44 protein-coding genes, 1 tRNA gene and 2 rRNA genes are annotated in these 54442 nt (G+C 64.8%); 21 read left to right on the top strand and 26 right to left on the bottom strand.

What is annotated here, in order from left to right; all coding sequences use genetic code 11:
* Together ASF61_RS07330 and rrf are read left to right on the top strand one after the other, a co-directional pair.
* Positions 1-76: ribosomal RNA gene (locus ASF61_RS07330) — 23S ribosomal RNA — on the top strand; the annotation flags it as partial.
* A gap of 148 nt (positions 77-224) precedes the next feature.
* A 5S ribosomal RNA gene (rrf, locus tag ASF61_RS07325) occupies positions 225-337 on the top strand.
* Positions 338-551: 214 nt separating this feature from the next.
* On the opposite strand, the gene ASF61_RS07320 is transcribed toward rrf, so the two are convergent.
* Both ASF61_RS07320 and ASF61_RS07315 read right to left on the bottom strand, forming a co-directional pair.
* Complete coding sequence (locus ASF61_RS07320) at positions 552-1805, bottom strand: nitronate monooxygenase (protein ID WP_056153295.1); 1254 nt, start codon at positions 1803-1805, stop codon at positions 552-554.
* 152 nt (positions 1806-1957) lie between these two features.
* Positions 1958-2443, bottom strand: coding sequence for a YajQ family cyclic di-GMP-binding protein (locus ASF61_RS07315; protein ID WP_056153290.1), 486 nt, complete (start codon positions 2441-2443; stop codon positions 1958-1960).
* A gap of 162 nt (positions 2444-2605) precedes the next feature.
* On the opposite strand from ASF61_RS07315, the gene murB reads away from it, so the two are divergent.
* Positions 2606-3634 carry a UDP-N-acetylmuramate dehydrogenase gene (murB, locus tag ASF61_RS07310; RefSeq protein WP_056153287.1) on the top strand — a complete coding sequence of 343 codons (1029 nt, stop codon included), beginning with the start codon at positions 2606-2608 and terminating at the stop codon, positions 3632-3634.
* Positions 3635-3734: 100 nt separating this feature from the next.
* On the opposite strand, the gene ASF61_RS07305 is transcribed toward murB, so the two are convergent.
* The 13 genes from ASF61_RS07305 to ASF61_RS07245 all read right to left on the bottom strand — a co-directional run bounded on the left by ASF61_RS07305 (position 3735) and on the right by ASF61_RS07245 (position 20484).
* Entirely contained in the window at positions 3735-4049 is a 315-nt protein-coding gene (locus ASF61_RS07305) for a pyrimidine/purine nucleoside phosphorylase (RefSeq protein ID WP_056153284.1), read from the bottom strand.
* 13 nt (positions 4050-4062) lie between these two features.
* Positions 4063-5121: a diguanylate cyclase gene (locus ASF61_RS07300; RefSeq protein WP_056153282.1), complete on the bottom strand. Its 1059-nt coding sequence runs from the start codon at positions 5119-5121 to the stop codon at positions 4063-4065.
* Positions 5122-5170: 49 nt separating this feature from the next.
* A complete protein-coding gene (gene cheB / locus ASF61_RS07295) occupies positions 5171-6220 on the bottom strand; it encodes a chemotaxis-specific protein-glutamate methyltransferase CheB (RefSeq protein WP_056153279.1) in 1050 nt (349 codons plus the stop codon).
* Complete coding sequence (locus ASF61_RS07290) at positions 6217-8535, bottom strand: hybrid sensor histidine kinase/response regulator (RefSeq protein WP_056153275.1); 2319 nt, start codon at positions 8533-8535, stop codon at positions 6217-6219. Before ASF61_RS07290 ends, cheB begins: the two co-directional genes overlap by 4 nt.
* Positions 8532-9254 (bottom strand): chemotaxis protein CheW, encoded by a 723-nt coding sequence (locus ASF61_RS07285; RefSeq protein WP_056153271.1) that lies wholly within the window; start codon positions 9252-9254, stop codon positions 8532-8534. Before ASF61_RS07285 ends, ASF61_RS07290 begins: the two co-directional genes overlap by 4 nt.
* 18 nt (positions 9255-9272) lie before the next feature.
* Complete coding sequence (locus ASF61_RS07280) at positions 9273-10553, bottom strand: protein-glutamate O-methyltransferase CheR (protein ID WP_082491289.1); 1281 nt, start codon at positions 10551-10553, stop codon at positions 9273-9275.
* Positions 10550-11017, bottom strand: coding sequence for a chemotaxis protein CheW (locus tag ASF61_RS07275; protein WP_056153267.1), 468 nt, complete (start codon positions 11015-11017; stop codon positions 10550-10552). Before ASF61_RS07275 ends, ASF61_RS07280 begins: the two co-directional genes overlap by 4 nt.
* 7 nt (positions 11018-11024) lie before the next feature.
* Positions 11025-12842: a methyl-accepting chemotaxis protein gene (locus ASF61_RS07270; protein WP_056153264.1), complete on the bottom strand. Its 1818-nt coding sequence runs from the start codon at positions 12840-12842 to the stop codon at positions 11025-11027.
* A gap of 121 nt (positions 12843-12963) precedes the next feature.
* Positions 12964-14196 carry an argininosuccinate synthase gene (locus ASF61_RS07265; protein WP_056153261.1) on the bottom strand — a complete coding sequence of 411 codons (1233 nt, stop codon included), beginning with the start codon at positions 14194-14196 and terminating at the stop codon, positions 12964-12966.
* 33 nt (positions 14197-14229) lie between these two features.
* Positions 14230-15171 (bottom strand): ornithine carbamoyltransferase, encoded by a 942-nt coding sequence (gene argF / locus ASF61_RS07260; RefSeq protein ID WP_056153257.1) that lies wholly within the window; start codon positions 15169-15171, stop codon positions 14230-14232.
* A gap of 123 nt (positions 15172-15294) precedes the next feature.
* Entirely contained in the window at positions 15295-18165 is a 2871-nt protein-coding gene (locus ASF61_RS07255; protein WP_056153254.1) for a GAF domain-containing sensor histidine kinase, read from the bottom strand.
* A 121-nt stretch (positions 18166-18286) separates the two neighbouring features.
* Entirely contained in the window at positions 18287-19204 is a 918-nt protein-coding gene (gene rsgA / locus ASF61_RS07250) for a ribosome small subunit-dependent GTPase A (protein ID WP_056153250.1), read from the bottom strand.
* Positions 19201-20484 (bottom strand): M48 family metallopeptidase, encoded by a 1284-nt coding sequence (locus ASF61_RS07245; RefSeq protein ID WP_056153247.1) that lies wholly within the window; start codon positions 20482-20484, stop codon positions 19201-19203. The genes rsgA and ASF61_RS07245 overlap by 4 nt, the downstream gene beginning before the upstream one ends.
* A 65-nt stretch (positions 20485-20549) precedes the next feature.
* Here ASF61_RS07245 and orn point away from each other — a divergent pair, with 65 nt between their 5' ends.
* Positions 20550-21146, top strand: a complete 597-nt coding sequence (gene orn, locus ASF61_RS07240; RefSeq protein ID WP_200919820.1) for an oligoribonuclease — start codon at positions 20550-20552, stop codon at positions 21144-21146.
* A 69-nt stretch (positions 21147-21215) separates the two neighbouring features.
* On the opposite strand, the gene ASF61_RS07235 is transcribed toward orn, so the two are convergent.
* A complete protein-coding gene (locus tag ASF61_RS07235) occupies positions 21216-22517 on the bottom strand; it encodes an SIR2 family protein (RefSeq protein ID WP_056153244.1) in 1302 nt (433 codons plus the stop codon).
* 192 nt (positions 22518-22709) lie between these two features.
* On the opposite strand from ASF61_RS07235, the gene ASF61_RS07230 reads away from it, so the two are divergent.
* Positions 22710-23735: a DUF1176 domain-containing protein gene (locus tag ASF61_RS07230; protein WP_056153241.1), complete on the top strand. Its 1026-nt coding sequence runs from the start codon at positions 22710-22712 to the stop codon at positions 23733-23735.
* A 95-nt stretch (positions 23736-23830) separates the two neighbouring features.
* Entirely contained in the window at positions 23831-24784 is a 954-nt protein-coding gene (locus tag ASF61_RS07225) for an alpha/beta hydrolase (protein WP_056153240.1), read from the top strand.
* Positions 24785-24814: 30 nt separating this feature from the next.
* Here ASF61_RS07225 and ASF61_RS07220 read toward each other — a convergent pair whose 3' ends face one another.
* Both ASF61_RS07220 and ASF61_RS07215 read right to left on the bottom strand, forming a co-directional pair.
* On the bottom strand, positions 24815-26146 hold the full coding sequence (locus ASF61_RS07220) for an Nramp family divalent metal transporter (protein ID WP_056153299.1): 1332 nt from the start codon (positions 26144-26146) through the stop codon (positions 24815-24817).
* A 51-nt stretch (positions 26147-26197) separates the two neighbouring features.
* Positions 26198-26893, bottom strand: coding sequence for a UPF0149 family protein (locus ASF61_RS07215; protein ID WP_056153237.1), 696 nt, complete (start codon positions 26891-26893; stop codon positions 26198-26200).
* A gap of 68 nt (positions 26894-26961) precedes the next feature.
* Here ASF61_RS07215 and ASF61_RS07210 point away from each other — a divergent pair, with 68 nt between their 5' ends.
* Together ASF61_RS07210 and ASF61_RS07205 are read left to right on the top strand one after the other, a co-directional pair.
* Positions 26962-28065 (top strand): serine/threonine protein kinase, encoded by a 1104-nt coding sequence (locus ASF61_RS07210; RefSeq protein WP_056153234.1) that lies wholly within the window; start codon positions 26962-26964, stop codon positions 28063-28065.
* 119 nt (positions 28066-28184) lie between these two features.
* Positions 28185-30437 (top strand): hypothetical protein, encoded by a 2253-nt coding sequence (locus ASF61_RS07205; protein WP_056153232.1) that lies wholly within the window; start codon positions 28185-28187, stop codon positions 30435-30437.
* An 82-nt stretch (positions 30438-30519) separates the two neighbouring features.
* Here the strand turns inward: ASF61_RS07205 and ASF61_RS07200 are convergent, their stop codons facing one another.
* Both ASF61_RS07200 and ASF61_RS07195 read right to left on the bottom strand, forming a co-directional pair.
* On the bottom strand, positions 30520-30888 hold the full coding sequence (locus tag ASF61_RS07200; RefSeq protein ID WP_056153229.1) for a hypothetical protein: 369 nt from the start codon (positions 30886-30888) through the stop codon (positions 30520-30522).
* A gap of 35 nt (positions 30889-30923) precedes the next feature.
* Complete coding sequence (locus ASF61_RS07195) at positions 30924-31994, bottom strand: DUF475 domain-containing protein (protein WP_056153225.1); 1071 nt, start codon at positions 31992-31994, stop codon at positions 30924-30926.
* 139 nt (positions 31995-32133) lie between these two features.
* Between ASF61_RS07195 and ASF61_RS07190 the strand changes: the two genes are divergently transcribed.
* The 5 genes from ASF61_RS07190 to ASF61_RS23185 all read left to right on the top strand — a co-directional run bounded on the left by ASF61_RS07190 (position 32134) and on the right by ASF61_RS23185 (position 39727).
* Complete coding sequence (locus ASF61_RS07190; RefSeq protein WP_056153223.1) at positions 32134-32553, top strand: divergent PAP2 family protein; 420 nt, start codon at positions 32134-32136, stop codon at positions 32551-32553.
* 210 nt (positions 32554-32763) lie between these two features.
* The gene (locus ASF61_RS07185; protein ID WP_056153220.1) at positions 32764-33933 is read left to right on the top strand and encodes an efflux RND transporter periplasmic adaptor subunit; all 1170 of its coding nucleotides are present in this window, start codon (positions 32764-32766) and stop codon (positions 33931-33933) included.
* 6 nt (positions 33934-33939) lie between these two features.
* Positions 33940-37197, top strand: coding sequence for an efflux RND transporter permease subunit (locus tag ASF61_RS07180; protein ID WP_056153217.1), 3258 nt, complete (start codon positions 33940-33942; stop codon positions 37195-37197).
* Positions 37198-37425: 228 nt separating this feature from the next.
* A complete protein-coding gene (locus ASF61_RS07175; protein WP_056153215.1) occupies positions 37426-38847 on the top strand; it encodes an OmpP1/FadL family transporter in 1422 nt (473 codons plus the stop codon).
* Between the two features lie 286 nt (positions 38848-39133).
* Positions 39134-39727, top strand: a complete 594-nt coding sequence (locus ASF61_RS23185) for a hypothetical protein (RefSeq protein WP_156369490.1) — start codon at positions 39134-39136, stop codon at positions 39725-39727.
* Positions 39728-39762: 35 nt separating this feature from the next.
* Here ASF61_RS23185 and ASF61_RS07165 read toward each other — a convergent pair whose 3' ends face one another.
* The gene (locus ASF61_RS07165; RefSeq protein ID WP_056153209.1) at positions 39763-41175 is read right to left on the bottom strand and encodes an L-cystine transporter; all 1413 of its coding nucleotides are present in this window, start codon (positions 41173-41175) and stop codon (positions 39763-39765) included.
* 161 nt (positions 41176-41336) lie between these two features.
* Here ASF61_RS07165 and ASF61_RS07160 point away from each other — a divergent pair, with 161 nt between their 5' ends.
* A complete protein-coding gene (locus ASF61_RS07160; protein WP_056153206.1) occupies positions 41337-42962 on the top strand; it encodes a methyl-accepting chemotaxis protein in 1626 nt (541 codons plus the stop codon).
* Between the two features lie 106 nt (positions 42963-43068).
* On the top strand, positions 43069-43866 hold the full coding sequence (locus tag ASF61_RS07155) for a transporter (RefSeq protein WP_056153203.1): 798 nt from the start codon (positions 43069-43071) through the stop codon (positions 43864-43866).
* Here the strand turns inward: ASF61_RS07155 and ASF61_RS07150 are convergent, their stop codons facing one another.
* Positions 43867-45516, bottom strand: coding sequence for a methyl-accepting chemotaxis protein (locus ASF61_RS07150; RefSeq protein ID WP_056153198.1), 1650 nt, complete (start codon positions 45514-45516; stop codon positions 43867-43869).
* A gap of 261 nt (positions 45517-45777) precedes the next feature.
* Between ASF61_RS07150 and ASF61_RS07145 the strand changes: the two genes are divergently transcribed.
* Complete coding sequence (locus ASF61_RS07145; protein ID WP_229205747.1) at positions 45778-46161, top strand: response regulator; 384 nt, start codon at positions 45778-45780, stop codon at positions 46159-46161.
* A gap of 83 nt (positions 46162-46244) precedes the next feature.
* Entirely contained in the window at positions 46245-47420 is a 1176-nt protein-coding gene (locus tag ASF61_RS07140) for a DUF418 domain-containing protein (RefSeq protein ID WP_056153191.1), read from the top strand.
* A 53-nt stretch (positions 47421-47473) separates the two neighbouring features.
* Here ASF61_RS07140 and ASF61_RS07135 read toward each other — a convergent pair whose 3' ends face one another.
* A complete protein-coding gene (locus tag ASF61_RS07135; RefSeq protein WP_056153189.1) occupies positions 47474-48070 on the bottom strand; it encodes a YigZ family protein in 597 nt (198 codons plus the stop codon).
* A 117-nt stretch (positions 48071-48187) separates the two neighbouring features.
* Between ASF61_RS07135 and ASF61_RS07130 the strand changes: the two genes are divergently transcribed.
* Positions 48188-50143 (top strand): helicase-related protein, encoded by a 1956-nt coding sequence (locus ASF61_RS07130; protein ID WP_056153184.1) that lies wholly within the window; start codon positions 48188-48190, stop codon positions 50141-50143.
* A 75-nt stretch (positions 50144-50218) separates the two neighbouring features.
* Here ASF61_RS07130 and ASF61_RS23180 read toward each other — a convergent pair whose 3' ends face one another.
* Positions 50219-50359 (bottom strand): hypothetical protein, encoded by a 141-nt coding sequence (locus tag ASF61_RS23180; protein ID WP_156369488.1) that lies wholly within the window; start codon positions 50357-50359, stop codon positions 50219-50221.
* 201 nt (positions 50360-50560) lie between these two features.
* Positions 50561-50636 (bottom strand) — tRNA-Lys (locus tag ASF61_RS07125).
* Between the two features lie 187 nt (positions 50637-50823).
* On the opposite strand from ASF61_RS07125, the gene ASF61_RS07120 reads away from it, so the two are divergent.
* A complete protein-coding gene (locus ASF61_RS07120) occupies positions 50824-51963 on the top strand; it encodes an acyltransferase (protein WP_056153181.1) in 1140 nt (379 codons plus the stop codon).
* A gap of 78 nt (positions 51964-52041) precedes the next feature.
* Entirely contained in the window at positions 52042-52269 is a 228-nt protein-coding gene (locus ASF61_RS07115) for a hypothetical protein (protein WP_056153178.1), read from the top strand.
* A gap of 140 nt (positions 52270-52409) precedes the next feature.
* Here ASF61_RS07115 and ASF61_RS07110 read toward each other — a convergent pair whose 3' ends face one another.
* Positions 52410-53498 carry an NADH:flavin oxidoreductase/NADH oxidase gene (locus ASF61_RS07110; RefSeq protein ID WP_056153174.1) on the bottom strand — a complete coding sequence of 363 codons (1089 nt, stop codon included), beginning with the start codon at positions 53496-53498 and terminating at the stop codon, positions 52410-52412.
* 94 nt (positions 53499-53592) lie between these two features.
* On the opposite strand from ASF61_RS07110, the gene ASF61_RS07105 reads away from it, so the two are divergent.
* Positions 53593-53907, top strand: coding sequence for a helix-turn-helix transcriptional regulator (locus tag ASF61_RS07105; protein WP_056153297.1), 315 nt, complete (start codon positions 53593-53595; stop codon positions 53905-53907).
* Positions 53908-54442: the final 535 nt, after the last annotated feature.

Genomic DNA, 54442 nt, shown 5'->3' with positions numbered 1-54442 from the left:
ACGTTGATAGGCTGGGTGTGGAAGTGCAGTAATGCATTAAGCTAACCAGTACTAATTGCCCGTACGGCTTGTCCCTATAACCTTGGCAGGTTATAGAGAGTAAGAAGTGCGTTGARCGTTCGTTGATACACAACTTCATTACCCWGGTGGTTCAATACCACCGCTACTTACCGATTCCAGATTCAGGGCAACGTTCACCAGAACGCGGCCCSTACAAGTCAATGCCTGATGACCATAGCAAGTCGGTCCCACCCCTTCCCATCCCGAACAGGACCGTGAAACGACTTTGCGCCGATGATAGTGCTGCAACCAGTGTGAAAGTAGGTTATCGTCAGGCTAGTTATATGAAAAACCCCACCCGGTGATCCTGGTGGGGTTTTTTGCTTTGCGTGTCCGCAGAGTAGGTTTACGGTGTGATCCTGGCAGGGGTTTTTTGGTTTAAGCGGTCGATCGCTGTCTGCGCCTCCCAGCAAGGAATCGGTCGGTACATCTGATCCAGGCATAAAAAAAGCGCTTCCTCGGAAGCGCTTTTCATTAGCCGGTTATCCGGTTCACAGCTCTTTTTCCGGCAAGGCAATCTGATTATCGATGCTGAACTGGTAGTCCTTGAACACATGCTCGGCGCTCAGCAGCTGGTATTCGCCGTCGGCCTTCTTGTGTGTCGTGTCCTTCAGGCGATACGTGTAGTGACCGCAGGTCCAGCAGTTGAAGTTGCGCATGTGGGTGCACAGACAGGTCTTGTCCATTACCGATACCACTTTCAGCTCGGGGTGGGCCGCCACTTCGCGGTTGTACGAGTTGATATAGGCGCAGTTGCCGGTCGCGTCGAGCAGATAGCCGTAGGATTCGCAGCCGGGACGGATGCCGGCGCCAATTGCCGGGGTGCTCTTGAGCATGCGCATCGGGTAGCCGGTGGGCGAAATGCCGTTGACGATGATGTCGTCCTCGGTAGCCTGGATGTATTCCTGCTTGACCTTGGCCGGCAGACCGCATTCGTGGGTGATGGTGAAGCGCGTGGCCACCTGTACGCCTGCTGCGCCTGCTTCCAGGAAGCTGACGGCATCGCTGCCGGTAAAGATGCCACCGGCGGCGATCAGCGGGATGTCGAGGTTTTCCGCCTTCAGGTAAGCGAGCAGTTCCTTGGTGATGGTCATCAGGTCGTAATCGGCCCAGTCCATGCCGAAGCCGAGGTGGCCGCCAGCAAGCGGGCCTTCGACGATGACGAAGTCGGGCAGACGATCGAGTTTGGCGTTCTTGCGCAGGAAAATCTGCAGTGCGCGCACCGACGAGACGATGATACCGAGCTTGGCTTCGCGGAAGCGCGGATGGTCGGCCATCAGGGCAAACGAGCCGAAGTGCAGACCGGCCGACAGCGTGATACCGTCGATGCCGGCGTCCAGCGCCGCGTTCAGACGGGTGCGCAGGGTTTCGCGCGGACCGTTCATGGTCAGCTTTTCCATGCAGTTGACGAAGATCAGGCCGGGACCTTTCTTCGCTTCCATGGTTTTGCCGATATGCAAGCGCTGCGCTTCTGCCAAGCGCTCGAGGTCGAACTGCACGACCGACTTGTCCGAATTATTGATGTTGAACTTGTAGAGCTTGGTCTTGTCCTTGACGTAGCTGGTATCGAAGCGGCGGTCGGAGACGTCTTCGACCATGGCATCCGAAATATGGCCGATGCCGCCCAGGCGCGCAGCTTCCAGCGCCAGTTCCGACGTCGAGATATCGACACCCATTCCGCCGACCATGATGGGCACGTATTCGTTATTGCCAAATCGCAGGCGGAAATCATCAACACGTTTCATTGCTATCCTTAGACTACCGAAGTTGTTGCCGGCGGCGGGGCGGCCGGCGGTATGCGGAGATAAATGAGTGCGGTAGCACGCGGCAAGAAGCTTGATTCTACGCCCAGCATGCTACAGCCTGGTGACGGCGCGGCATGCACCGCGCGGCGGGATCAGTCGCGGAAGTTGTTGAATTCCAGCGGCATGTCCGGCACGTCCTTGCGCAACATGGCCATGGTTGCCTGCAGATCGTCGCGCTTGGCGCCGGTCACACGCACCGATTCGCCCTGGATGCTCGCCTGCACCTTCATCTTGCTGTCCTTGATGACACGCACGATTTTCTTAGCGTCATCGGTTTCGATACCGTTCTTGACCTTGATCACCTGCTTGACCTTGTCGCCGCCGATTTTCTTGATATCGCCGTCTTCGAGGAACCGCACATCCACTTTGCGCTTGGCCAGCTTGTTGGTCAGCACATCGCGAACCTGGCTCAGCTGGAACTCGGAATCGGCAAAGGCGGTCAGTTCGTTGTCCTTTTGCTCGACCCGTGCGTCGCTGCCCTTGAAATCGAACCGCGTGCTGATTTCCTTGTTGGACTGTTCGACCGCGTTTTTCACTTCGATCATATCGGCTTCAGAGACTACATCAAACGACGGCATAACTATTTCCTTTTCGTGTGGCATGCAGGAGCTGTGAGCGTAAAACGGCCCTGCATCAAAGTCTGACATTTTAACGGACAACCGCGTGCAAGCTGGCATCTGGCAACTGGTTTTTTGTGCGTTTCACTCTATAATCGACTAAATTTATCGGTTTTTTAGTCCATGCAGCCATACACATCCGTTCAGCACCAATTCCCACTGCAGTCCCTCAATACATTCGGCATCGCGGCCACTGCCCATGCCTATATCCGGATCACAAATACCGAGCAGCTGATCGGCGTTTATGCAGACGCCACCTGGCGCGCTTTGCCGCGGCTGGTGTTGGGCGGGGGCAGCAACGTGCTGCTCACCGACGATTTTCCGGGCCTGGTTTTACATATCGCCACCGAAGGAAAGCAGCTCGTCGGCGGTAATGACACGCACCATTTCGTGCGGGCCGCCGCCGGCGAAAACTGGCACGGCCTGGTCCAGTGGACGCTGTCGCAAAACCTTGGCGGACTGGAAAACCTGGCCCTGATTCCGGGCACCGTGGGCGCGTCGCCTATCCAGAATATTGGTGCATATGGACTGGAAATCAAGGACGTCTTTCACAGCCTGACCGTGTTCGATCCGCGCGATGGCGCGATCCGCAGCATGGATGCCGCAGCATGCCGCTTCGGCTACCGCGACAGCGTGTTCAAACACGCGGCAGGGCGCAACCTGGTCATCCTCGACGTGACGTTTGCCTTGCCGCGTACCTGGCAGCCCAGGCTGCACTACGCGGAACTGGCGCAGGCCGTCGCCGAGCAAGGCTGGACCGCGCCCACCGCGCAGCAGGTCGCCGATACCGTGGTCGCGATCCGCCGCCGCAAGCTGCCCGACCCTGCCGTGATCGGCAACGCCGGCAGCTTTTTCAAAAATCCCGTGGTGTCGTCCATGCAGTGCGCGGCGCTGCTCGCGCAGTTTCCTTCGCTGGTGCATTACGCGCAGCCCGACGGCAGCGAGAAGCTGGCAGCGGGCTGGCTGATCGACCAATGCGGCTGGAAGGGACGCAAGCTGGGCGCAGCGGGCGTGTACCCCAAGCAGGCATTGGTGCTGGTCAATAACGGTGGTGCGACGGGGGGGGAAGTGGTGGCGCTGGCGCAGGCAATTCAGGCCGACGTGATGGCGCGGTTCGGTGTGGCGCTGGAGGCGGAGCCGGTCTTCGTCTAGCAAGGCGCGGCAGTGGTTCCCGCCCGGGTGGAGGCGGGACCGGCAGACTCACGCCTTGCGGACTGCGCAACGACAGTCCGCAAGGCATGCACGGTTCAACTCAACCGAAGCTGCAGACGTAATCGAGCGTCTCGACGGTCTCGATATCGAACGACGAATTGCCGGCGATGCTGAACCGGTCGCCCGTCGCATAGGTTTCCCATGCGTCCTCACCGGCGAGGCGTACCTTGCACACGCCGCTGACCACTTCCATGATTTCCGGCGCGCCGGTGTTGAACGTGAGGGTGGACGGGAAAATCACTCCCACGCTTTTTTTGCTGCCATCGGCGCAGATGACGTTGTGCGAGACGCATTTGCCGTCGAAGTACACATTGGCCTTTTTGACGACGCTGACCTGATCGATCTGGGTACTCATGCTTGCTGCTTTCCTAGTGTGAGGCGGGAAGGGGACCAGGCAGTTGGGCCGCGCTTTCGACGCGGTTACGGCCGCCGCTCTTGGCAACGTACAGGGCCTGGTCGGCGTGGCCGAGCAGCTCCTCGACACTCGACTGCGGTGACGGCACCACGCTGGCCACGCCGACCGACATGGTCACGTACGCCAGGTCGCTGTTCGCCTGCGGGTTGTCGATGGCCAGTTGCTCCAGGTGTCGGCGGCATGACTCGGCCACGATCAGTGCCCCAGCCAACGGTGTCTCCGGCAGGATGATGACGAATTCCTCGCCGCCATAGCGCGCCGCCAGGTCGGCAGGGCGCTTCAGGTGTTCGGTCAGTACGGCAGCCACCTTCTTGAGGGCGAGGTCGCCCGCCAGGTGGCCGAAACTGTCATTGTAAGTTTTGAAGAAATCGACGTCGCACATCAGGACCGCGAGCGGCTTCTTGTCGCGCTGCCCGCGCTGCCATTCGATGCGCATGGTGTCGTCGAAGCGGCGGCGGTTGGCGATGCCGGTGAGGGCGTCGAGTGCGGCCAGCTTTTGCAGCTCGATGTTGGCGTCGGCCAGGCTTTTCTGGCTCTCGCGCAGGAAGCGGAAGGCCTGATCGCGCTGCAGGCGGCTGATGTGCGCGCCCGAGTGATAGCGCACGCGCGCCAGCAGTTCGAGCTTGTCGGGCAGCTTGACCATGTAGTCGTTGGCGCCGGTGGCAAAGCTGTGGGCCTTGAGTTTGGGATCTTCCTTGGCCGACAGCACGATCACCGGTACGTGGCGCAGCGCTTCGTCGCCGCGATACTGCTGGATCAGGCCGAAGCCATCGACCCCCGGCATCACCAGGTCTTGCAGGATCACGGTCGGCTGCAGCTGCACCGCCGTCTGCAGAGCAAGCATGGCGTCGGTCACGTAATGGAATTCGATATCGGCCTGGTCGCTGAGCATGCGCCGCACGGCTTCGACGATGATCAGCTGATCGTCCACCAGCAGGACGCGCACCTTGAAGGCGGTGAGCGCCTGTTCGGGATCAAGGGCGGCTGCGGCGGTTGCGGATGCTTCGGACATCGATACTCTCTTTCTTTCGGGGCAGCGCGGTGCACACGCCATGCTGTCGTCAGGTGCGGCTGCCCAATGTGCCGCGCAGGACCGGTCCGATCCGCGTCAACGGTAAAATCATTTGTGCCGCGTCCAGCTCGGCGGCGGCGCGCGGCATGCCATACACGGCGCTGCTGGCCTGGTCCTGGGCGATCGTCAGGTGGCCGGCGCGGCGCATCGCCAGCAGACCCTCGGCGCCATCGCGGCCCATGCCGGTCAGCAGCACGCCCACCGACAGGCCTTTCCAGTGCTGTGCCACGCAGCGGAAAAACACATCGACCGACGGCCGGTAGGCATAGTCCTTGGGATTGGCATCGTAACGCAAGCGATAATTTTGATCCAGGGTTAAATGATCGTTGCTCTTGGCGATCAGGACCACGCCAGCGGCCAGCTCGTCGCCTTCCTCGGCGGTGCGCACCGGCATGTCGAGCTGCTCGCCCAGCCAGCGCGCAAAATTGTCGGCGAAGTGCTCATCGATGTGCTGCACCACCACCACCGCGCAGCCGCGCGGCGCGACCCAGCCAGCGAGCATCTTCGATACGGCGACCGGCCCGCCGGTAGAGGCGCCGATGGCCAGCAGCGACGTCACCGGCACCGCGCCTTCGGCATGCTCGGCGACCGCCGCCGGCGTGCTGCCGGCCAGCGAAGTGCGCGGCGCCAGCGCCTGCGCGCCACCGCTATGGCGTATCAGCTTGTCCATGGTGCGGATCTTGGCCAGCAGCTCGGCATCGCCGCCGGGCTTGCCCTGCAATACCGGCGTGGCCGTGACATCGAGCGCACCCGCGCCCAGCGCGCGGAACACCTGGTTGACGTTGTCCTGCGGCCGGCCGGTCACCACCAGGATCGCGCACGGGCTTTGCTCCATGATCCTGCGGGTAGCCTCCACGCCGTCGAGCTCCGGCATGTTCAGGTCCATGAGGATCAGGTCCGGCCGGTTGTCCGCGCACATGCGCACCGCCTCGGCGCCGGTGCGCGCGATCCACAGCACCTGGTGCTCGGCGGTGCTGGCCACCACGCGCCGCAGCGCTTCGGCTGCCATGGCGACATCGTTGGCAATGGCGATCTTCATCGGTGGGCGTCTCCAATCAGGTCGCTGACGGCGTCGAGCAGCGTCTCGTCGTGGAAGCTGCCCTTGGTCAGATAATAGTCTGCACCGGCCGATAGTCCGCGGGCGCGGTCTTCCGGCCGGTCTTTATAGGAGACTATCATGACTGGCAGTTTGTGGAGGTGGATATCCTTCTTGATCAGCGCAACGAGCTCGATACCGTCCATGCGCGGCATATCGACGTCGGTGATCACCAGGTCGTACTCGCCGCTGCGCACCACGTTCCAGCCGTCGATGCCGTCGATCGCGATATCGACCAGGAAGCCCCGGCTTTGCAGCAGCTTGCGCTCCATTTCGCGCACCGTCAGCGAATCGTCCACCACCAGCACGCGCTTGGTCTTGTGACGTTCGCTGTGTTGGGCGCGGGTGAGCTGGTGCAGGCCGCCGTCGTGCAGCAGCTTGTCGATCGACAGCAGCAGATCGGGCACGTCGAGGATCAGCACCGGTTCGCCGTTGTCGAGCAGGGCGGCGGCCGAGATGTCGCGCATCTTGCCGAAGACCGGATCGATGGCCTGCACCGCCAGGCTTTGTTCGCCGTTGATGGCATCCACCACCAGCGCGTAGCGCCGCGCCCCGCTGCCGATCACCACCACCGCCAGCTCCGCGGCCGACGCGTCGGTGTCGCCCAGATCGAGCACCTGCGATGCCGATACCAGTCCCAGATGCTCGCCGCCGAAGTCGAAGAACTGCTTGTTTTCCAGCGTGTGGATGGCCGCTTGCGGCACCTTGATCACGCGCTCGACCTGCACGATGGGCACGGCATAGGCTTCGCCCTTGATGTCCACCACCAGCGCGCGCACGATCGACTGCGTCAGCGGCAAGGTGATGTGGGTGCGGAAGCCCACGCCCAGTTCCGATTCGATGCGCACCGTGCCGTTTTGCGAGCGGATGGTTTCGTGGACGATATCGAGGCCGACGCCGCGCCCGGAGATCTCGGTCGTCTGTTCCTTGAGGCTGAAGGCCGGCAGGAACAGGAACTCCATCAGCTCGGCGCCCGACATGGCGGCTGCCATCGGCGCGCTGGCCATCTTGCGCTCCACCACGCGGGCGCGGATTTTTTCCAGGTCCACGCCCTTGCCGTCATCGCTGATTTCGATACTGAGCATGCCGGCGCGGTGTTTGGCCTCCAGCACGATGGTGCCGGCGCCCGGCTTGCCGGCCGCAATGCGCTCGACCGCGCTGTCCATGCCGTGATCGATGGCGTTGCGCAGCATGTGGTTGAGCGGGCTTTCGATGCGCGCCAGGATGTCGCGGTCCACCAGCGTGTCTTCGCCGACGATCTGCAGTTGCACGTCCTTGCCCAGGCTGCGCGCCAGGTCGCGCACCATGCGCGGAAACGGCTGCACGCCGTCGCGGAACGGTCGCATGCGCATGGTCAGCACTTCGTCCACCATGTTTTGCGAGACGGCCAGCAGGCGCCGTTCGTAGGCCTCGGTGTCGGCGATGTGTTCGAGCACGAACTGCTTGAGCGGCTGGGTTTTCTGCAGCGCCAGCAGGGACAGCTCCTTCAGTTTCGGATCGTCGCTGTTGGAGATCGCTTCGTGCAACTGCTCGATCACGGTGGCCAGGCTGGCCTGGTTGCGCTTGAAGCGTTGCAGGCTATGGATGAACGGCTGCATCTGGTGCGCGTTGATGCGCGATTCGCTGGCCAGCGACAGCAGCTTGTCGAAGTTCTGGGCCTTGGCGGGGGACGGCGCGCGGCGATCGAGCGGCGGCTCGTCGGCGGGTGCCGCCGCTGCTGCGGCAGGCTGCGGAGACACCGGCAGCTCGCCCACCGGGAATGTCGGTGCGGCCGGTGCCGGCGGCGCCGGCGGCGCCCACCCCATCTCGGCCTGCAGGCTGACCGGCTCGGGCAGGAAGGCGATGGTGGCGATCGCATCGAGCGTCCGCTTGATCAGCGCCTCATTGGCGGCCAGCCAGGCATCGACGCCGCTGTCCTGCAGGCGTGACAGTTGCAGGATCAGGTCCACGCCGGCCAGCAGCACGTCCACCCGGTTCGGCGTCAGCGCCAGCTTGCCGTGCTGCGCCGCGATGAAGGCGTCCTCCATGCTGTGCGCCACCTGCACGACCACCTCCAGCCCGACGATGGCTGCCGCGCCCTTGATCGAATGCGCCGCGCGCATCATCGATTCCACCGCGCCCGCGTCGTTTTTCAGCCGCTCCATGGCCAGCAGGCCATCGGTCAGGATCTGGGTCTGGCTGTCGGCCTCCATGCGGAACAGGTCCAGCATCGAAAACTGGCTCAGGTCTCCACCCATGCCGCCGTTATCCTGGCTCATCGCAGCGTCCTCGCAAGTTGGTAGCCGATCAGTGCGGCGTCCAGCACACCCACGTGCATGTCGCCGATCGCGATCACCCCCGACAGGAAACGGGAGAGGCCCTTGTTGATGGTGGCGGCCGGCGCCTGCATGGCCGCCGTGGCGTAGCGTTCGATCCCGTGCAGGTCGGCCACCGGCAGCGCGTAGGCCTGTTCTTCCCAGCGCATCAGCAGCAGCCGCGCATAGGTATGGCGATGGGCGCCTCCCTTGGCCGCAACGGCCTTGTCCGCAGCAGCCGCGCTATCGTCGATGCCCAGGAGGTCGGCAAGTGACATGCAGGGATACAGGGTGCCGCCGACGTTGACGATGCCGGACAGGCCGCGATCGTTGCGGTGCGGCAGACGGTGCGGCTTCGCCTGCGGCGCCACGGCCAGGAACAGCCGGGTGGGCAGCGACAGCCACTCGCGGCCGATCCGGAACACCAGGCAGGAGGCATCGAGCGCCTGGCTGTCTTGCGCCGGCTGGCGGAAGTGCGCCGCCCATTCCTGCTTGTAGCCGGCGCCCACTGCGCGCTGCAGGTTGCGCTGGGCGGCGTTTGCATAGACCGGGCAGTTGCGGCAGTGGATATGGTCGGCCAGCCTGGCGCAGGTCTGGTCGCCGGCCACGCCGATGCGGTTCCAGCAATCGTCGATGCCGACGGGATCGGGAGGGAGACCGGCGGAAGCGGCGGTGGTCGTCATGTCGGGGCGCCCTTGTCCTTAAGATGCCTGCTGGCGTTGGTAGATGCGCGCGGCGCGCGCCTTGAGCGCAGCCGCGCCGGCAGCGTCGCCGCTGGTGTCGGCCAGCAGGGCCAGGTGGCACAGCGCCTCGTAATGGTCGGGCTGCAGGTAGATGCAGCGCTTCCAGTAATCCTGCGCCTGCGCGTGCTTGCTGGTCAATTCGTTGATCAGGCCCAGGATGAAATACGCCTCGGCCGCCTCCGGCTGCTGCGCCAGGTGGTCGCGGCAAAGACGCTCGGCCTCCTTCAACTGGCCCAGGTCGGCCAGGCGGCGGGCATCGGCCAGCAGGTCCCGCGCCGGTGCCGGTGGCGGCGCGGGGACGGGTGCCGGCCCGGGTTTCGGCTTGGGCGCAGCCGGGGATGCAGCCGTGACCGGACTGCCGCCGGCCGCCAGCGGGCGTTTCGGTACGGGCGCCGGGCCGGATTTGACCGCCCGAGCCGGTGCCGGCGCCGCCACCTCGCACGCCTTTTTGCGCAGGGCCGCCTCGGCATTCTTGACCAGCCCGAATGCCTGCGCATACTGCAGCGGCGTAAAGCCATTGGCGCACAGCGACGGCACTTCGGCGTAGCCGACGAACAGCAGGCCGTCGCGCTTGAGCATGGTGTCGAGGTTGCGCACGGCAGCGCTGGTGGTGGGTTTGTCGAAATAGATCAGCAGGTTGCGGCAGAAGATGACGTCATAGAAAGCGGCGCGCCTGGCCATGGTCAGGTCCAGCACATTCCCTTGCTGGAAACGCACCTGCCTGCGCACTGCATCGTTGATGCGCCAGGCTTCCTTGCTCACTTCCTCGAAATGGCGGTCGCGAAAGGCCAGGTCCTGGTTGCGGAAGGCGTTGCGGCCGTACACACCGGTCTTGGCGCGCGCCACGCATACCGGGCTGATATCGAAGGCGTCGATCATGAAGCGGTCGGCCGGAATGCCGGCGTCGAGCAGCACCATCGCCATCGTGTACGGCTCCTCGCCGCCGGCGCAGGGCAGCGACAGGACGTGCAGCAGGCGGTTGGGGTCCAGCTGCAATTGCTGTTTCAGGTAGCCGGCAGTGGCGTGGAACGCCTGCTGGTCGCGGTAGAACCACGACTCCGGCACCACCACAAGTTCCACCAGCGCGGTCAGTTCTTCCGGCGTCATGCGCTCGAGGTAATCGTCGGCATCGCGCGCGCTCACGCTTACCACGCGCGCGCGGATGGCGCGGTCAACCACCTGCTTCGACAGGTTCAGTCCCGTCGCTGCACGCAGCATGACCTGGGCCGGCGTCGTCACGGCAGGTCTCCGCCGTCGATTGGGTTCGGAAACAGCGCGATGCGCAGCGCCGGCGTGAGCAGCTGCTCCAGTTCCACCAGTTGCAGCATGCCGCGTTCGTCGCCGGCGACCTGCCCCAGAAAGGGCGCCGCCTGCACGCCACTGTCGGTGAGCAGGTCGTCGCGCAGGTCCTGTACGCCCTGCACGCGTTCCGCGCGCAGGCCCAGCCAGTGCACGGCGCCTTCCGGCGTACGGTAGTCGACCACGATGATGCGGGTATCGAAATGATCGAGGCCGGGCGGCAGCCCGCTGGCCAGGCACAGGTCGATGACCGGCACCGAGGCGCCGTGGTAGTCCATCAGACCCACCACCGGTGCGGGCGCCAGCGGCAGGTGCTTGAGGTCGAGCAGCGGCAGCACGCGCACCACGTCGCGCAGGCGCAAGCCGTAGCGGTCGGCGCCGATGTGAAAGACCAGCACTTTCATCGCGCGCCTAGACTGCAACCGCAAAATTGGCGACGCTGGTCTGCAGGTCGCCGGCCGCGTATTGCAGCTGGTGCACCGCTTCGCTGGTAGCCTTGAGCGATTCCACCGTCTGCTGGGTGGCGTCGTTCAGCTGCATCATGGTGGCGCTGATCTGCTCCGCCCCAACCGCCTGCGACTGCATCCCCTGCAGCACGGCGTCGAACTGCGGCGCCAGCTTCTGCACCTGGTCCATTACGCCGGACAGCTGGTCGGTCACCTGGCGCACTTCGCCGACGCTGCGGCGGATCTCTTCCGAGAACTTGTCCATCCCCATCACGCTGGCCGACACCGCCGACTGCATTTCCTTGAGCATTTGCTCGATGTCCCAGGTGGAGACCGAGGTCTGGTCGGCCAGGCGGCGGATTTCCGTCGCCACCACCGAGAAGCCGCGTCCCGCCTCGCCGGCCTTTTCCGCCTCGATGGCGGCATTGAGCGACAGGATGTTGGTCTGGTCCGCGACCTTGGTGATGGTGATCAGCACGCTGTTGATGTTCGAGGCTTTTTCCGACAGCGCTGCCAGCTTGGCGTTGATCGAATCGGTGGCGCTGACCATGTGCTGCATGGTGCTGTCCATGCGGCGCAGGTTGCCCTGGGCATCGGCGGTGGCCGTGGTGGTGTAGTCCGCCACGGCAGTCGCTTCTTCCATGGTCTTGAGCAGCTGCGAGGCGTTGGCCGAGATCTCCTTGGTGGTGCTGAGAATTTCCACGCTGGTCTGCGCCTGCTCGATGCCGGTCGCTTCCTGCTGCTTGGCCGAGGCGGCGATTTCGGTGGCCGACGTGGTGACCTGGATGCCGGCCTTCTGCACATTGTTGAGCAGCGCGCGCAGGTTTTCGAACATGCGGTCGAGACCATGGGCCAGCTGGCCGATGGCGTCGCTGCCGGTCACTTCGATGGTGCCCGTCAGGTCGCCGGAGGCGGCTTTCGAGACCACGCCCAGCAGCGAATCGACCTTGGCGCGCAAGGCGTCGTTCAGTGCTTTTTCATTGGCCTGGCTGTCCTGGATCGATTGCGCCATGCGGTTGAACTCCTCGGTCACCCGGCCCAGCTCATCATTGGCCAGCACGGTCGCGCGCGCCCCCTGGTCGCCGCCGGCAATGCGGCCCACCACGTCGGTCAGGTTGAGCAGCGGCGCGGTCAGCGAGCGCACCAGCATCCATGCCACGGCCATGCCCAGCAGCACGCATACCAGGCCGCCCACGGTAATCACCAGCCGCATGCTCTCCTGCAGCCTGGCCGACGCGGCCGAGCGCTCAGCCTGCAGCCGGTGTTCCTCGTTGGTGGCCTCGCTCATGAACTTGTAGATCTCGCTGATGGCGGTGCCGGTCAGATTGGCCAGCTGCGGCGTTTTGCCCATGGCGTCAGCAGCGCCGGGCGCCGTACCCAGTTGCTCGCGCATGGCCAGCTGGCTGTCGATGACGTCCTTGTTCCAGGCGTTGATCATGTTCTCCAGCGTTTTGAAACGGGCGACCTGCGCCGGATTATCGTTGGTCAGCTGCTGCAGCTTCTGGATCGATTCGGGCAGGTCGCGCTGCTCCTTGCGGGTGCGCTCGAGACGGGCCGCGGTGCCGGTCAGGTAGTAGCCGCGCGCCTCCACCTGCACCTGCAGCATATCGTTGCGCAAGCCGTCGATGGCCTGGATCACTTCCATCGTGTGGCGGTCCCACTGGTTGGCCTCGGAGAGGCTATTAAAACGGTCGTAGGCGACGATCAGCAGCGCCACGATGATGGCGAGCATGGCGCCGAAGCCCAGGTACAGTTTGCGTTTGATGCTCAGGTCTTTAAACATGGTTTCTCCAGGCGCCAGTCGGTGATTGGGCTATTGTCCCATGGTAATCGCGTGAGAACAAAAAAAGCCGCTCGGTGAGCGGCTTTTGGTCGCGGAGCGCGTTGCGTATTCGCCTATTGACCTACTGGCCGCGCTTCAGGCGGGCGTTGGCGGCAATGCGCATGCGCAGTGCGTTGAGCTTGATGAAGCCGCCGGCATCGGCCTGGTTGTAGGCGCCGCCGTCTTCGTCGAAGGTGGCGATGTTCATATCGAACAGGGAGTCGGTCTTCGAGTCGCGCGAGACCACGATCACATTGCCCTTGTACAGCTTGACGCGGACCCAGCCGTTGACGGTGGCCTGGGTGTGGTCGATCAGCGTCTGCAGCGCCACGCGCTCCGGCGCCCACCAGTAGCCGTTATAGATCAGCGACGCGTAGCGCGGCATCAGGTCGTCCTTCAGGTGCGCCACTTCGCGGTCCAGCGTGATCGACTCGATGGCGCGGTGGCCCTTGAGCATGATGGTGCCGCCCGGGGTTTCGTAGCAGCCGCGCGACTTCATGCCGACATAGCGGTTTTCCACCAGGTCGAGACGGCCGATGCCGTGCTTGCCGCCCAGGCGGTTCAGTTCCGTCAGCACGGTGGCCGGCGACATGCGCACGCCGTTGATGGCGACGATGTCGCCTTTTTCGTATTCGAGGTCGATGTATTCGGCCTGGTCGGGCGCCGCTTCCGGGCTCACGCTCCAGCGCCACATCGATTCCTCGGCTTCCGCGCTCGGGTTTTCCAGGTGGCGGCCCTCGAACGAGATGTGCAGCAGGTTGGCGTCCATCGAATACGGCGCGCCGCCGTTCTTGTGTTTCATGTCGATGGCGATGCCGGCGTCTTCCGCGTACTTCAGCAGTTTTTCACGCGACAGCAGGTCCCATTCGCGCCACGGGGCGATCACTTTGACGCCTGGCTTGAGCGCATACGCGCCCAGTTCGAAGCGCACCTGGTCGTTGCCCTTGCCGGTGGCGCCGTGCGAGATGGCGTCAGCGCCGGTCTCGTTGGCGATCTCGATCAGTCGCTTGGCGATCAGCGGACGCGCGATCGAGGTGCCGAGCAGGTATTCGCCTTCGTACACGGTATTGGCGCGGAACATCGGGAACACGAAGTCGCGCACGAATTCTTCGCGCACGTCGTCGATGTAGATGTTCTCGGGCTTGATGCCGAACTTGAGCGCCTTGGCGCGCGCCGGCTCCAGTTCCTCGCCCTGGCCCAGGTCGGCCGTGAAGGTGACGATTTCGCACTGATAGTGATCCTGCAGCCATTTGAGGATGACGGAGGTATCGAGGCCGCCCGAATAGGCGAGGACTACTTTTTTGATGTCGCTCATGCTGGTTCCAAGTGGGTGTAGATGATTGATTGATTATGCGGACGTGCCGGGCCGGTTATCGAGACGACCGAGCAGCAGGTACTCGATCAGCGCCTTCTGGATGTGCAGGCGATTCTCGGCTTCGTCCCAGACCACCGATTGCGGTCCGTCGATGACCTCGGCCGCCACTTCCTCGCCGCGGTGGGCGGGCAGGCAGTGCATGAACAGCGCATCGGGCGCGGCGCGGGCCATCTTGGCGCCATCGACGATCCAGCCGTCGAACGCTTTCAGGCGCGCGGCGTTCTCCTCTTCGTAGCCCATGCTGGTCCAGACGTCGGTATTGACCAGGTGCGCGCCGGCGCAGGCGTCGGACGGGTTGGCGAAGAAGGTGTAGCGGTCGGTGGCGACCAGCGACATGTCCATGTCGTAGCCCTTGGGCGTGGAGACATTGACGTGGAAGCCGAATACCTCGGCCGCCTGCAGCCACGAATACAGCATGTTGTTGGCGTCGCCGATCCACGCCACCGTCTTGCCGGTGATCGGGCCGCGGTGCTCGTAGAAGGTGAAGATGTCGGCAAATACCTGGCACGGGTGGTGTTCGTTGGTCAGGCCGTTAATCACCGGCACGCGCGAATGGGCGGCAAAGCGCTCAATGATGTCCTGGCCGAAGGTGCGCACCATGATGATGTCGCACATGCGGCTCATGACCTGGCCTGCATCTTCCACCGGTTCGCCGCGTCCGAGCTGGCTGTCGCGCGTGTTCAGATAGATGGCGGCGCCGCCCAGCTGGTGCATGCCGGCCTCGAACGACAGGCGGGTGCGGGTGGAGTTCTTCTCGAACACCATCACCAGGGTGCGGTCGATCAGCGGGTGATAGATCTCGTAGTTCTTGAACTTGCGCTTGATCAGGTGGGCGCGTTCAATCACGTACTCGTATTCTTCCAGCGTGAAGTCGGAAAACTGCAGGTAATGCTTGATCGGATTTTGGATAGGCATAATAACAACTGACAGGTGAGCTGGCCTGGGACTCGATACCCGGCCGGCTGAACCGGTCAATTATAAAGGCAATTCGGTGCAGCAAGCCAATCGCCGCAGATTATGCTGGTCCAGCCCCCCGATTCAATGGTAGATCTGCGCGGCGGTCGCTGCGCGCGCCTGCGGCGCCACCAGCGGCAGGTCCAGCGTGAACACGGTACCGGCGGCCGAACTCTGGACCGCGATCTGGCCGCCCAGCAGCGCGGTGACGATGTTGTAACTGATCGACAATCCGAGACCGCTGCCGCCCTGGCCGAGCTTGGTGGTGAAGAACGGATCGAAGATGCGCGACATATGGGCCGGCGCGATGCCGCCGCCGTTGTCGCCGAAGACCAGCTGCACGCGTCCCGCCCCGTCCGCGCCGGCGCTGCCGGGCGGCGCCAGGGCGGCGCGCAGCCACAGCCGGCCGACCACGCCCTTGTCGAACGCGTGTAGCAAGGCGTTGTTGATGAAGTTGGCGATCACCTGGCCCAGCGGGCCGGGATAGCTGTCCATCGCGATGCTGGCCGCCACCTCGGCCTCGATCCGGTGGCCGGAGGCGCGGATGCGGTTCATCATGGTGGCGATCACCTCGGTGGTGACCTGCTGCAGGTCGAACCGCCGGCGCTGCTCGGTGGTGCGGTCCACCGCCACCTGCTTGAAGCTGTTGACCAGTTCCGCCGCGCTGGTCAGGCCGCGCATCACCAGGTCGTGGGCGCGGGCGGCGTCCTCCAGGTAGGCCTGCAGTTCCGACCGGCGCAGGCCCGGTCCCGCCACCTGGCGCGCCAGGTCCGTGGTTTTCTGGTGCAGCGTGCTGGCGATCAGCAGGCTGTTGCCGATCGGCGTATTGAGCTCGTGCGCCACGCCCGCCATCAGCGATCCCAGCGCCGCCAGCTTTTCCTGCGACACCAGCTGGGTTTGCGCGCTTTTCAGCTGGGCGTAGGCGTTGGCGTTGTCGAGCGCGATCGCGCCGTACGCGCACAGGGTGCGGAAGATCAGCCGTTCGCGGTCACGGTAGGCGCGCTTGCTCGATGCCTGCACCGTCATCACGCCCAGGGTGCGTTCGCCCACCATCAGCGGCACGTACAGCGCGCACGCCATCAGCGACGTGCCGGGCGCCAGGAAGATGTCGTCCGGCCCCGCGTCCTCGACATAGATTTCGCGCCGCTCGCGCAGGCAGCGTGCGGCGTTGGCGCGCGGATTGTCCACGGCGATCGCGTTGGCGGCCAGCGACACGCCGTTCTCCATGCCGAAGGCGCGGTTCAGGGTGTCGCAACCGGGGTCGCACAGGTAGATCGCAAAGCTGTCGGCCGTCAGCAGCGCCTGCACGTGGCGGTTGATGGCCTGGAACACGGCCCTGGCGTCGAGGTGGGTGGTGATCTCCTGGCCGATGGCGGACAGGCGTTCGAGCGTGGCGGTGGTCTGCTGCAGCACGCGCGCGCGGCGCGCCTCGGACTCGGCCAGCTCGCGGTGGTGCCGGCCCTCGGCGCGCGCGCGTTCGGTCTGCTGGTGCACCTGCATGGCGATCGCGCGGTTGGTGGCCTCGCGGCTGTGGGTGGTGCGGCGCGCCGCCGCTGCGGCCTGTGCCGATTCGTAGGCGCGCTGGTACTGGCCCGTCTGCGCATACTCGTGCGCCAGCGTTTCGAGCAGGTCGCCCGGCAGCGTGTAGCCTTCGATGTGCGAGGCCAGCGCCAGCGCCTGGTGCAGATAGTGCAGGGTGGCGTTCTGCTCGGTCATGTCCGCCGGCGGCGGCAGCGGGTGCCGGGCATGGATCACCGACAGCACGCGCAGCGTGCGCACGTGGTTGGTCACGCTGGACTGCGCCAGCGCCAGCGCGATGGCGTCCGCCGCCACCGCCAGCGCCTCTTCGGGCCGGTCCAGGTAGCACAGCGCGTGCGCCTGGCCGCGCCGCGCGGCGCACATCAGGTCCGCGTGGCGCAGCCGCGCCGCCTTGTCCTCCAGCTGGCGGAACGACACCAGCGCGCTCGCGTAGTCGCCGGTGTCGAGTTGCAGGTCGCCGCGGAACTGCAGGGCGGTGGCATAGCTGCGGCCATCGGCCAGCGGCGCCAGCACCTCGAAGGCCTCGTCCAGCAGCGCCGCGCTGGCGTCGAGCTGGCCCAGCCGGCGCATGGTGTCGGCCGTGTGCGTCAGGCACACGCCCACGCTGCGCGGCCAGTGCGTGGGACGCGCCATGTCCAGCGCGCGCTGCATCCATTCGAGGGCGGCGCGGTGGTCGTTCAGGTTGGTGAAATCGATGCCGATGTTGATGGCGGCCGTGATCGCCGAACGCAGCTGGCCGCTGACGCGCGCCGCTTCGTACACGCGGGCGAAATGGCCGGCCGCCGCACCGAAATTGCTGCCCTGGGTGGCGGCGGTGCCGACGTAATCGTGCACCCATACCGCCAGCGCCGGGTGCTGCGCAGCCCGGGCAGCGGCGGCGGCGAACGGCGCCGACCAGCGCGCCTCGGCGGCGCAGCGGTCCTCCATCACCGCCCAGCGGGCGATCGCCGCTTCGGCGCACATGGCGCGGTCGGCGTCGTCGACTTCGGGCCGGCGCGCGATGGCGGCCATCTGCGCCAGGTGAGCGGCGCCGCCACCGTGGTCGCCGCCGTCGATGGCGATCCACGCGCGCAGCCAGTGGGTATCGGCCACGCCGCGCCAGTCCCGGCAGGCCAGCATGCGTGCGCCGATGTCGTCGGCCATGCGTTCGGCAGCCGTCAGGTCGGCGGCCAGCCATGCCGCCTCGGCCGCCACCAGGTCGAGCCGGGCAGATGTCGCCGCCTGGTCTTGCGGCGGCAAGCCGGCCGCGCGCAGCAGCGCCAGGCCTTCCTGCGCCAGGGCGGCGGCGCGCATGCTGTCGCGCTGGCGCAGATGCCAGGCCAGCGGCACCAGCACCGGCAGCCGCGCGGCGCCGGTCAGGCGCAGCAGCGCGTTTTCCCACAGGGCTACTTCGTCGTCGGCTACAAACAAGTCCATCGCGATCCTTTACCGGACGCGCAGCGAAGGTTGGGCTGCCTGCGTTGGTATTGCAATCGGGAATTATAGACTGCAAACAGCACCCGCGCGCAAGTCGCTGGCGGGATGCGATCGGGCCCGGTCAGTACAGCGTCTGCGACGATTCGTGCAGCAGCTGGGCGTACAGGGTGTGGCGCATGCGGGCGATCTGGCCTGCTTCCACGGCAGCCAGCACCGCGCACTGCGGTTCGGTCAGGTGGCGGCAGTTGTAGAACTTGCAGTGGCCAAGATACGGCGCAAACTCGACGAACGCGCGCTCGAGCATGCCCTCGGTCAGATGGTAGAGGCCGAACTCCTGGAAGCCGGGCGAATCGATGATGGCCGTCCCCAGCCCCAGTTCCGGCAGCCGGTACAGCCGGGTGAAGGTGGTCGTGTGCTTGCCGGTGTCGAGCGCCGCCGAAATCTCGCGCACGGCGATGTCGGCCTCGGGCACCAGCAGGTTGATCAGCGACGACTTGCCCATGCCGGACTGGCCGATCAGGATCGACGACTGGCCTGCCATCAGCGGTTGCAGCGTGGCCACCGCTTCCTCGGGGCGCGCGGTGGCCGACACTTCGTGCACCGGGTAGCCGAGCGACGCGTACACCTGCACCCGCTCACGCGTGCGCGGCAGCGCTGCGGCCACGTCGGTCTTGTTGAGGATCAGGTGGGCGCGGATGCCGGCCGCTTCGGCCGCCACCAGCGCGCGCGACACCAGGTCGTCGGCAAAACCGGGTTCCGTCGCCACCACGATGAACAGTTGCGTCAGGTTGGCGGCCAGCAGTTTCGACTTGTACTGGTCGGAGCGGTAGAGCAGGGTGCTGCGCTCCTCGATCCTGTCGATCACGCCCTGGTCGCCGGACGTGGTGGTGATCTGCACGACGTCGCCGACAGCGACATTGGTCTTCTTGCCGCGCGTGACGCATTGCAGCTTGCGGCCATCGGCTTCGGCCAGGTAGTGGCGGCCATGGGCGGCGATGATGGTCGCCTGCAGTTTTTGCGGGGAGGATGATGTGGTCATGAGGCCGCCGCCATGGTCGGATGTTGATGCAGGTGACGGATCCGCACGCTCGCTGGCGGGTGGCTGTCGTAGAAGGCCGAGTGCAGCGGATCGGGCGTCAGCGTGGAAGCGTTGTCTTCGTACATCTTGACCAGCGCCGACACCAGGTCGCGCGCATCGGTGTGCTGGGCCGCAAAGGCGTCCGCCTCGAATTCGTGCTTGCGCGAGCTCAGCGACGTCAGCGGGCCGAACAGGAAAGTGAACACGGGCAGCACCAGCATGAACAGCAGCAGCACCATGGCGTCGTTGGTCTGGCCCGGCAGCGCCAGCGGATCGACCCCGAGCCCGGTGTAGAACCACAGCTGGTTCTTCAGGTAGCCGAGCAGCGCCAGGAAGCCGAGCGAGACGGCGAAGATCATGACGATGCGCTTGACGATGTGGCGCAGCTTGAAGTGACCGAGCTCGTGCGCCAGAACCGCCTCGATCTCGTGCGGCAGCAGGCGCGCGAGCAGGGTGTCGTAAAACACGATGCGCTTGTGGGCGCCGAAGCCGGAAAAATAGGCGTTGCCGTGGGCGCTGCGTTTCGAGCCATCCATCACGAACAGGCCCTTGGAGGCGAAGCCCACGCGCGTCATCAGGCCCTCGATGCGGTCCTTCAGCGACTGGTCGGCCAGCGGCGTGAACTTGTTGAACAGCGGCGCGATCACGGTCGGGTACAGCACCATCATCAAGAGCTGGAAGCCGCTCCACACCAGCCAGGCGTAGAACCACCACAGGGCGCCCGATTTATCCATCAGCGTCAGCACCACCCACACCAGCGGCAGGCCGATGGCCGCGCCCAGCACCGTGCCCTTGAGCAGGTCGGCAAAGAACAGGCCGCGCGTCATCTTGTTGAAGCCGAAGCGCTGCTCGAGCTTGAACTGCCGGTAATAATCGAACGGCACGTCCACCGCGCCCGAGATCAGCGCGAACGCCGCCAGCAGTACCAGCTGGTACACCATGCCGGGGCCGGTGATCTGATAGATCTGCTCCGACAGCCATTGCAGGCCGCCAAACAGGGTAAAACCGATCAGCACCACGGTGTTGACCAGCAGCGCCAGCAGGCCGAACTTGGTGCGCGCCACCGTGTAGTCGGCCGCCTTCTGGTGGGCGGCAAGCTGGATGCGCGACGCAAACTCGGGCGGCACGGCGTTGCGGTGCGCCAGCACATGGCGGATCTGGCGCGAGGCCAGCCAGAAACGTACGATCAGCGTCAAAACGATGAAAGACACAAACAAAATCGAAAACGCGAGGGTATACATTCTATGCCTGTGAGAAAATGACGGATTCGGATTACTATCGGCTCACGTCAAGCCAAGAGAGAATTATGTCACAAGCTAATGATTTGCCAGAAGGTTCCGCCCCGGCGGTGATCACCCCGCGCCAGAACGAGATGAACCTGGTGTGGGTGGACATGGAAATGACCGGCCTCGAACCGGACACCGACCGCATCATCGAGGTAGCGGTCATCGTCACCGACATGCACCTGAACGTGCTGGCCGAAGGCCCGGTGCTGGTGATCCACCAGAGCGATGAAGTGCTCGACGGCATGGACGCCTGGAACAAGGGCACCCACGGCCGTTCGGGCCTGATCGACAAGGTCAAGGCGTCCACCGTGACCGAAGCCGAGGCCGAGGAACAGATCATCGCCTTCATGAAGCAATGGGTACCGAAAGGCAAAGCACCGATGTGCGGCAACACCATCGGCCAGGACCGCCGCTTCATGGTGCGCTACATGCCCAAGCTCGAGGCGTATTTCCATTATCGCAATATCGACGTCTCGACCCTGAAAGAACTGGGCAAACGCTGGGCGCCGGCCATGGTCGCCGGGTTCAAGAAACACCAGATGCACACGGCGCTGGCCGACATCGTCGAGTCGATCGAAGAGCTCAAGTATTACCGCGAGCATTTCATCAAGCTGTGATGCGACTCGGGTAAGCATGAAGATGCCGGCTTCGCCGGCATCTTTATTTCAGGAGTGCTAGACGCTGTCTCAGCTACTGCGGACGACGTTGAGCGCGTCCGGCCAGTCGGTGTTCCCCTCGATGTACTGCCGGATGATGTCGCGGTTGGACGCAATAATCTTCGACCAGTCGTTTTTCCACGCGCCATACGCTTTCCACGAATGTCCCCAGGTCGAAGCCCCCATTGACTTCATCGATTTAAGCGTGGCCTCGAGGTACACCGTTTCAATCGATGTGCCCTTGAGTTTCAGGATTGTTCCCAGATAGATGAGCCACTTGGCCAGGTGTTCGTATTGAACCCAGGCGCTGGGTTCCTGCGTCAGACGGATTTTCGCCTTGATCACGACCCCGAGCATGTCCACCACTGCGGCGTTATTGATGCTCAGACCGATAGCGCCGAGGGCGGAAATGATCTCGAAAAATGAGTTTTCAATGCCGAGGTATTTGTCGGTGAATGTTTGCTTGTCGAAGATGACTTTGCGGATATTCTGGATCGACTCAACCGTGCATTTTTCTGCAGCGGGCATTGCCGCATTCAAGTTGCTGAAAAACTGGTGCGCCTCGAGCTGGTCCAGCACGCGGATGCCGTAGCAATGCGAATAATAGTCCTTGATGTGCTGATCCACTTTCGAGCGCGACACCAGGAATATGCTCGAGCCGATCACGTGATTTTTCGAGAAGCCGTTGTAATCACTGATGATGGCTTTCAGGTTGGTGTCGCCTAGCGAATAGCCCAGGATGACAACCGTATTCTCGTGCAGCACGGTACTCAATTTCCTTGAAAAATAGGACTGGGAATTGATGAACCTGAAATAATCGTCCGACGTGACCACCATATTCTGCGGCGAGTCTATCGAACCATGAACGTGATAGACTTGAACCCGGGCCGGCGAACGTGGAATCGGTAATCCGGGTGTAATCGAATGGCAGTCTTTTTTTCCTGCCAGCTCTTCGACTAATTTGTCGTAATTGGTGGTGATCACATCGAAGGAGCGCTTGGACAGGAATTCGACGATGGCGCTGTTCTCGCCTTTTGGACTCAGCGCGCTGATGTTCTTGGCGATTTCTTCGTGAATGTCTTTGCCCTGCTTTGATAATTCAATCGCGATGACCTGCGCCGATTCTTCGAGCGTCAACGGGTTATTTCCCTGCTTCGGGAACAGCGCCGCTTTCAAGGCGTCCGGCTGGGCGGCATGATCGCATGCCGACTCCAGCAACATTTGCCAGCTCGGTGCGGCATTGTCCGTCACGGCTTTCGAAAAGCCTGTGCCGGTAAATAAGCACAGGCGTCCGGAGGCGGCGGCGTAAGCAATCTCAAACATTTCGTTCATATTTTACCTGGTCAATATTGATTATTTAAAAGCAACCATTAATGTAGCCAATTTTCCTCGATTAATGTTCACACATTCTCACTGCGGCGCGTCCTTTCTCCCTCGCTATCCCTTATGCCATCCTTCAGCCTCACCGCTGGGAGAGGGCGCCGCATTGTCTCGCCCGCGTGGCACATACCAGCAAAGGTAACAATGACATTTCTTCATGGATTACGTTCGGGTGTACTGGGCGCCGCAATTGTCGCCGCCAGCGCCCACGCCGAGCATTTCACGTTCAAGGACTGGGAAGTCGCCTGCGATAACACGCGCCGCTGCGAGGCGGTCGGGTATCAGAAAGAGGAGGCGGCCGAGCCGGTGCTGCTGGCGCTCACGCGCGCGGCCGGCGCCATGGCGCCCGTCGAAGCCGTGTTCAGTCCGTACACCGACGATGACATCAAGCTCGGCGCTTTGACGGTGCGGGTCGGCCGGACCACCATGCGCGGCCTGCATGCCGATGTGGCGCTGACGCCGGAGCAGGTGGGCAAGCTGCTGCCGCTGCTGCTCAATGCCGAGTCGGCCAAGGTGAGCGATGGCAAGCGTGTGTGGGTGCTGTCGCTCGCGGGCGTCAAGGCGGCGCTGCTCAAGCTCGACGATCTGCAGGGCCGGGTGGGCACGCCCACCGCGCTGGCCATGCGTGGCAACAAACCGGCTGATGCGGCACTGGCGCCCTTGCCGGCGCCGCAGGTACAGCTGCTGCCGGCGGTCGCCACCCGCGCCGGGGACGCTAGGCTGCTGCCAGCCATCGTCCAGGGCCTCCCGCATGGCGGCTGCGAAAGTGCGTCCGACATCGCGGACAGCGAGCGCCAGAACGAACTCCATCGCCTGTCGTCCGGCCAGGTGCTGCTGGTGCTCGAATGCAACCGCGGCGCCTACCAGTCCAGCTTTGAGCTGTGGACCGCCAACGACAAGGCGCCGTATGCCGCCAAGCGGGTCAGGCTGCCCGACGCCGGCGGACAGCAGGAAGCGTACGTGATGAATCCCGCATTCGACCATGGCACGCTGTCGAGTTTTTCCAAGGGGCGAGGCATTGCCGACTGTAATGCCTCGGCCAGCTGGGGCTGGACTGCAGCCGGCTTCCAGCTGATCGAAGCGTCGTCAGGGCAACTGTGCCGGGGTATGCCGGGTGGCTATTCGCTGCGCGAGTACACCGCCACCGTGGTGCGCGCGCGCGCCAGGTAATTTGCCGTGGTCGTGTCTGGCGACCGTGTTTCAGCGCACTGTGCCACGGGTGCGGGCGCGGTACAGTGATGCGGTTGTAACTCATACCGTCCGCCATGCCTCGTCTTTCCCGCACCATCGCGATGCTCGCCGCGCCCGCGCTGCTGGCGCTGGTGCTCGCTGCCTGTTCGCCCCTGGCCACCCTCAATGCGCTCACGCCCGCCGGCGATGTCCAGCGGACCGCGGGACTGGCCTACGGCGACGGGCCGCGCCAGCAGCTCGATGTGTACCGGCCCGGCAAGCTGGCCATGAGGGGAACCCCGGGAACCCCGGGAGCACTGCAAGCACCGGGTGCGGCGCCGGTAGTCGTGTTTTTCTATGGCGGCAACTGGGTGTCCGGCCAGCGTGACGATTATGCGTTCATCGGCCGCGCCCTGGCGGCGCGCGGCATCGTCACCGTGGTGGCCGATTACCGGCTGTACCCGCAGGTGCGCTATCCCGATTTTCTGACCGACGCGGCGCAGGCCGTGGCGTGGGCCAGGCGCCACGCGGCGCAGTATGGCGGCGATCCGCAGCGGCTGTTCGTCATGGGCCACAGCGCCGGCGCCTACAACGCCGCCATGGTGGCGCTCGATCCGCGCTGGCTGGCGGCGCAGGGCATGACGCCGGCCGTGCTGCGCGGCTGGATCGGCCTGGCCGGTCCTTACGACTTCCTGCCGATCGAAAACACCACCACCAGACCGGTATTCCACTTTCCGGATACGCCGCCCGATTCGCAACCGATCCGCCACGTCTCGCCGCAGTCGCCGCCGGCGCTGCTGATTGCCGCCCGCAGCGACGACCTGGTCGACCCGCAGCGCAACACCGGCCACCTGGCCCAGGCGCTGCGCGCGCAGCAGGTGCCGGTGCAGGAACGGTATTACGACCGCGTCAGCCACACCACGCTGATCGGCTCCATCGCCGCTCCGCTGCGCTGGCTGGCGCCGACGCTCGATGATGTGGCAGCGTACGTGCTGGCTGCCCCAACGGCACAGGCGCAGGGCGGCGAACGGTCTGCCGCGCGGCGCTGAACCGCGCCGCCGCGCCGGATTGGCGGCCCGTTACCCCGCCACCGCCTGCCACACCAGCCACACATTGGCTGCCGAGATCACCACGAACAGCAGCCACGCCAGCGCCGTCGTCCACCACGCGTTGACGAAGTCGCCCATGATGCGGCGTTGCGCGGTCAGGCGGATCAGCGGGTACATGGCGAATGGCAGCTGCAGACTCAGGACCACCTGGCTCAGCACCAGCAGCTTGCCCACCGAATGTTCGCCCAGCGTCAGCACGCCGATCATGGCCGGCACCAGCGCCAGGCCGCGCGTGATCAGCCGGCGCTGCCAGCACGGGATTTTCAGTTTCAAAAAGCCTTCCATGATCACCTGGCCGGCGATGGTGCCGGTAAAGGTGGAACTCTGGCCGGACGCCAGCAGCGCCAGGCCGAACAGGATGGCCGCAAACGCCGTGCCGGCCACCGGGGCCAACAGCTGGTAGGCGTCGTCGATGTCGAGTATCCGCGTGTTGCCCGGCTGGTAGAAGGCGGCAGCAGCCACCACCAGGATGGCGCCGTTGATAAGCAGGGCCAGCAGAAGCGAGAGGATGGTGTCGATGCGCGCCAGGCCGATCGCTTCCTGTCGTGCGGCCGGCGTGGGCGCCACGACCCGCGTTTGCACCACCGACGAATGCAGGTACAGGTTGTGCGGCATGACGGTCGCGCCGAGGATGCCGATGGCCAGGTACAGCGGTTCGCGCTGGGCCAGCGTCTCCATCGACGGCAGCAGGCCGGCCGCCACGGCGCGCCAGTCGGGATGGACGAACACCAGTTCGGCCACCAGGCACACGGCCACCGTCTGGATCAGGCCCAGCACGATGGCCTCGATCTGGCGGAACCCCTTGCCTTTCAGGCCCAGGATGATCAGGGTGTCGAGCGCCGTCAGCGCCACGCCCACCGGCAGCGAGACACCCAGCAGCAGCTTGAACGCCAGCGCGCAGCCGAGCACCTCGGCCAGGTCGCAGGCGATGATCGAGATTTCGGCGAAGCCCCACAGCGTTTTGGCCACCGGCGGCTTGTATTGTTCGCGGCAATGCACGGCCAGGTCCTTGCCGGTGACGATGCCCAGGCGCATGCTCAGGCATTGCAGCACGATGGCGGCCAGGCTCGACAGCACCACCACGTACAGCAGCTGGTAGCCGAACTGCGAGCCGCCCTGGATCGCCGTGGCCCAGTTGCCCGGGTCCATATAGCCGACCGACACCAGCAGGCCGGGGCCGGCAAAGCGCAGGACTTTCTTCCAGTAGGGATCGCCCGCCGCGACCGCGACGGTACCGGCGACTTCGGACGGGCAGAACGGCGCGGTGGCCGTGGTGGGGAGCTTGAACGGCAGTGCGAACATGGACATGGGGAAGGGCGGATCGGGGCCGCGCCCCGACCCGGACAAGCTTGGTTATTCGGCGGCGCTGTCGTTGCCGTGGCACTTCTTGTACTTCTTGCCGCTGCCGCAAGGGCATTCGTCGTTGCGGCCCACTTTCGGTTCGTCGCGCTTGACGGTTTCCACGGCGGCCTTGCGGCGCGGCACCCAGAACTTGTGGATGGCCGGCAGGTTCGCTTCCAGTTCCAGCGCCAGTTTATGGGCCTTGACCGGGTCTTCCACCAGCGGCAGTTCGTCTTCCTCGATCTCGTCGGCGCCGAGCAGGTAGATCGGTTTCATCAGCTCCGGCGCTTCGGTGAAGATGGCGTCCCAGGAGCCGGGACGCAGGTCCATGCCTTCCCAGAAGCCCCAGCACCAGGCTTCGGCGTCGATCAGGGTCTGGCCTTCGTGCTCGTGCTCGACGAACAGCGCTTCGAACTCCTTCGGCGCCACTTCAAACGTGACCAGCACCTCGTTCATGAAGCGCGTGATCAGGCCGAGGATGCGTTCCTCTTCCTTGGCGTGCTTGAAGGTCGGAATGTCGGTGTCTTCCTTGCCCCAGACTTTTTTCAGCCATTCGACCGGCATGATGGTTTCGGGGCCGATCGCAATCGCGGTCAGGTAGCCGTGCAGCATGTCCATCGTCATCGCATCCTCGGGGCTGCGGTCGGACAGCAGGAAACTGTCGAGTTCGTCGAATTCTTTGTCGCTCAGGGGCTGGTCGAGTTGCATTTTTTATCTTTCTGCTGCTTTTACTGGGAAGGCGTCAGTATACACGCCGCGCCACGTACAATGACAGCATGAACCAGCATACCCCACACTACGACGACGATGACGAGGCTGCCGATGCTGCTGCCGATGCGCGCGCTGCCGCGCTGGCTGCCGCCATGGCGGACGCGCACGACACCACCCCTGCCAGCGCCGTCACTGCGCCGCACCCGTACGCCGCCCTCAACCCCGCCTGCGTGCTCGATGCGCTCGAGAGCATCGGCCTGCGCGGCGATGGCCGCCTGCTGGCGCTCAACAGCTACGAAAACCGCGTCTACCAGGTCGGTATCGAGGACGGCCAGCCGCTGGTGGCCAAGTTCTACCGGCCCGGCCGCTGGAGCGACGCCGCCATCCTCGAAGAACACGCGTTCACCGAGGAACTGGCCGCGCGCGAAATCCCGGTGGTGCCGGCGCTGGCCGTGCACGGCGCCACGCTGCATCACCACGACGGGTTTCGCTTTGCCGTGTTCGCGCGCCACGGCGGCCGCGCGCCCGAGCTCGATGCGCCCGACGTGCTCGAATGGACCGGCCGCTTCATCGCCCGCATCCACGCGGTGGGCGCGATCAGGCCGTATGTGCACCGGCCCGCGCTCGATCTCGCCAGCTTCGGTACCGAGCCGTGCGAATTCCTGCAATCGCATCGCTTCATCCCGGCCGACCTGGCCGAGGCGTATGCCAGCATTGCGCAGCAGGCGCTCGACGGCGTGCGCCGCAGTTACGACCGGGCAGGGGCCTTGCCGCAGCTGCGGCTGCACGGCGATTGCCACGGCGGCAACGTGCTGTGGACTGACGCCGGGCCGCACTTCGTCGATTTCGACGACAGCCGCATGGGACCGGCCATCCAGGACCTGTGGATGATGTTGTCGGGCACGCGCGCCGAGCAGGTGCGCCAGATGACCGACATCCTGGCCGGCTACGAAGACTTCTGCGCATTCGAGCCGCGCCAGCTGCACCTGGTCGAGGCGCTGCGCACGCTGCGCCTGATCCATTATTCGGCCTGGCTGGCCCGGCGCTGGGACGACCCGGCGTTCCCGGTGGCGTTCCCGTGGTTTAACACGCAACAGTACTGGCAGGACCGCATCCTCGAGCTGCGCGAGCAGGTGGCGCTGATGGACGAGCCGCCGCTGCCGATCTAACGGCCGAAATAGCGGGTTTTTCCCGCTCTGCTTGCCCATCGGCCGGCGCGCGCGCTGGCCGATAATGACGGTTCAGAAGTCCCGGTGTGGATCGGGGCATATCGTCAGCGAGAACTCTCATGCAAGCACAATCGGCCACCAGCGAAGACCACCGCGTCGAACATGACGGCGCCAGCTTCACGTCCCTGTCCGAGGCGCTGCCCAAGGTGAGCGTGCGCGACGAACCGGCGCCGGCCCTCAACGCCCCGCGCGCGGCCATGGAGATGAAGGCGATCCAGGAAGCGATTGCGCGCGTGGAAGCCGAGGCGAAAGCGGCGTGCGCTGCCGAAAACCGCGCCCACGCCGAGTCGCGCGCCCGTGCGCTGGCCGAGGACCGCGCCGCCATGGACGCTGCCGCTGCGGCCGCCGCCCAGCAAAACGCCCAAGCCTCGGAAGAGGCGATTGCCGCCAACCGCGACCGTCTCGAATCGCTGCGCGCGGCCGCCCAGGCCAGCGTGGCCCGGCTGGACGCGGTCAAGCAGGAAACGGCCGAACTGCGCGCCCGCGTGGAGGCGGATAACCTGATCCGCCAGGCCGCCGAACAGCGCGCCCGCGCCGAAAACGAAAGCCGCAAGCGCGCCTCCGAGCAGATCGCTGTCGAATCGGCGCTTGCCGCGCAGGCCGCGCGCGCCGCCGACGAACTCGAAGTGGAAACCGAACAGGCGCGCCTGCAGGCGGTCGAACGTGTCGCCGCCGTGCAGGCCGCCAAGGAGCAGGTGGTCGGCATCGCCAGCGCAGACGCCCGCATGGCCACGCTGGCGCGCGAGCGCGAGCGCCATGCCCACGCCGCCCGCCAGACCGCGCAGATGCTGGCCGACGCCGAAGCCGAGGCGCTGGACCTGACCGTGCAGCGCGAGCGCGCCGACAAGATCGCGCTGGAGTCGGCCTTCAACCGCGCTGCCGCCGAGGTGCGCGCGCTGGAAGAGGCGCGCGCGCTGGCCCACCTGGAGCAGGAGCGCGAACAGATCGCGCTGGCCAAGGCCGAATCCGAGCGCAGCGCCGCTCAGTCGCTGCACCTGCGCCTGCAAACCGAAAAGGAAATCCGCGACACCGCGCTGCACCGCGAGCGCCTGGAAATGGTGGCTGCCGCCAGCGCCCAGGCGCGCCGCGAAGCGGACGCGCGCATCCTGGCCGCCACCGAAGCGCGCATCGATGCCGACAACCAGCTGCGCGCCGTGGCGCTGGCCCGGGTGCAGGCCGAGCAGGAAGCGGAAATCGACACCCACGCCAGGGTCGAAGCGGAAGCGGCGGCGCTGGACCAGGCCAGGTTGCGCCAGGCCAGCGACGCGGGCGCCGCCGAAGCAGCGCGCCAGGAAGCGCAGGAACACCAGCGCGCCGCCGCACTGGCCGACGAACGCGCGGCACTGGTGCGCACCGCAGCCGAACTGGCTGCCCGCCAGAACCGCGCAGAACAGGAAGAAGCGGCGGCGCTGGCGCAGCAGGTCGAAGCGCAGGCCGATACCCACGAAGTGGCGCTGCAACGCGCCGCCCAGGCCCAGGCCGTGCTGCACGCCGAACGGCAGCGCGCACTCGACGAACAGCAGGCCCTGGCTGCGCTGCGCGCCCGGCTGGCAGCCGAGCAGGGCGCGCAGGAAGCGGCACGCCAGCGCATCGCTGCCGAACAGGAGCACACCGAAGCACTGCAACAGCAGCAGGCGGCCGAACAGCGGCTGGCGGCAGCTGCCGACGCCGAGGCGCAGGCGGCGCGCCAGCTGGCGGCGCAAGTGTCGCTGGAAGCGGACCAGAAGGCCGTTGCCGCCAGCGCCCTGGCAGCGCAGGCGCGGCTGGCCGTGGAACTGGGCGCCGTGCACGCCGAGCGCGCGCGCGTGGAGCAGGAAAAGGCGGCTGCCGCCCAGGCCTTGCTGGAAGCGGAACAGGCGTTCGTGATCGCCGAGCGCGATGCGCTGGCGCTGATCAACCAGAAACTGACCCAGCAGCGGATCGCCAATGCGTCGGAAGTGCGGGCGTCGCAGGCCATTGCCGGCCGGCTGGAAGCGGAACAGGCGGTGGCCGAAGCGGCGCGCCAGCGCGCCGAGCAGGAAGAGGCAGCGGCGGCGGCAGCGATCGACAAGGCCAACGCCCAGCGCGCCCTGCTCGACGCAGCGCGCGCCCACGCCGCCATGCAGCGCAAGGTGGCCGACACCACGGCGGCCATGACGGCCGCCAAGCAGCAGATGCTGGCACTGGAAACGCGCCGCTACGGCGCGGCGCAAAAGGTGCTGGCCAAACTGACCGTGACCGAAGGTGCGATGGTGGAGACGCTCGACGCCGCGCGCGCCCGCAAGGAAGCGCGTCAGGCCCAGCCGGAACAGGCTGCGTGGCACGCCTGCTAGAAAAACAGGTTCGCGCCTGCGCGCCAATGACGGCATCGGACCTCACATCCGTCATCCCCGCGCAGGCGGGGATCCGATTCGGTTACTGCTGTACCGTCACCTTGGTCACAAAATACTCGCTCTCGCCGAAACACTGGGTCGGCACACCGCGGTGCTGGGCGTAGCCGAGCACCACGCGCTTGCCGATGGCGGCCGACAACTGCTTGGCCACGGCGTCGTCACGGGTACTGAAGAAGAATTTCTCGGGGATTGCCCCCGGCATCGAGGTCAGCAGGATTTCGCCTTCCCAGGTCTTGCAGAACCAGCCCACGCGCGAAAACTTTTGCAGGAAGCCGGCCCGCTCGCCGTCCGAATACGAGACGTTCAGCATGGTCCAGGTGTAGGCCGCAAAGGCCAGCATGGCGACGATCACCAGGCCGATAAAGTACAGCAGTACGCGCTTCGATTTCATGGTTGGACAGTCAAGTTAAACTGGTTGGGATCTTATCACGCAGCGTGGCGCCGTTTGTACCGGATCGACGACCATAGCGAGATCAGGATGAACGCGACGCCGGACAGGCCGGTGAACCACTCAGGAATATGGTATTTCACGCTGGCGAGCATGATCAGCGCCAGGATGCCGATCGCGTAGTGGGCGCCATGCTCGAGGTACACATATTCGTCCAGCGTACCCTTGTGCACCAGGAACACGGTCAGCGAGCGCACGAACATGGCGCCGATCGCCAGGCCCAGCATGATAATGACCACGTCCTTGGTGATGGCAAAAGCGCCGATCACGCCGTCGAAGCTGAACGACGCGTCCAGCACTTCCAGGTACAAAAAGCCGCCGATGCTGCCGCGCGCCACCGTGGCCACCACGGCGCCTGCACCGGCGCCGGACGGCTGGGCGTCATCGGTTTCCACGCCCGCGGGCGGATCCTGCTCCAGCAGCTCGGACAGCCAGGAAACGGCCAGATAGACCACCACGCCGACCACGCCGGCCGTCAGTACGCTGAGCTGGTCCTGCGCCGGGACCATGCTCATGCAGGCGAACACGCCCGCCAGGGTGAGCAGCACGGCCAGCCCGCCGGTGCCGATGGCGCCGAGTTTTTCCTCGATCCAGCCCAGCCAGTGGTGCTCCTTGTCTTCGTCGAACAGGAAGTTGAGAAACACCAGCAGCAGAAACGCGCCGCCGAAGGCCGCGACCTGGGCATGGGCCTCGGTCAGGTGGCGCGAATACTCGTCCGGGGTGGTGGTGGCCATGGTCCAGACATCGAACAGGCCCAGGCCGGTGGCGACCGAAACGATCAGCAGCGGGAACACCAGCCGCATGCCGAACACGGCGACCAGGATGCCGACCGTCAGGAACAGCTTGCGCCAGAACTCGCTCCAGTGGCGCAGCACCGAGGCATTGACCACCGCATTGTCGAACGACAGCGACACCTCCATCACCCCCAGCACCGCGCAGATCCACAGCGCGGAGAGCAGGCCGGCGCTGCCGCCGTGGTTGTAACCCCACCAGCCGGCCAGGGCCATGAGGACGAAAGTGACTACGAAGGAAACGCCGAAATGACGCATATTGTTCTTCTTGGGAGGTGAGGGATGACCGATTTTAGCCGACTTGTAGATTGTTTGGCATCATGGCTGGGCCGTGGCGTGCGCTTCTGCCATAATTGCGCCACAAAAATTATTGCTCCACAAAATCAAAGGATTACCGATGGACCTCGCTTACCTGCTCACCCCCCTGATCACCTGGATCACCGTCGGTCCGATCAAGTTCCTGATCAACAGCGCCAGGGCCCGCAAATGGGCCTTCAACCTGGTTGGTAACGGCGGCTTTCCCAGTAATCACAGCGCGGTGGTGTCCAGCATGGCGACCCTGATTGCGCTGCGCGAAGGCATCGGCCACCCCGCGTTCGGGGTGGCGGTCACGCTGTGCTTCATCGTCATCATCGATGCCAACAGCCTGCGCCAGCACGTGGGCAGGCAGGCCGCCGCCATCAACCGGCTGGCCGGCGACGACGGCGGCCACACGCGGCTGCGCGAGCGGATGGGCCATACGCTGGTGGAAATCGCCGGCGGCCTGTGCACGGGCATCGCGGTTGCCCACCTGATTTACCACTTCTTCGGCCGCTGATCAGCGGCTGTCCGGGACAGCCGGCAACGCGGCCACCAGCGGGCCGGTTTCGGCGGCTGCCTCCGTTCATCCCCGTATTTGGCAATTCAGCCACAAATTTTGCCGTCTGTCGCAGGTGGATTGACCACTATCGGTCACTCGTGGATACTTTGCGCGCTAACGTCTGACCACAATATCAATACCACGTTGTCCATCTCCGGAGATTCATTTATGTTGCGCAAAACCCTGCTCGCTATCGCCGTCGCTACAGCCTTGGCGGGGTGTCACAAACCAGACGAGGATGCCCAGAAAAAGGAAGAAGCCGCCAAGGCCGCCGGCATGCCCTTGCAGGTGGCCAGCGAAGATACGCTGGTGGTGCAGTCGAGCGCGCTGGCTTCCGGCCCGGTCGTCACCGGCTCGATCCAGCCCGAACGCCGCGCCGACCTGCGCGCCGAAGTCAGCGCCATCGTGCTGCAGGTCCTCAAGGAAAACGGCGAGCCGGTCAAAAAGGGTGACGTGCTGCTGCGCCTGGACGAGACCTCGATCCGCGACAACGTCAGTTCGGCCGAGGAAGCCGCGCGCGCCGCGCAGCAGTCGCTGGACCAGACCCAGCGCATGCTCGAACGGCAGACCACGCTGCGCTCGTCGGGCATGGTGTCGTCGCAGGCGCTGGAAGACGTGGAACTGCGCCGCAATACGGCGCAAAGCGAGCTGGCCGCCGCCAAGTCGCGCCTGGTGACCGCGCGCCAGCAGCTGGGCCGCACCGTGGTGCGCGCCCCGTTCGACGGCATCGTCAGCGAGCGCAAGGTGTCGAGCGGCGACACCGCCCAGGTGGGCAAGGAGCTGGTGAAAGTGATCGATCCGGCCAGCATGCGCTTCGAAGGCATGGTCTCGGCCGACAAGATCGGCGTGGTCAAGGTAGGCCAGCCGGTGCTGTTCCGCGTCAACGGCTACCCGGGCCAGAACTTTGCCGGCACCGTCAAGCGCGTCGATCCGGCTGCCAACGCCGTTACCCGCCAGGTGGAAGTGCTGGTGGCGTTTGCCGGCGCAGCGCAGCCGCGGGTAGCCGGCCTGTACGCGGAAGGGCGCATCGAATCGCAGGCCAATGCTGCGCTGACCGTGCCGCAGTCGTCGCTGGTGCAGGCCGGCGACGTCAACTATGTGTGGCGCGTCAAGAATGGCGTGATGAGCAAGGCGATGCTGACCATCGGCACCCGCGACGAGCGCACCGGTAACTGGCAGGTACTGTCGGGCCTGGCCGCCGGCGACACCATCATGCGCGTGCCCGGCTCGAACTTCAAGGATGGGCAGAAAGTATCGTTCATCGCGCCGAAAGTCGCCAAGCCTGCCCAGGCCATTGCATCCGCCCCTGTTGCCGCCGTGGCAGACAAGAAGGAATAAGCCGCCATGTTCTTATCCAATTTCAGTGTCAAGAAGCCGGTCGCCACGATCGTGCTGATCGTGGCCATGATGTGCCTGGGCCTGATGGCCCTGTCCAAGCTGCGGGTCAACCAGAACCCGGACGTGGAAATCCCGTTCATCATCGTCAGCATTCCGTACCCGGGCGCGTCGCCGGAAACGGTCGAGCGCGAGATCATCAACCGCCTGGAAAAATCGTTCCAGTCGATTACCGGCGCGACCGAGACCAATTCCACCGCGTCCGAAGGCTCGGCGCGCATCATGATCAAGTTTAGCTTCAGCAAGAACCTGATCGAGGCGTCCGATGAAATCCGCAACGCCATCGCGTCGGTGCGCTACAAGCTGCCGGTCGAGATGCGCGAACCGATCTTGCAGCGCATCGATACCTCGGCCCAGCCGGTGATGCAGCTGGCGCTGTCGTCCAAGGTGCAAAGCCATTCGGCGATTTCGCGCCTGGCCGAGGACAAGCTGGCCGACCGCTTCCGCGGCATCGACGGCGTGGCCTCGGTCAATGTCGACGGCTCGCTCCGGCGCGAACTGAGCGTGCTGCTCAAGGCGGAAAAGCTGCGCGAATACAATGTCTCGGTGGGCGACGTGGTCAACGCACTGCGCAACCAGAACACCAACGCGCCGGTGGGCAAGGTGCGCGGCGACCTTGACGAAAAAAGCATCCGCCTGGTCGGCCGCATCGAGCGGCCCGAGGAATTCCAGCAGGTGGTGGTCAAGCGCAATGGCGACGAGCTGGTGCGCCTGGCCCAGGTGGCCACCATCGAGGACGGCTTCGCCGAAATGAGTTCGCTCAGCGTGCGGTCCGGTAATCCCAACGTCGGCATCTCGATTTCGCGCTCGCGCGACGCCTCCACCGTCTCGGTGGCGCATGCAGTGCGCAAGCTCACGGCCGAGATCAACAAGGAACTGCCGAAGGGCACCCAGCTCGAAATCACCCAGGATGGCGGTGAAGACGCCGAGTCCAGCCTCAACAACGTGATCGAAGCACTGGTGTTCGGCGCCGGGCTGACCATTTTCGTCGTGTACGCGTTCCTGAACTCGTGGCGCTCGACGCTGATCACAGCGCTGTCGCTGCCGACGTCGGTGCTGGCGGCCTTCATCGGCGTCTGGCTGTGCGGCTTCACGCTCAACTTCATGACCTTGCTCGGCCTGTCGCTGGCGATCGGCGTGCTGATCGACGACGCCATCGTGGTGCGGGAAAATATCGTGCGCCACATGCAGATGGGCGCCGACCGCCGCACGGCGGCGCTCAAGGGCACGGCCGAAATCGGCATGGCCGTCGCTGCCACCACGTTCTCGATCATGGCCGTGTTCATCCCGGTCGCGTTCATGCCGGGCATAACCGGCGAGTGGTTCCGGCCGTTCGCGCTGACCGTCACCTGCTCGGTGGCCGTCTCGCTGCTGATCTCGTTCACGCTGGATCCGATGCTGTCGGCTTTCTGGGGCGACCCGCCCGACCACCACACGGCGCCGCGCAAGGGGTTCAGCCGCGTGCTCGAACGCTTCAATATCTGGTTCGACCACCAGGCCGACCGCTACGGCCGCATCATCGCCTGGGCGCTGCGCCACCGCATGGCCATGGGCATCATCGCCTTCCTGATGTTTGCCGGCGCCATCGCCTTGCAGGTGACCAAGGGCGGTTCGAGCTTCCTGCCGGCGTCCGACTTCGGCACCATCGCCATCGATGTGCGCTCGCCGTCGTCGTCCAGCCTCGAGTATTCGCGCCTGAAACTGCAGAACGCGGTCGATATCGCCTTTACCATCAAGGAAACCAAGCAGACCAATGCTTACGTGAACGTCACGGGCGGCAAGATCTACGTGGACCTGGGCAAGAAGCACGAGCGCAACCGGTCCTCGGCCGAGGTGGCCAAGGAGCTGCGCGAGAAGCTGTCCGGCCTGGTCGGCGCCGAATACACGGTGCAGGACGACCTGGCCAACGGCGGCGGCAAGCCGGTGCAGATCGAATTTACCGGCACCGATTCGCGCAAGCTGATGGAACTGACCAGCGACTACATGGAGCGTCTGCGCAAGGTGCCCGGTGCGGTCGATGTCACGCTGTCGGAGCAGGATCCGAAGGACGAGCTGCAGATCGTGCTCAACCGCGGCCTGGCCAACTCGATGGGGATTGCTGCCGGCGACGCTGCGCAGGCGCTGCGCGTGGCCTTTGCTGGCATCGAGGTCGGCGACTGGGTCGATCCGACCGGCGAATCGCGCGACGTGGCCGTCCGCCTGGCGCCGGAAGACCGCGCCAGCGCGGAAAATATCGAGCGCCTGCCGATTGCCGTGGTGGGCACCAACCAGATGGTGCCGCTCGACCAGATTGCCACCGTCACCATGGGCAAGGGACCGTCCACCATCAAGCACAAGGACGGCAAGCGCGTGATCACCGTCACCGCCAACGCCCAGGGCCGTTCGCCGGGCGAGGTGACCAACGACGCCAAGGCGCTGGCCAAGTCGATCGACTTCCCGCCCGGCTACGGCCTGTCGGTGGGCGGCGCCGGCAAGGACATGCAGGAAGTGTTCGGCGCCATGGCCATCGCGCTGCTGGCCGGCGTGGGCCTGATGTACCTGATCCTGGTGATGCAGTTCGGTTCCTTCATGGCGCCGATCGGCGTGATGCTGTCGCTGCCGCTGTCGCTGATCGGCGTGGTGGTGGGCCTGCTGGTGACCGGCAGCACGCTCAACCTGATGAGTCTGATCGGCGTGATCATGCTGATGGGACTGGTTGCGAAGAACGCCATCCTGCTGCTGGAAGCGGCCCGCACCCGCGAGGAAGAGGGCCACAGCCGCGAAGATGCGCTGATGTACGCGGGCCGCATGCGCCTGCGCCCGATCCTGATGACCACGTTTGCGCTGATTGCCGGCATGCTGCCGGTGGCGCTGGCCTTGGGCGAGGGCGGCGAGTTCTACCGGCCGATGGCGGTGGCCATCATCGGCGGCACCATCACGTCCACCTTGCTGACCTTGCTGATGGTGCCGACCTTCTACGACAGCATCGAGATCAAGCGCGAAAACCTCGGCCGCAAGTTCCAGCGCCGCAGCGCCTACTGGACCGCGCGCGCCGGCGCCATGGGACTGCCGCTGGCGGTGCTGATCACGGCCATCGAGATCGTGCTGTTCCTGACGCTGGCGCGCTTCGTCTACCGCACGGTGCTGATGCTCGGACGTTTCGTGGCCAGCGGCACGCGCAAGCAGCCGCCGACCGATCACGGCGATTACAGCAAGAAGGTGGCCTAGCAAGTGAGGTAGCAAGGTCAGGCAAAAAAGGGGCTGCGGCCCCTTTTTTTCGTTCCCGATGCAGAGCATCTGTTCGGTTTCAAGCAGAAAATTAGGGGTCTTCCTCTAGTTTGTTGACTTTCGTGTGCGGACTGCCATCGGGTAAGCTGCTGGCCTTCCAGCACCTTGTCGCCGAGACCGGCAGCTACGGCGCGGGAACCTGACAACCCGATAATAAAGAGACGAACTATGCAACGTAAGTTACTTCCCCTGGTGATCGCTGCCGCCGTCGGCGCGCTCTCGTTCAACGCCCACGCTTCCGGTTACCGTTTCGGCTCGCAAAGCGTGTCGGCGCAAGGCACGGCCGACGCCAGCGGCGCCGAAGCCAACGACCCGTCGACCATCTTCTACAATGCGGCAGGCCTGTCGCGCCTGGACGGCAACCAGATCAGCGCCGGCGCCACCTTCGTCGTGCCGCATTCGAGCTATACCGACACCGGCTCGACCCGCTTCGTGGGCTTGCCGACCGGTGGCGGCAATCCGTCCGACTACGTGCCGTCGGTGAAAACCGCGCCGTCGATTTATGCCAGCAGCAAGATCAACGACCAGTGGACCGCCGGTATCGGCCTGTTCGTCCCTTACGGCGCCAAGCTCGACTACGGTAACAACTGGACCGGCCGCTATGCGCTGACTGACGTGATGCTCAAGTCGGTGACGCTCAATCCCTCGCTGTCGTTCAAGCTCAACGAGCACCATGCTTTCGGTATCGGCATCTCGGCCGAGTACATGAAGGCCGAGCTGGGCCAGGGCGTCGATGTGCTGGGCACGGTGGCCCAGCTGCAGTCGCCGGCGTTTGCCGCGCAGCGCGCAGCACTGGTGAGCCAGATCGTCGCGGCCGGCGGCAATCCGGCCAAGCTGGCCACCGCCGGTGACGGCCATGGTTCGAACAGCGTGAAGGACTGGGGCTATGGCTTCAACCTCGGCTACCTGTTCACGCTCGACGAGAACACCCGCTTCGGCCTGTCGTACCGCTCGTCGATCGCGCACAAGATGAAGGGCAGCACGGTGTGGGACTTCTCGCAGTCCACCGACGATAAGGTCGTCAACGGCGCCCTCAGCGTCGCCTCGAACCGCGTCAACTCGGCCGCGCTGGTCAAGCTGCGCACGCCGGAAACCGTGGCAGCCAACGTGTACCACAAGTTCGACAGCAAGTGGGCCGGCATGGCCGACGTCACCTGGTCGCGCCATAACCGCCTGGGCGACCTGCTGATCGAATTCCCCGGCACGCCGGAAGGCGCCGAAGTGATCCGCCAGCAATGGAAGAACACCGTGCGCGTGGCCCTGGGCGGCACCTATGCCTACAGCGACAGCCTGACCCTGCGCGCCGGCGTGGCCCACGACGAGTCGCCGGTGCAAAGCGCCGAGCTGCGTCACCCGGCGCTGCCGGACAGCGACCGCATGCAGTATTCGCTCGGCGCCCAGTGGAAACTGGACGACCGCTCGTCGATCGATGTCGCTTACAGCTACCTGGACTTCAAGGATGCGCCGCTGAACTACACCAACCAGTGCACCACGCTGTCGCGCACCTGCACCGGTAACGGAGAGACCACGCGTGGCGTGTCGCAGACCCATATCTCGCTGCTGGGCCTGTCGTACAACTACAAGTTCTGAGCCGTGCGCGGCTGAGGTACACCAGCGTCCTGCGGGTCTGTTGCCGGCATCCCCGCCTCGCGCGGGCGACGCTGGCGGGCTGATCGACCAGGCCGCTGTCCTTTCGTCGCATCGCTCGACGCTATGAGCCTTGAGCCCTGATCGCTGCAGGGCTCTTTTTTTGCCCGTTGGCGGGCCTTGCGTGCACTGGCCGAAATGCCGGGCGGGGAGGGGAGACTGCCAGCGCCTGCCATGCCCGCGCTATTGGCCGGACCGGGGCGGCGTGCCCGAGCCCGCGGTCCCGCCGGTGCCAGATCCCGTACCAGTGCTGCCCGTGCCGCTGCCCGACCCGCTACTGCCGCTGCCGCCCGATCCCGTAGTGCCGCTGTTACCCGCGCCAGTGCCGCCGGCGCCCGATCCCGTACCACTGCTGCCGGAGCCAGTGCCGCCGCCACTGCTGCCGCTGCTGCCCGAGCCAGCGCCGCTGCTGCTGCCCGAACCGGTGCCGGTTCCCATACCGCTGCTGCCTGCGCTGCTCCCAGTGGCGCTTCCTCCGGCGGCGCCGCTGCCGGTGCCGGAGCTGCCCGAGCCGGCGCCGGCGTTGCCGGAGCCGCTGGTATCGGCGCCGCTGGTGCCGCTGCCGCTGGTGCCGCCGCCAGTGGTGCTGCCGGTACTACTGCTGCCGCTGCCGGGCGTGGCGGTGCTGTCTGGCGTGGGGCTGCCGGACGGGGTGGGGGTGGCCGATTCGGGGGTGGCCGTGGGGCTGGCCGGCTGGTCGGCCGGCCGGCGGTCGCAGGCGGCCAGCAAGGCGGCGCCGAGCGCCGCGCCGCACACGATCCTGGAGAAAGCAGACAGGGAGGTCATGATTTTTCCTTTCAAAAAAAGCAATGGAAAAATTTAGACCGGCGCCGCGTGGGCGCGTTCCCTGTTTTTTACTCAGGCGCGCCTGCCTGTCGTGGTGTCGTCACCATCGATCGACAGCTCGGCGTCGCTGTTGAACACCGCCATGTCGGTCTCGCCCATCACGCGGCTGGTGAGGGCGCCGGCCGTGATCGAGCCGCTGACATTGAGCGCGGTGCGGCCCATGTCGATCAGCGGTTCGATCGAGATCAGCAGGCCGGCCAGCGCCACCGGCAGATTCATCGATGACAGCACGATCAGCGCCGCGAACGTGGCGCCGCCGCCGACCCCTGCCACGCCCACCGAGCCAATGGTGATAATGGCCAGCAGCGGCGCGATGAAGTTGAAGGTGAACGGATCGATGCCGACCGTCGGCGCGATCATGATCGCCAGCATGGCCGGATAGATGCCGGCGCAGCCGTTCTGGCCGATGGTGGCGCCGATCGAGGCGGCGAAGTTAGCGATCCCTTCGGACGTGCCCAGGCGCTGGGTCTGGGTTTGCACGCTCATCGGAATCGCGCCCGCGCTGCTGCGCGAGGTGAAGGCGAAGGTCAGCACCGGCAACACCTTCTTGACGAAGCGCAGCGGATTGAGGCCGGCGCCGGTGACGATCAGCAGGTGCACCATGAACATCAGCAGCAGCGCGCTGTACGAGGCCAGCACGAAGTCGATCAGGTGCAGGATGTCGGCCGGGCTCGAGGTGGACACCATGCCGGCCATCAGCGCGAACACGCCGTACGGCGTCAGGCGCAGCACCAGCGTGACGATGCGCATCACGATCGCGTGGGCGACCTTGACGAAGTGCTCGAACGAATCGAACAGTTCGGGTTTCTTCTCGTGGATGCCGCTGGCAGCGACGCCGATGAACACGGCAAAGATCACCACCGCGATGGTGGACGTCTTGCGGGCGCCCGTCAGGTCGAGGAACGGGTTGGCGGGCAGGAAGGACAGCAGCATGTTGGGCAGCGAAATCCCCTGCGCCGTGCCGACCTTGCCTTCCAGGTAAACGCCGCGCGCCACATCGGCAGCCGACGCGGTCAGGCCGACGGCGGTCAGGCTGAAGGCCTTGGCCATCAGGATGCCGATGCTTGCTGCGATCAGGGTGGTCAGCATCAGCGTGCCGATGGTCAGCGCGCTGATCTTGCCGAGCGAGTCGAGCCCCTTGAGCTTGAGGATGGCCGAGACGATCGACACCATGATCAGCGGCATGATGATCATCTGCAGCAGCTTGATATAGCCGGAACCGACGATGTCGAGGTATTCGTTGGTGGTCGCCAGCGCCGGTGCGCTGACGCCGTAGATCGCCTGCAGCGCTGCGCCGAGCGCCACGCCCAGCCCCATGCCGGTGAAGACGCGCACCGAAAAGGACGCGTTGCGACGCTGAAGCAGGTACAGCACGCCCAGCAGCACGGCCGCCGCCGCCAGGTTCAGTAGTACGTTGATCGCCATATTTTTCTTCTTTCACTGCAAATAATTAAAGCCCGCAAACTACTGGCGGGGCAACCATTTTATAGGCAATCCCGACAGCAGGTAGGTTAGAATCGATATTCATTTCCATATCGCAACTTTCGTTTTACTACCTTGACGAGCATTCCACCGGGAGGCATAGCATGGCGAACAAACATCTGAAAGTCGGCACCAAGCTGGGACTGGGTTTTGGCCTGGTGCTGGTATTGCTGTTATCGATCGCGGCACTGGGCGTGTACAACATGAGCACGATCCATGCCAAGCTCGACCGGGTGGTCAACGAAAACGCCGTCAAGACCGAGCTGGTCGGCGTGATGTCGAATGCCGTGCACATCGTCGCGCGCGTGTCGCGCTCGGTCGTGCTGCTTGACAACGACGCTGCCATCGAACGGGAAATGACCAAGGTGGTCGGTGCGCGCGACGCCTATGACAAGGCGCGCGAGCGCCTGGCCGCGCTGCCGGCCACCGCTGCCGGCATCGCCATCCGCGAACGCATCGGCGCACTGCAGGCCGAGGCGCGCAACCACAACAATAAAGTGTTCGAGCTGGCCCGCGCCCACCAGGACGCTGCCGCCACCACGCTGCTGATGCAGCAGGCCGGTCCGGCCACGCAGAAATGGCAGGATGCGATGGAGGAGTACGCCGCCCTGCAGCGCGCCAGCAACCAGGCCGACGCCGACGCCGCTGCCGCCGCGTACGCGCGCGCCCGGACCCTGATGCTGGCGTTGAGCGCGCTGGCGATTGCGGTCGGCGCCGTGGCGTCGGTCCTGATCGCCCGCAACCTGCTGCGCCAGCTCGGCGGCGAACCCGATTACGCAGCCGACATCGCCGGGCGCATCGCGGCGGGCGACCTGACGGTGGCGGTGACCACCCGCGACGGCGACCAGCACAGCATGCTGCACGCGATGAAGATGATGCGCGATGCGCTGTCGGCCATCGTCACCGAGGTGCGCACCGGCACCCAGACCATCGCTGCCGCCTCGACCCAGATCGCCGCCGGCAACCAGGACCTGTCGTCGCGCACCGAGCAGCAGGCCAGCGCGCTCGAAGAGACGGCATCGTCGATGGAGGAGCTGACCAGCGCCGTGCGCCAGAATACCGACAACGCGCGCCAGGCCAATGTGCTGGCCGATACCGCCGCCAGCGTGGCGCGCCAGGGCGGCTCGGTGGTGGCGCAAGTGGTGGACACCATGGGTGCCATCAACGCATCGTCGCGCAAGATCGTCGACATCATCGGCGTCATCGACGGCATCGCGTTCCAGACCAATATCCTGGCCCTGAATGCGGCAGTGGAAGCCGCCCGCGCCGGCGAGCAGGGCAGGGGCTTCGCGGTGGTGGCCACCGAAGTGCGCAACCTGGCGCAGCGCTCGGCCTCGGCCGCGCGCGAGATCAAGGCGCTGATCGGCAACTCGGTCGAAAAAGTGGAAACCGGCAGCAAGCTGGTCGAGCAGGCCGGCCAGACCATGGTCGACGTGGTGGACAGCGTCCAGCGCGTCAACGACATCATGGTGGAAATCTCCAGCGCCGGCGCCGAGCAGGGCGCCGGCATCGAGCAGATCAACCAGGCAGTGACGGAAATGGATACCGTGACCCAGCAGAATGCGGCCCTGGTCGAAGAAGCGGCAGCAGCAGCCGAGGCGCTGCAGCTGCAGGCAGCCAACCTGGAACGCATCGTCAGCGTGTTCCGGGTCGATGGCTTGCCGGCGGTCCAGGCGCCCGCCAGCGTGTCCGCGCCGTCCCGCAGGGTCGCCCGCCTGGCGGTGCACTGACTTGAAAGGGATGCGTCCGCCACGTAAGCAGTGCTGTGGATATTTTCCAACGGGAAATCAACCGCCATGTGTTACGGTATGCCCCCCTGGTATGCGCGGAGCGCTTATGGCTATCAAAATACATGTAGTGCTGTTGTGCTTGCTTTTGCCGGTCACGGCCTGCGCCGCACCCGATGACGATGATGCGATCGCCACCGACCGCCCGGACTTCGTCGATTCGCCGGACGTGGTGGGCAAGGGCCGGTTCCAGATCGAAACCGGTTTCCAGCGTGAACGCGACACCGCCGACGGCGTCAGGCACCGCACCGATACCCTGCCCATGCTGCTCAGGGCTGGCGTGAGCGACGACTGGGAATTGCGGCTGGAAACCGATACCCGCCAGCGCGCCATCGACCGCGACCTGGCAACCGGCGAGCGCACGGTGACCAGCGGCTACGCCGACCTGTCGCTGGGCGCGAAATGGCATCTGCGCGATGGCGACGGCGCGCAGCCGGCGCTGGGCCTGGTAGGGCAATGGGATCTCGATACGGGTTCGAAGGCGGTGCGGGCGGCAGGCAAGGGCGGCTCGCTGCGCCTGGGCGAGGAGTGGCAGCTGGCCGACGACCTGGAACTGGGGCTGGTGCAGGGCCTGGCCTGGCGCCACCGCGACGATGGCAAACGGTTTACCAGCGCCCTGTTCGGCATGGTGCTGCAAAAGGACTGGACCAGCAGTTTCAGTACTTTCGTCGAATATGCCGCGCAACAAATTGCGCATGCGCGCGACGGCGGCTCGACCAGCACCTTCGACCTCGGCGCCAGCTGGCTGCTGAGCAAGTCGGTGCAGCTCGATACTGCACTGTCGCGCGGTATCAACCGCAACGCGCCGGACTGGAGCTGGACTGCCGGCCTGTCGCTGCGGTTCTGATCAGGCCAGGCCCAGCTGCGCCGGCATCAGGGGCTGCGCCGGCCGCCGGCCTGCTGCTGCCGGGCTCGACGTGGCGGCCGGCCTGGCGCCGGCGTGATCGGCCAGCGTGAACACGCCCACCAGCTGCGAGAGCTGCTGCGCCTGGTCCTGCTGCGCCTCGGCAGCCGCTGCGGCCTGCTCCACCAGCGCTGCGTTCTGCTGGGTCACGGTGTCCATCTCGGCGATGGCGTGGTTGATCTGGGCGATGCCCGTTTCCTGCTCCTGGCTGGCCATGCTGATCTCGCCCATGATGTCGGTGACCGACCTGACCGCCGAGACCACGCGCTCCATGGTGGCGCCGGCTTCGCCCACCAGTTGCGTGCCCATCCCGACCTTGCTCACCGAATCGTCGATCAGCGCCTTGATTTCCTTCGCAGCCGTGGCCGAGCGGTGCGCTAGCGTGCGCACCTCGGTGGCGACCACCGCGAAGCCGCGCCCCTGTTCGCCGGCGCGCGCCGCTTCCACCGCCGCGTTGAGCGCGAGGATGTTGGTCTGGAACGCGATACCGTCGATCACGCTGATGATATCGACGATCTTCTTGGCCGACTCGTTGATGCCGGCCATCGTGGTGACCACGTCGGCGACCACGGCGCCGCCTTGCTGTGCGATCTCCGAAGCGGACTGCGCCATCGTATTGGCCTGGCGTGCATTCTCGCTGTTCTGCCGGACGGCGGCCGTCAGCTCTTCCATCGACGACGCGGTTTCCTCGAGCGACCCGGCCTGCTGCTCGGTGCGCGACGACAGGTCCTGGTTGCCGCTGGCAATCTCGGTGGCGGCCGTCACGATGGAATCGGCGCCGCCGCGTACCTGGCGCACGATGTCGGCCAGGCTGTCGCGCATGGACTGGATCGCAAACAGCAGGCTTTGCTGGTCGTTCGCCCGCAGCATGATCGGCACGGCCAGGTCGCCGCCGGCGATGCGGCCGGCAACCCCGGCGACGTAGTTTGGCTCGCCGCCGAGCTGGCCCAGCACCTGGCGCGAAATCAGCCAGGCGCCGGCCGCGCCGCTGGCCACTGCAAGCAGGCCCAGCATCAGCATGAAGCGGCGCGAATTCTGGTAGGTTTCTTCGGCCGTGGCGCGCGCGCGTTCCATGGCCGTGCTCTGGTGCGCAATCAGTTCGTCGAGGCGCTTCATGTACGCCAGCTGCAGGTCGCGGGTGTTGGTCAGCATGAAGTCCACCGCCGCATCGGTGTTGCCGTTGCGGCGCAAGCGGATCACTTCGTCGATCGACCTGGCATACGGCGTGTAGGCGGCAGACACCGCATCGAACAGCGCCTGGCCCTTGGCCGACGACACCATCTCGTCGAGCTTTTTCGCTTCGACCACCACCTGCCGGCGGTTTTCCTCGACCGTGGCAAATTCCTTGGCCGACTGCGCCTCGTCACGGCGCAGCAAGCCGTTGCGCAGCGAGCGGGCGATCTTGTTGTTCAGGTTCATCAGGGTTTGTGCCTGCAGCACCTTCGGATAGTTGTCGGTGACGATGGCGTTGGTGCCGGCGTTCATCACGGACATGTAAAAGATGCCCAGCGCGATGGCGGCGACCAGCATCACCAAGATCACGCCGAAGCCGATGCCGAGGCGGGTGCTGACTTTCAAATTCCTGGTATTCATGATAATTCCGATGTCGAGAGGTCAGTCTCGCGTTTCTGGGGAACGTTGGCGGGGAATCGGGCCGGAGAGGGAGTGTGATCGCGCGGCTTGGGCGGTCGGGATGGCTTGATGTGGAGCTTGCCAATTGTCACCAATATACACAGGAATTTTCCACTCGGCAACTGATTGTTGGGCTTGTTGCGCATGTTATGATTCCTCGTAACATCACTTCATTACACGTAGCCGGGAGCGCTCGCCATGGAAGCCGGGTCGGGACAGAGATTGACGGGATTGCGCTTGTTGCTGGTCGAGGACAACCTTCTCAACCAGCAAGTTGCATGCATGCTGCTGCAGGCCGAGGGTGCAGCGATCACGGTCGCCGGCAACGGCGCCGAAGCCCTCGCGTGCGTGACCGCGCCTGGCCTGTTCGACGCCGTGCTGATGGACATGCAGATGCCGGTCATGGACGGCTACGAAGCAACGCGCCGCCTGCGCGCGCTGGGCCACACTAACCTGCCGATCCTGGCCCTGACCGCCCACGTGCTCGATGACGAGCGCGCCGCCTGCCGCGCGGCCGGCGTGAACGACTTCATCGACAAGCCGATCGACTTCGACGCCATGATCGCCACGGTGGCGCACCACTGCGGCCGCAACCAGTCGCCTTAATTTTTAGCTAATTTTTCCTTTCGCGAGAAAACGTTTTCATATAAGCTTGCCGCTTCCGAGTTTCCGTTTCGACAGGCTTGCTTATGACAACCACGTCTTCTTCCCGTCTCGATCTGCTCGACGCCCTGCGCGGCTTTGCCATCGTCTCGATCATGCTGTTGCATAACATCGAGCATTTCGACCTGTATTTCACGCCGCCCGGCGCGCCCGCCTGGCTGACGGCAATCGATATGGCAGTGTGGGACAGCATGTTCTTCCTGTTCGGCGGCAAGTCATACGCGATCTTTGCGCTGCTGTTCGGCGTCACCTTCTATATCCAGTTCCACGGCAGGGCCGCACGCGGCCAGGATTTCCGCCCCCGCTACGCCTGGCGCATGGTGCTGCTGCTGTGCTTTGGGCTGTTCAATTCCATGGTGTATCACGGCGATATTCTGAGCCTGTACGCGGTGCTGGGCCTGGCCCTGATACCAGTGGCCCGCCTGCGCAGCGCGGCGGTGCTGGGCATCGCCGTCTTCTTGCTGCTGCAGCCCTATGCCTGGCTGGAATGGTACCAAGCCTTGGCGGCGCCTGATACCAAGCTGGCCGACCCGGCATCGTGGGCCTATTTCGGCCGCGCGAACGAATATATGAAACATGGTTCGCTATTCGACGTCTGGACCGGTAATCTGACCAACGGTAAAACCGGCGTGATTTTATGGAGCTGGGAAAATGGCCGCCTGTTCCAGATTCCCGCCTTATTTATGTTGGGAATGTTGGCCGGCAGGGCAGGGTGCTTTATCACGTCGCCGGAAAATCAGCGGCGCTGGTGGCGCATATTCTGGCTGGCGATCGTCTTATTCATTCCTCTTTACTGGATCAAGACTTATCTGGGCACCTGGCATACGGGCACGGCAATCGAGCGCCCGCTGACGATCATTGTCACGTCGTGGTCGAACCTGGCATTCATGGCCGTCTTGGTCGCTAGTTTCAGCCTGTTATTTTATAAAGGGTCCGGACTGGCCTTTTTCTCGCCGCTGGGACGCATGAGCCTGACCAGTTACGTGATGCAGTCGGTGGTGGGAACGGCGCTGTATTACGGTTACGGCGCGGGTCTGTATCAATACACGGGGCCGACCCTGGCGCTGGCGATCGGCGCTGCGCTGGCCCTGGCCCAGCGCCAGTTCAGTGTCTGGTGGCTGCGTTCGCATGCGCAGGGACCGCTGGAAGCACTATGGCACAAGGCCACCTGGGCCGGGCAGGCGCGCCAGAAAATGGCGTGAATGTGCCGGTTTCCGGTTTGCTCCGGGCAGCGCGTAGCCCCTGGAAGAGGGTGTTACGCGAGCTCGGGATCGCGCCAGGTGATGCGGCCGTGGCCTGCTTCGTTCAGGCGCGCGATCAGCCCTTCGGCGTCGGTCGCCGGGAGGCTGGCTTCGAAGCGGACCTCGTCGCCGTGGCTGACATGGTCCAGTGTGGCGCCTGCCGAGTCGAATTCGCGCCTGATCAGGCCTTCCAGTGCATAAGGGGCGGTGCAGATTAACTGGCGCTGCCGGATCATCGCGATTTTCTCTGCCTTTAATAATGCCTGCGCCACGCTGTCGGTATAAGCGCGTACCAGTCCGCCGGCGCCGAGTTTTACCCCGCCAAAATAGCGCACCACGGTCGCCAATACTCCCTCCAGGTCCTGGTGCCTTAATACATCGAGCATGGGACGACCGGCCGTACCACTCGGTTCTCCGTCATCGACGGCAGCCGATTGACCGCCTGCCAATAATGCCCAGCACACGTGCGCCGCTTGCGGATGCTGCGCCCATAACTGCGCGACGATTTTCTGCGCGGCGGCGCGATCGGTCATCGGCTGGACGCAGGCAATAAAGCGGCTTTTCTTGATCAGCAATTCATGCTGGACGGGGGAGAGGATCGTTTGGGGCATGGCGTATCTGCGCGACTGCGGGGACAAACGGGCCATGGTGCCAGAAACTGCCGGAAAGACAAAATGGCCGCCAGGGCGGGCGCGATATAATCGCGTCTCCAGAAACCGGAATCGACCATGAGCGACACAGCAGACCAGGAACACGACGACCAATTAATGCGCGAACTCGGCCTGGCCGGGCTCGGCTTTTCGCTGATGCGGCTCGAAGGCCGGGTCTTCCTGCGCCTGACCGGCAGTGTCGAGTACGGCGGCCGTCGCTATCCGTACGACCTGGTGCCGGCGCAAGGCGTGCTGGCGAAACCGTCGAAGTGGCGCAAGCTCGACGCCGAAGGCCGCACCGCCGTGCTGCGCGAGCGGGCCAGCCCGGCGGTGGTGGACGAGCTGCACGGCCAGGTCCAGGCCTTCGTGCAGGAAATCGCCGACGCCAGCGACGACTGCGACCTCGCTCCCCAGCCCTTCCTGCAGGGGCTGGCCGACATGCAGATCGCGGAGCCGGCCGGCATGGTGTTCGACCGCATCCGCCAGCGCCTGCAGCACGCGGTCGAACGCGACATGGAAGAGCAGCATGCCGAGCGCACGCGCCAGAGCATCAACCTGGCCGAATACCCGGCCTCGTTCGAGGTGGCGCGCCGCATCAAGCGCAAGTTCATCGCGCTGCTGGGGCCGACCAATTCCGGCAAGACCCACCAGGCCATCGAAGCGCTGGCCAAGGCGCCCAGCGGCGTGTACCTGGCGCCGCTGCGCCTGCTGGCGCTGGAAAACTACGAACGGCTGCAGGCGATGCAGCCGCATGGCCGGCCGCTGGCCGTCAGCCTGGTCACCGGCGAAGAGCGGCGCCTGGAGCCGGGCGCCACCCACGTTGCCAGCACGGTCGAGATGCTCGATACCCGCACGCCGGTGGACGTGGCTGTGATCGACGAGATCCAGATGCTGGCCGACCGCGACCGTGGCGCCGCCTGGACTGCTGCCGTCTGCGGCGCGCCGGCCCACACCGTGTACCTGGTCGGCGCACCCGAAGCGCGGCGCGCAATCGAGGTGCTGGCCGCGCGCCTGGACTGCGAGCTCGAAGTGCATCTGCTCAAGCGCAAGGGGCCGCTGTCGATGGAGGACGGTCCGGTGCGCAAGCTGACCGGGCTGCGGCGCGGCGACGCCGTGATCTGCTTCTCGCGCCGCGAGGTGCTGATGTGGCGCGATAACGTCACCGAGGCAGGCCTGTCGGTGGCCACCGTGTACGGCAACCTGTCGCCCGAAGTGCGGCGCGCCCAGGCCCAGCGCTTCCGCGACGGCGCTGCCGACGTGGTGGTGGGCACCGATGCGATTGCCATGGGCCTGAACATGCCGATCGCGCGCATCGTCATGACCACCAGCGTCAAGTACAACGGCTACGAAGAAGAGGAGATTCCGGCGGCGCTGGCGCGCCAGATCGCCGGCCGGGCAGGGCGCTTCGGCGTGCACGAGGAAGGACTGGTGGCCGGTTTCGATCACGAAACCCATAGCGTGATGCGCTCGCTGCTGCGCGAAAAGCCGGTGCCGTTGAAAACCACCGGCTTTGCCGTGGCGCCGACGCTGGAACACCTACACCGCATCTCGGCCGTGACCAACGAGCACGCCCTGGCCAAGCTGCTCAAGCGTTTCATCCACAATATCGACGTGCCGGACGGCTTTTTCTACCCGCGCATCACCGAGGACCAGTTCGAACGCGCGGCCTGGCTCGATACCTTGCCGTTATCGGTGGCGGAGAAATTCGCGTTGTCGCTCGTGCCGATCTCGGCCAAGGTTCATACCCTGCAACATGCGTGGGAAAGCTGGGCCACGGCCCTGGCGCACAAGAAGATCACCCACCTCAAGCCGGAAAACAACCCGCTCCACTATATGAGCCTGCAGGAAGCGGAAAACGCCTGCCGGCTGTACTCGGCCTATGCCTGGCTGGCCTACCGCCAGCCCGACTATTTTCCGGACACGGCGCTGGCGCTCAGGCTGTCGCGCGAAGCGTCGGAGCGGGTCGATGCGATTTTGCAGGATCAGAATTCGGCCGCGCGCAGACGGCAGCCGAAGAAGTCCAAGCGCCGCTAGCGTGCCGGCCGCGCGTTGCGCGCGTCGGCACTGCTGCGGGGTAGTGCAGAGATTGCGGAGATTGCGGACGACGACTTACAGCGGCTGGTACGGACCGTGGCTGTACGGCTCGGCCCACAGTTCGAACATGCGGCGCACGATGGCTTTCCACGAACGGCGTGGGGCTTTCGGTGCAGCGTCGGTGGCGATGGTGAGTTCGGCGGTAGCGGTAGTCATGTGAGGCTCCTTTGCAAAGCATTCTTCAATGAATACATCTTACGCGCCTCACAGATATAAAGATAATTTCAATTTCCGATAAGCGGCATTCAAAAGTTGAATTTCTCTGAGGGAAGAGATCTGTCTTTCCGTGATATCTGTTATGCCGGCCGGCGAAAAAAAACGCCAGCCCGGATGCCGGCTGGCGTTTTCGCACTGTCTTGGTAGGCCGTGCGGGATTCGAACCTGCGACCAACGGATTAAAAGTCCGCTGCTCTACCAGCTGAGCTAACGACCCAAGGGCGCGAATTGTACTGGGCGCAGCGCGAAAATTCAACCGTGCGGCCGAGTTTTTATGACGCGCGCTGCCATTTTGCCATCGTCCGTGCGCCCCGACCTTCCGACCTCCGCTATGATAGCGACCTTGTTGGCAAACTTGTCAGCGTATCAATGACAAGGTATCACAAGGTATCACAGGGAGTCCCATGAATTCTGTCCGCACCGCCCCGTCCCAATTCGGCATCATCAACCTGCTCAAGGCAGGCGCCGCCCAGCTGATCGTGTTGCACCACCTGGCGTTCTACGGACCGATGGCCGACTACGTGCGCCCGGTCTTTCCCGACCTGATCGGCTGGCTTGGCGACAGCGCCCGCATCGCGGTGCAGGTGTTCCTGGTGATCGGCGGTTTCCTGGCAGCGAAGTCATTGTCGCCGGCCGGTCTGCCATCGCATCCGCATCCCCTCAACGCGATCTGGTACCGCTACGCCAAGCTGGCGCCGCCGTTCATTGCCGCCACGCTGGTTGCTGCCATCGCGTCGTCACTGGCCAGCCGCTGGATGGTGCACGATTCCATCTCCGCGCCGGCCACGCTGGCGCAACTGGCCGCCCACGCGGTGCTGCTGCATGGCGTGCTCGATTATCCGTCGCTGTCGGCCGGCGCCTGGTACGTCGCCATCGATTTCCAGCTGTACGCCTTGCTGGTGCTGCTGCTGTGGGGCGCCGGCCTCCTGGTCGGCAAGCACGCGGCGCGCTGGCTGATGCCGCTGCTGGTGGCCACCGGCATTACCGTGTCGCTGCTGCATTTCAACCTTGATGCCGGCTGGGATAACTGGGCGCCGTACTTCTTCGGCAGCTACGGCCTGGGCCTGATGGCGTGGTGGGGCAGCGACCCCGCCCGCAAACCGGGCGCGACCACGCTGATCATGCTGGGCGCACTGCTGCCGGCGCTGGCCGCGCTGGTGCTGGAATTCCGCAGCCGCATCGCGCTGGCGCTGGTGGTGGCAAGCGTGCTGTTCGTGTGCGGCCGGATCCGGACCGCAGCGCAGGGCAACGCCTGGACGGTCATCAACCAGCTGGGCAAGATTTCGTACTCGGTCTTCCTGATCCACTTCCCCGTCTGCCTGCTGGTCAACGCCGCCTTCACCCGCTTCGTCGCCCCCGAACCGGCACTGCAACTGCTCGGCATGCTGACCGCCTGGAGCGCCAGCCTGCTGGCCGGCGCCATGTTCCACCGCTGGGTGGAACTGCCGCTGAGCCGCGCAGTCCAGTTCATCACCGACAAGTTCGACCTGCGCGATGCAATCAAGCCCGGCAGTAGCCGGGGCGGGGTGGTGTCGCTGCGCTGATCGGGGTTGGTGATTGCGCCCGATCCGATTACCATGCCAACCTTGCAGTCAATCGCATCAACGAGAGAGGACGGTCGCATGACCTACGAAGAATACCTGGACGAAGTCACCACGCTGATCTTCGAAAAATTTGGCGTGACCGAAGCGGCCGCCGTCAAGATGGTGGTGGCAGCCCAGGACAAGGAGTTTTTCGTCAAGCACGACGAGAACGAAAAGCTGCGCACGGTCGATCAGGCGCATCAGGATGCCAAGGCGATCTACGAGGCGTCGGGGGCTGGCGGAAAGAAGGTGGGCAAGGCCAAGTAACGCCTGCTGTCTGCGCCCGGCTTGAACGCTGACGGACTAGCGCACATGATGTTGCCGGGCGAGGGCACCCCGGCGCGCGCTGTCGTGCCGCTGCCGGAACCGCTGTGCAAACGGTATCCGGCAAACTGCGGCAAAACCGGTCAGTAACGTTCGAGCCAGTGTGCGTAAGGCGCTGGCAAGGTCCACGAAGCGCGGTCCACCTTCAGTTCCTTGGCCGCAAAATACGCCCAGTGCGGATTGGCCAGGTGCGCCTTGCCGACCATGACCACGTCGAGCTGCTGGTCCTTGACGACGCGCTCGGCGATCTCCGGCGTACCGAAGCCCCAGGCCGACGACACCGGCACATCGGCCTGCTTGCGCACGCGTTCGGCGATCGGCCCCATGAAGGCAGGCCCCCACGGGATCGACACGTCAGGAATGGTAAAGCCCATGCTCACGCTGATCATGTCCATGCCGGCATCCTTGAACTGTTTGACCAGGCCGATCGATGCGCGCAGTGTTTCTTCATCGCGCCCGTCAAACTCGATCACGCCAAAACGGACCGTCAGCGCCAGGTGTTCCGGCCATACTTCACGCACGGCCTTCAAGGTCTCGAGCAGGAAACGGCTGCGGTTTTCCAGGCTGCCACCATAGATGTCATCGCGCTGGTTGCTGTGCGCCGAGAAGAAGCTTTGCGCCAGGTAGCCATGGGCGAAATGCAGCTCCAGCCACTCGAAGCCGACGTCACGGGCGCGCACGGCAGCGTCCACGAAATCCTGGCGCACGCGGGCGATATCGTCGAGCGTCATCGCGCGCGGCACCTTGCCCAGGTTGCCGCCAAACGCAATCGCCGACGGCGCGATGGTCTGCCAGCCGCGTGCATCGCCCTCGGCAATGTGGTCGTCGCCTTCCCACGGACGGTTGGCGCTGGCCTTGCGCCCGGCGTGGGCGATCTGGATCCCGGGCACCGCACCGGCCGCCTTGATGGCCTCGACGACCGGCACGAAAGCCTGCGCCAGGTCGTCGTTCCAGATGCCGGCGCAACCCGGCGTGATACGGCCTTCCGGCGACACGGCCGCCGCCTCGACAATCACCAGGCCGGCGCCGCCGCGCGCCATGCCGGCGTAATGTGACAGGTGCCAGTCGTTGACGAGCCCATCGACCGCCATGTACTGGCACATCGGCGGCACGGCAACGCGGTTGCGAAGGGTAATGTCTTTCAGCTTGAACGGTTGGAATAAAGCGGACATGGTGGCCTTTAGAAAGTAGAGGGGTAGAAGGTTCTTAATTTCGTAAATTATCGAACTACAGAATGAGTATAGCCGATCGTGTATGATTCTGCCGATGCGTCCCTACAAACATCCCCCTGCCAGCGAATTCGTGCTCGAACGCGTGCTGCACGCGCTGAGCGACACGATACGCCTCGACATCGTACGCCACCTCGCAGGCGTGCCCGCCGCCAGCTGCGGCGAACTCGACGGCGGCCGACCCAAATCCACGGTCTCGCACCACTTCAAGGTGCTGCGCGAATCAGGCCTGGTGCGCACCGAAAACAACGGCACCACCCACATGAACACGCTGCGCCGCGCCGATATCGACAGCCGGTTTCCGGGGCTGCTCGACGCGATTCTGCGTCAGCAGGGTGCTGATCACGGTTGAGTTTTAGATGAAGGTGAGCCAGCCAGTTTGTCTGCCGCACAGCCAACACGCAGGTAAATAGAAGCGGACGGCTAAAAGCAAAAAAGCCCACAAACCGAAATTTGTGAGCTTGCTATGAATCTTGGTGGGCCGTGCGAGACTCTAAGCTGCGCCCAACGGATTTAAGGTCTGCCAGGCCAACTCAAAGCGGAGTAAGCGCTCATTGTTGTCCGTTGCTGGCATCCTCCCGAGAGCGGAGGAAGGTCATTTGTCTGTTTGCGGGTGGGCTTCCTCTATACCGAGCAATCTCCACCAGTCTTTGGTGGAGTGCAAGACCCGCACGATCGATACGCCGTCGGTTTGCGGTAAGTAGAAAATCAGAAAGTTGTCAAAATCCTTGACGCGCCACTTTCGTATCCCGGCAAGAAAACGATGTTTCAGCGCGAGCGGTGCGCCGGTAATCCCCCCTGCAAATGATCGCCATCAGAAGTAGAATTTTCTCAATTAGTTTTTTGAAAGTTCTGCAATGAAGACTTCCCGATTCACCGACAGCCAA

This window comes from Duganella sp. Leaf126 (assembly GCF_001423125.1).
Taxonomy (GTDB): Bacteria; Pseudomonadota; Gammaproteobacteria; order Burkholderiales; family Burkholderiaceae_D; genus Rugamonas.
The sequence above is the reverse complement of the archived record's forward strand: the minus strand, read 5'-3'. Positions and strand labels throughout refer to the sequence as shown.

Coding starts and splice junctions, on each gene's coding strand:
- ASF61_RS07320 (WP_056153295.1), bottom strand. CDS start 1,805: ATGAAACGTGTTGATGATTTCCGCCTGCGATTTGGCAATAACGAATAC.
- ASF61_RS07315 (WP_056153290.1), bottom strand. CDS start 2,443: ATGCCGTCGTTTGATGTAGTCTCTGAAGCCGATATGATCGAAGTGAAA.
- murB (WP_056153287.1), top strand. CDS start 2,606: ATGCAGCCATACACATCCGTTCAGCACCAATTCCCACTGCAGTCCCTC.
- ASF61_RS07305 (WP_056153284.1), bottom strand. CDS start 4,049: ATGAGTACCCAGATCGATCAGGTCAGCGTCGTCAAAAAGGCCAATGTG.
- ASF61_RS07300 (WP_056153282.1), bottom strand. CDS start 5,121: ATGTCCGAAGCATCCGCAACCGCCGCAGCCGCCCTTGATCCCGAACAG.
- cheB (WP_056153279.1), bottom strand. CDS start 6,220: ATGAAGATCGCCATTGCCAACGATGTCGCCATGGCAGCCGAAGCGCTG.
- ASF61_RS07290 (WP_056153275.1), bottom strand. CDS start 8,535: ATGAGCCAGGATAACGGCGGCATGGGTGGAGACCTGAGCCAGTTTTCG.
- ASF61_RS07285 (WP_056153271.1), bottom strand. CDS start 9,254: ATGACGACCACCGCCGCTTCCGCCGGTCTCCCTCCCGATCCCGTCGGC.
- ASF61_RS07275 (WP_056153267.1), bottom strand. CDS start 11,017: ATGAAAGTGCTGGTCTTTCACATCGGCGCCGACCGCTACGGCTTGCGC.
- ASF61_RS07270 (WP_056153264.1), bottom strand. CDS start 12,842: ATGTTTAAAGACCTGAGCATCAAACGCAAACTGTACCTGGGCTTCGGC.
- ASF61_RS07265 (WP_056153261.1), bottom strand. CDS start 14,196: ATGAGCGACATCAAAAAAGTAGTCCTCGCCTATTCGGGCGGCCTCGAT.
- argF (WP_056153257.1), bottom strand. CDS start 15,171: ATGCCTATCCAAAATCCGATCAAGCATTACCTGCAGTTTTCCGACTTC.
- ASF61_RS07255 (WP_056153254.1), bottom strand. CDS start 18,165: ATGGACTTGTTTGTAGCCGACGACGAAGTAGCCCTGTGGGAAAACGCG.
- rsgA (WP_056153250.1), bottom strand. CDS start 19,204: ATGACCACATCATCCTCCCCGCAAAAACTGCAGGCGACCATCATCGCC.
- ASF61_RS07245 (WP_056153247.1), bottom strand. CDS start 20,484: ATGTATACCCTCGCGTTTTCGATTTTGTTTGTGTCTTTCATCGTTTTG.
- orn (WP_200919820.1), top strand. CDS start 20,550: ATGTCACAAGCTAATGATTTGCCAGAAGGTTCCGCCCCGGCGGTGATC.
- ASF61_RS07235 (WP_056153244.1), bottom strand. CDS start 22,517: ATGAACGAAATGTTTGAGATTGCTTACGCCGCCGCCTCCGGACGCCTG.
- ASF61_RS07230 (WP_056153241.1), top strand. CDS start 22,710: ATGACATTTCTTCATGGATTACGTTCGGGTGTACTGGGCGCCGCAATT.
- ASF61_RS07225 (WP_056153240.1), top strand. CDS start 23,831: ATGCCTCGTCTTTCCCGCACCATCGCGATGCTCGCCGCGCCCGCGCTG.
- ASF61_RS07220 (WP_056153299.1), bottom strand. CDS start 26,146: ATGTTCGCACTGCCGTTCAAGCTCCCCACCACGGCCACCGCGCCGTTC.
- ASF61_RS07215 (WP_056153237.1), bottom strand. CDS start 26,893: ATGCAACTCGACCAGCCCCTGAGCGACAAAGAATTCGACGAACTCGAC.
- ASF61_RS07210 (WP_056153234.1), top strand. CDS start 26,962: ATGAACCAGCATACCCCACACTACGACGACGATGACGAGGCTGCCGAT.
- ASF61_RS07205 (WP_056153232.1), top strand. CDS start 28,185: ATGCAAGCACAATCGGCCACCAGCGAAGACCACCGCGTCGAACATGAC.
- ASF61_RS07200 (WP_056153229.1), bottom strand. CDS start 30,888: ATGAAATCGAAGCGCGTACTGCTGTACTTTATCGGCCTGGTGATCGTC.
- ASF61_RS07195 (WP_056153225.1), bottom strand. CDS start 31,994: ATGCGTCATTTCGGCGTTTCCTTCGTAGTCACTTTCGTCCTCATGGCC.
- ASF61_RS07190 (WP_056153223.1), top strand. CDS start 32,134: ATGGACCTCGCTTACCTGCTCACCCCCCTGATCACCTGGATCACCGTC.
- ASF61_RS07185 (WP_056153220.1), top strand. CDS start 32,764: ATGTTGCGCAAAACCCTGCTCGCTATCGCCGTCGCTACAGCCTTGGCG.
- ASF61_RS07180 (WP_056153217.1), top strand. CDS start 33,940: ATGTTCTTATCCAATTTCAGTGTCAAGAAGCCGGTCGCCACGATCGTG.
- ASF61_RS07175 (WP_056153215.1), top strand. CDS start 37,426: ATGCAACGTAAGTTACTTCCCCTGGTGATCGCTGCCGCCGTCGGCGCG.
- ASF61_RS07165 (WP_056153209.1), bottom strand. CDS start 41,175: ATGGCGATCAACGTACTACTGAACCTGGCGGCGGCGGCCGTGCTGCTG.
- ASF61_RS07160 (WP_056153206.1), top strand. CDS start 41,337: ATGGCGAACAAACATCTGAAAGTCGGCACCAAGCTGGGACTGGGTTTT.
- ASF61_RS07155 (WP_056153203.1), top strand. CDS start 43,069: ATGGCTATCAAAATACATGTAGTGCTGTTGTGCTTGCTTTTGCCGGTC.
- ASF61_RS07150 (WP_056153198.1), bottom strand. CDS start 45,516: ATGAATACCAGGAATTTGAAAGTCAGCACCCGCCTCGGCATCGGCTTC.
- ASF61_RS07140 (WP_056153191.1), top strand. CDS start 46,245: ATGACAACCACGTCTTCTTCCCGTCTCGATCTGCTCGACGCCCTGCGC.
- ASF61_RS07135 (WP_056153189.1), bottom strand. CDS start 48,070: ATGCCCCAAACGATCCTCTCCCCCGTCCAGCATGAATTGCTGATCAAG.
- ASF61_RS07130 (WP_056153184.1), top strand. CDS start 48,188: ATGAGCGACACAGCAGACCAGGAACACGACGACCAATTAATGCGCGAA.
- ASF61_RS23180 (WP_156369488.1), bottom strand. CDS start 50,359: ATGACTACCGCTACCGCCGAACTCACCATCGCCACCGACGCTGCACCG.
- ASF61_RS07120 (WP_056153181.1), top strand. CDS start 50,824: ATGAATTCTGTCCGCACCGCCCCGTCCCAATTCGGCATCATCAACCTG.
- ASF61_RS07115 (WP_056153178.1), top strand. CDS start 52,042: ATGACCTACGAAGAATACCTGGACGAAGTCACCACGCTGATCTTCGAA.
- ASF61_RS07110 (WP_056153174.1), bottom strand. CDS start 53,498: ATGTCCGCTTTATTCCAACCGTTCAAGCTGAAAGACATTACCCTTCGC.
- ASF61_RS07105 (WP_056153297.1), top strand. CDS start 53,593: ATGCGTCCCTACAAACATCCCCCTGCCAGCGAATTCGTGCTCGAACGC.